General features: G+C 44.3%; 38 protein-coding genes and 2 pseudogenes. 21 read left to right on the top strand and 19 right to left on the bottom strand.

The window, feature by feature from the left end; all coding sequences use genetic code 11:
- Positions 1-420: 420 nt before the first annotated feature.
- The 4 genes and pseudogenes from BK820_RS12280 to BK820_RS12265 all read left to right on the top strand — a co-directional run bounded on the left by BK820_RS12280 (position 421) and on the right by BK820_RS12265 (position 4,789).
- Positions 421-1,773: pseudogene (locus BK820_RS12280) on the top strand (MFS transporter).
- Positions 1,774-2,126: 353 nt separating this feature from the next.
- A complete protein-coding gene (locus BK820_RS12275; protein ID WP_071321076.1) occupies positions 2,127-3,476 on the top strand; it encodes an aromatic acid/H+ symport family MFS transporter in 1,350 nt (449 codons plus the stop codon).
- 94 nt (positions 3,477-3,570) lie between these two features.
- Positions 3,571-4,404: a toll/interleukin-1 receptor domain-containing protein gene (locus BK820_RS12270; RefSeq protein WP_071321075.1), complete on the top strand. Its 834-nt coding sequence runs from the start codon at positions 3,571-3,573 to the stop codon at positions 4,402-4,404.
- Positions 4,405-4,459: 55 nt separating this feature from the next.
- Complete coding sequence (locus BK820_RS12265) at positions 4,460-4,789, top strand: ankyrin repeat domain-containing protein (protein ID WP_071321074.1); 330 nt, start codon at positions 4,460-4,462, stop codon at positions 4,787-4,789.
- Positions 4,790-4,849: 60 nt separating this feature from the next.
- Here BK820_RS12265 and BK820_RS12260 read toward each other — a convergent pair whose 3' ends face one another.
- Complete coding sequence (locus tag BK820_RS12260) at positions 4,850-5,410, bottom strand: type 1 glutamine amidotransferase domain-containing protein (protein WP_071321073.1); 561 nt, start codon at positions 5,408-5,410, stop codon at positions 4,850-4,852.
- A gap of 374 nt (positions 5,411-5,784) precedes the next feature.
- Positions 5,785-6,477 carry a TIGR04219 family outer membrane beta-barrel protein gene (locus BK820_RS12255; RefSeq protein WP_071321072.1) on the bottom strand — a complete coding sequence of 231 codons (693 nt, stop codon included), beginning with the start codon at positions 6,475-6,477 and terminating at the stop codon, positions 5,785-5,787.
- Between the two features lie 303 nt (positions 6,478-6,780).
- On the opposite strand from BK820_RS12255, the gene BK820_RS12250 reads away from it, so the two are divergent.
- The 4 genes from BK820_RS12250 to zupT all read left to right on the top strand — a co-directional run bounded on the left by BK820_RS12250 (position 6,781) and on the right by zupT (position 11,195).
- A complete protein-coding gene (locus tag BK820_RS12250; RefSeq protein WP_071321071.1) occupies positions 6,781-8,223 on the top strand; it encodes an aldehyde dehydrogenase family protein in 1,443 nt (480 codons plus the stop codon).
- Between the two features lie 476 nt (positions 8,224-8,699).
- A complete protein-coding gene (locus BK820_RS12245; RefSeq protein ID WP_004814063.1) occupies positions 8,700-10,175 on the top strand; it encodes a sodium-dependent transporter in 1,476 nt (491 codons plus the stop codon).
- Positions 10,176-10,185: 10 nt separating this feature from the next.
- Entirely contained in the window at positions 10,186-10,296 is a 111-nt protein-coding gene (locus tag BK820_RS15210; protein WP_004814066.1) for a methionine/alanine import family NSS transporter small subunit, read from the top strand.
- Positions 10,297-10,379: 83 nt separating this feature from the next.
- Positions 10,380-11,195, top strand: a complete 816-nt coding sequence (gene zupT / locus BK820_RS12240; protein WP_008306963.1) for a zinc transporter ZupT — start codon at positions 10,380-10,382, stop codon at positions 11,193-11,195.
- A 52-nt stretch (positions 11,196-11,247) separates the two neighbouring features.
- Here zupT and rsmB read toward each other — a convergent pair whose 3' ends face one another.
- A complete protein-coding gene (gene rsmB / locus BK820_RS12235; RefSeq protein WP_048882624.1) occupies positions 11,248-12,552 on the bottom strand; it encodes a 16S rRNA (cytosine(967)-C(5))-methyltransferase RsmB in 1,305 nt (434 codons plus the stop codon).
- Complete coding sequence (fmt, locus tag BK820_RS12230; RefSeq protein WP_071321070.1) at positions 12,549-13,511, bottom strand: methionyl-tRNA formyltransferase; 963 nt, start codon at positions 13,509-13,511, stop codon at positions 12,549-12,551. Before fmt ends, rsmB begins: the two co-directional genes overlap by 4 nt.
- Before the next feature lie 403 nt (positions 13,512-13,914).
- On the opposite strand from fmt, the gene ilvD (BK820_RS12225) reads away from it, so the two are divergent.
- The 6 genes from ilvD (BK820_RS12225) to BK820_RS12200 all read left to right on the top strand — a co-directional run bounded on the left by ilvD (BK820_RS12225) (position 13,915) and on the right by BK820_RS12200 (position 20,965).
- The gene (gene ilvD, locus BK820_RS12225; RefSeq protein ID WP_081409066.1) at positions 13,915-15,744 is read left to right on the top strand and encodes a dihydroxy-acid dehydratase; all 1,830 of its coding nucleotides are present in this window, start codon (positions 13,915-13,917) and stop codon (positions 15,742-15,744) included.
- A gap of 198 nt (positions 15,745-15,942) precedes the next feature.
- Positions 15,943-16,146: a hypothetical protein gene (locus BK820_RS12220; protein WP_071321068.1), complete on the top strand. Its 204-nt coding sequence runs from the start codon at positions 15,943-15,945 to the stop codon at positions 16,144-16,146.
- A gap of 492 nt (positions 16,147-16,638) precedes the next feature.
- Positions 16,639-18,324, top strand: coding sequence for a dihydroxy-acid dehydratase (gene ilvD / locus BK820_RS12215; protein ID WP_071321067.1), 1,686 nt, complete (start codon positions 16,639-16,641; stop codon positions 18,322-18,324).
- Positions 18,325-18,479: 155 nt separating this feature from the next.
- Complete coding sequence (locus tag BK820_RS12210; protein WP_071321066.1) at positions 18,480-19,802, top strand: hypothetical protein; 1,323 nt, start codon at positions 18,480-18,482, stop codon at positions 19,800-19,802.
- Positions 19,783-20,070 carry a chorismate mutase gene (locus tag BK820_RS12205; protein ID WP_004814081.1) on the top strand — a complete coding sequence of 96 codons (288 nt, stop codon included), beginning with the start codon at positions 19,783-19,785 and terminating at the stop codon, positions 20,068-20,070. The genes BK820_RS12210 and BK820_RS12205 overlap by 20 nt, the downstream gene beginning before the upstream one ends.
- A gap of 157 nt (positions 20,071-20,227) precedes the next feature.
- Positions 20,228-20,965 carry a sulfite exporter TauE/SafE family protein gene (locus tag BK820_RS12200; protein WP_071321065.1) on the top strand — a complete coding sequence of 246 codons (738 nt, stop codon included), beginning with the start codon at positions 20,228-20,230 and terminating at the stop codon, positions 20,963-20,965.
- Here BK820_RS12200 and BK820_RS12195 read toward each other — a convergent pair.
- From BK820_RS12195 to BK820_RS12180, 4 genes are all read right to left on the bottom strand, one after another.
- Complete coding sequence (locus BK820_RS12195; protein WP_071321064.1) at positions 20,962-21,867, bottom strand: LysR family transcriptional regulator; 906 nt, start codon at positions 21,865-21,867, stop codon at positions 20,962-20,964. The genes BK820_RS12200 and BK820_RS12195 overlap by 4 nt on opposite strands.
- Before the next feature lie 100 nt (positions 21,868-21,967).
- Positions 21,968-23,263 carry a solute carrier family 23 protein gene (locus BK820_RS12190; protein WP_071321063.1) on the bottom strand — a complete coding sequence of 432 codons (1,296 nt, stop codon included), beginning with the start codon at positions 23,261-23,263 and terminating at the stop codon, positions 21,968-21,970.
- A gap of 298 nt (positions 23,264-23,561) precedes the next feature.
- Positions 23,562-26,246 (bottom strand): phosphoenolpyruvate carboxylase, encoded by a 2,685-nt coding sequence (gene ppc / locus BK820_RS12185; RefSeq protein WP_071321062.1) that lies wholly within the window; start codon positions 26,244-26,246, stop codon positions 23,562-23,564.
- Positions 26,247-26,391: 145 nt separating this feature from the next.
- Positions 26,392-27,012 (bottom strand): TetR/AcrR family transcriptional regulator, encoded by a 621-nt coding sequence (locus tag BK820_RS12180; protein ID WP_071321077.1) that lies wholly within the window; start codon positions 27,010-27,012, stop codon positions 26,392-26,394.
- Between the two features lie 148 nt (positions 27,013-27,160).
- Between BK820_RS12180 and BK820_RS12175 the strand changes: the two genes are divergently transcribed.
- The 7 genes from BK820_RS12175 (at position 27,161) to BK820_RS12145 (ending at position 35,744) form a co-directional block, all read left to right on the top strand.
- Positions 27,161-28,264 (top strand): efflux RND transporter periplasmic adaptor subunit, encoded by a 1,104-nt coding sequence (locus tag BK820_RS12175; protein ID WP_071321061.1) that lies wholly within the window; start codon positions 27,161-27,163, stop codon positions 28,262-28,264.
- A 2-nt stretch (positions 28,265-28,266) separates the two neighbouring features.
- Positions 28,267-31,404, top strand: a complete 3,138-nt coding sequence (locus BK820_RS12170; RefSeq protein ID WP_071321060.1) for an efflux RND transporter permease subunit — start codon at positions 28,267-28,269, stop codon at positions 31,402-31,404.
- A gap of 132 nt (positions 31,405-31,536) precedes the next feature.
- A complete protein-coding gene (locus tag BK820_RS12165) occupies positions 31,537-31,914 on the top strand; it encodes a hypothetical protein (RefSeq protein ID WP_071321059.1) in 378 nt (125 codons plus the stop codon).
- Between the two features lie 105 nt (positions 31,915-32,019).
- Positions 32,020-33,132, top strand: coding sequence for a molecular chaperone DnaJ (gene dnaJ, locus BK820_RS12160; protein WP_004895889.1), 1,113 nt, complete (start codon positions 32,020-32,022; stop codon positions 33,130-33,132).
- Positions 33,133-33,429: 297 nt separating this feature from the next.
- Positions 33,430-33,903 (top strand): Dps family protein, encoded by a 474-nt coding sequence (locus tag BK820_RS12155; protein ID WP_004814100.1) that lies wholly within the window; start codon positions 33,430-33,432, stop codon positions 33,901-33,903.
- A gap of 312 nt (positions 33,904-34,215) precedes the next feature.
- A complete protein-coding gene (gene dapB, locus BK820_RS12150; RefSeq protein ID WP_004814102.1) occupies positions 34,216-35,037 on the top strand; it encodes a 4-hydroxy-tetrahydrodipicolinate reductase in 822 nt (273 codons plus the stop codon).
- Positions 35,038-35,099: 62 nt separating this feature from the next.
- A complete protein-coding gene (locus BK820_RS12145; protein ID WP_071321058.1) occupies positions 35,100-35,744 on the top strand; it encodes an SRPBCC family protein in 645 nt (214 codons plus the stop codon).
- A gap of 343 nt (positions 35,745-36,087) precedes the next feature.
- Here BK820_RS12145 and ahr read toward each other — a convergent pair whose 3' ends face one another.
- The 11 genes and pseudogenes from ahr to BK820_RS12090 all read right to left on the bottom strand — a co-directional run bounded on the left by ahr (position 36,088) and on the right by BK820_RS12090 (position 44,363).
- Positions 36,088-37,110 (bottom strand): NADPH-dependent aldehyde reductase Ahr, encoded by a 1,023-nt coding sequence (ahr, locus tag BK820_RS12140; protein WP_071321057.1) that lies wholly within the window; start codon positions 37,108-37,110, stop codon positions 36,088-36,090.
- A gap of 4 nt (positions 37,111-37,114) precedes the next feature.
- Positions 37,115-37,696, bottom strand: a complete 582-nt coding sequence (locus tag BK820_RS12135) for a DNA-3-methyladenine glycosylase I (RefSeq protein WP_071321056.1) — start codon at positions 37,694-37,696, stop codon at positions 37,115-37,117.
- A 16-nt stretch (positions 37,697-37,712) separates the two neighbouring features.
- A complete protein-coding gene (locus tag BK820_RS12130; protein ID WP_071321055.1) occupies positions 37,713-37,958 on the bottom strand; it encodes a hypothetical protein in 246 nt (81 codons plus the stop codon).
- 15 nt (positions 37,959-37,973) lie between these two features.
- Positions 37,974-38,477 (bottom strand): M23 family metallopeptidase, encoded by a 504-nt coding sequence (locus tag BK820_RS12125; RefSeq protein ID WP_410469160.1) that lies wholly within the window; start codon positions 38,475-38,477, stop codon positions 37,974-37,976.
- A gap of 109 nt (positions 38,478-38,586) precedes the next feature.
- The gene (gene mutY / locus BK820_RS12120) at positions 38,587-39,615 is read right to left on the bottom strand and encodes an A/G-specific adenine glycosylase (RefSeq protein ID WP_071321053.1); all 1,029 of its coding nucleotides are present in this window, start codon (positions 39,613-39,615) and stop codon (positions 38,587-38,589) included.
- 158 nt (positions 39,616-39,773) lie between these two features.
- Positions 39,774-40,142: pseudogene (locus BK820_RS12115) on the bottom strand (HIT family protein); the annotation flags it as partial.
- 71 nt (positions 40,143-40,213) lie between these two features.
- Positions 40,214-40,948 (bottom strand): dienelactone hydrolase family protein, encoded by a 735-nt coding sequence (locus BK820_RS12110; protein ID WP_071321052.1) that lies wholly within the window; start codon positions 40,946-40,948, stop codon positions 40,214-40,216.
- Between the two features lie 140 nt (positions 40,949-41,088).
- Complete coding sequence (gene bamJ, locus BK820_RS12105; RefSeq protein WP_071321051.1) at positions 41,089-41,778, bottom strand: BamJ family beta-barrel-assembly machinery protein; 690 nt, start codon at positions 41,776-41,778, stop codon at positions 41,089-41,091.
- Positions 41,779-41,827: 49 nt separating this feature from the next.
- Complete coding sequence (gene bamJ, locus BK820_RS12100; protein ID WP_071321050.1) at positions 41,828-42,532, bottom strand: BamJ family beta-barrel-assembly machinery protein; 705 nt, start codon at positions 42,530-42,532, stop codon at positions 41,828-41,830.
- Between the two features lie 170 nt (positions 42,533-42,702).
- Positions 42,703-42,972: a tyrosine-protein kinase family protein gene (locus tag BK820_RS12095; protein ID WP_071321049.1), complete on the bottom strand. Its 270-nt coding sequence runs from the start codon at positions 42,970-42,972 to the stop codon at positions 42,703-42,705.
- A gap of 23 nt (positions 42,973-42,995) precedes the next feature.
- A complete protein-coding gene (locus BK820_RS12090; RefSeq protein WP_071321048.1) occupies positions 42,996-44,363 on the bottom strand; it encodes a GNVR domain-containing protein in 1,368 nt (455 codons plus the stop codon).
- Positions 44,364-44,587: the final 224 nt, after the last annotated feature.

Here is a 44,587-nt window from a genome sequence, read left to right as displayed (position 1 = left end):
GCAGGGGGTGTTTTTTTATGCTTGAAATTTAGTCCCAAGCTTGCAAATATTAATTTTTATATAAAGCTACAGCAGAAAATCTGCAGGGCAGGCGTATACTGGAACAGGTTTCTGGAGCGGATATGTCTCCAAACTTGTCTTCCAGCCATATTGAATATGGGTCGTCTGCCTTCTAAAAATTGAATATTCATGTAATTTTTTTCCTACTCTGCTATTAAATTAATTAAAAACTGGACCACAAGGTCTAACTTTCTATGCCATTTTGCGACCTTTGTATAGTATTTGAGCAAAGCTCGGCGTGCTCAACTAGGGCTGTTGCGAAAGCATGGCGGGATAAATCAATAAAAATAAGATTAAAGAGTTAAATGTCATGTGTCGCGGTTTAAAAAAATGAAATTGAAAACTCACAGGAGGTGAGATGTGACAATGAATACAGTCAATGTGAATGAAGTCATTGATAAGGCCAAATTTACTCCATTTCACTTTAATGTCGTGTTCTGGTGTTTGCTGATTATTTTATTTGATGGTTATGACCTGGCAATAATGGCGTGGCTTTACTGCTCTTAATGCAGCAGTGGTCTTTAAGTGCAGTACAGGCGGGTATGCTGGCGATTACAGCACTTGCAGGCATGATGTTTGGCGCGATGATGTTTGGTACGCTGGCAGACAAGATTGGCCGTAAGAAAGTCATCATGATCTGTGTGGTGCTGTTTAGCGGTTTTACCTTTGCAGGTGGCTTTGCGTCTAACCCGACAGAATTCGGTATTTTACGTTTCCTTGCTGGTTTAGGCATTGGCGGTGTAATGCCGAACCTGGTGGCTTTAACTTTTGAATATGCCACGCTTACGTGCAACTTTGGTCACTACCATGTTCAGTGGTTATGCGGTGGGTGGTGTAATGGCTGCTTTATTAGGTGTATGGTTTACTCCTAATTTTGGTTGGCAAATCATGTTCTTTATCGCAGGTGTGCCTTTACTGTTATTGCCTCTAATCTGGAAATTCCTGCCAGAATCTCTGACATTCTTGGTGAAAGCGCAGAAGCATGATAATGCTCGTCAAATGATGCAGCGTTTAGATGATCAGCTCAGTTTAAATGACCAGACTCAATTGGCTTTAAGCGAGATTAAAATTGCTGAACCTGCTTTTGTGAGCAGCCTGTTTAAGCAGGGGAGTACCGCAAGCACACTGTTATTCTGGTTAGCCTTCTTTATGTGTTTACTGACACTGTATGCCTTAGGCAGCTGGTTACCGAAACTGATGATGGCAGCAGGCTATTCGTTAGGTAACAGTTTAATGTTCCTGCTGGCAATGAATATTGGTGCAGTCATTGGTACCGTAGGCGGCGGTATCCTAGCAGACAAATTCCACTTAAAACCTGTGATTATCACTCTATGTTTGTCAGGTGCAGTGGCATTATCGCTACTAGGCTTTAAATCTCCTCAACCTGTGATTTACTTCCTGGTTGCCGTGGCAGGTGCTTCAGCGATTGGTGGTCAGATTCTGCTTTATAGCTATGTGGCGCAATACTATCCATTAACTGTTCGTTCAACCGGTATTGGTTGGGCTTCAGCGGTAGGGCGTAGTGGGGCAATTGTCGGTCCAATCCTGATCGGGATGCTGCTGGGTATGGAATTACCACATCAGCTGAACTTCATGGCTGTTGGCCTACCAGTGGTGATTGTAGCCATTGCCGTATCACTGATTGTGCGTAAAGACCGCGTTGTAAATGCAGATCCAATGGCAGAGCCGAAGCTTAAAACTGTCAAGGCTTAATGACCCACTGGTTCTTATATTCATTTTTAATCTTTAAAAACGTTGAAACCCCTTCAAATAAGGGGTTTCAACGTTTAAATTCATAATTTTTAATAGAAATCAAAATATATTTCTTGCTTAGAAAAATTACTAAAAGACCCACTTAAAAATATATTTTAAATATATAAAACAAGCATTTAAATATTAATAACAACGTGAATAATCACATAAATGTATATCTCTAAAGCTTTAATTTACCTTAACTATGGTCTTATTGTAACGCGAAATCCACTTCAGTATATTCGCTCGAACTGACTGTTTTGTCGTAATAGTCAGCATGATTTATGGACAAGTACTCATGGGAGATGAGAACGATGACAACGGAAAAAATAGATGTTAATTCTGTAGTCGATAATGCGAAATTTACGCCTTTTCACTTCAATGTAGTTGCTTGGTGTTTACTCATTATCTTATTTGATGGCTACGATTTAGCAATTAATGGTGTGACGCTGCCACTCTTAATGCAAGATTGGGGCTTAAGCGCAGTACAAGCAGGTATGCTGGCCAGTACAGCACTTGCAGGCATGATGTTTGGTGCCATGATTTTTGGTTCGCTGGCAGACAAGATTGGCCGTAAAAAAGTTATCATGATCTGTATCGTGCTGTTTAGTGGTTTAACTTTCGCGGGCGGCTTTGCATCTAACCCGACTGAGTTTGGTATTTTACGTTTCCTTGCTGGTTTAGGCATTGGTGGTGTAATGCCAAACCTGGTAGCACTGACTTCTGAATATGCACCACAAAAGATGCGTAGTACCTTAGTAACCACAATGTTCAGTGGCTATGCCGTAGGTGGTGTCATGGCTGCTTTACTTGGCTCATGGTTTACTCCAGATTTTGGCTGGCAGATCATGTTCTTTATCGCAGGAATTCCACTGTTTTTATTACCTGTGATCTGGAAATTCTTACCTGAATCTATCTCATTTATGGTGAAACAAAATCGCCAAGCGGAAGCACGAGAGATTGTGCGTCGTATGGCACCAGATTTAAAAGTAACTGAAAATACAGTATTCACTTTACCTCAGGAAAACGTACCTGAAGCTGCGAACGTGGTTAGCCTGTTCCGCCGCGGTCGTGCAGTCAATACATTATTGTTCTGGGTGGCATTCTTCACTTGCTTGCTGACGATGTATGCACTTAGCAGCTGGTTGCCAAAACTAATGATGGCTGCGGGCTACTCAATGGACAACAGTCTAATGTTCATGATGGTCATGAACGTGGGTGCAGTCGTTGGTATTGTCGGCGGTGGTATTCTGGCTGACCGTTTCCACCTGAAACCAGTACTGATGTTCCTAGGTATTATGGGTGCGATTGTGATGAGCTCAATGGGCTTTGCATCTAACCAGTTCTTACTTTATATCTTGGTGTTCCTGGCTGGTGCAGCATCAATCGGTTCACAAATGTTGCTATACAGCTATGTAGCGCAGTATTACCCACTGGCAGTACGTTCTACAGGTATTGGCTGGTCTTCTGCGATTGGTCGTATGGGTGCGATCGTCGGCCCAATCCTGATTGGTGGCTTACTAGGTATGAACCTGCCTGCACACTTCAACTTTATGGCAGTAGGTTTACCGGTACTGATTACAGCAATTGCGGTTGCATTGATCATGCATGACAATGAGTCGGAAAAGATTGGTTCAGCAGATACTGTTCCTGCAAAAGCTTAAAAACCAAGTTTGAAATAAGAAGCCTCCGAAAGGGGGCTTTTTTATGTAATATGTTAAGGAATAACATACTAACTATTATGCTTTAAAGATACAGATGACTAAACAATTAGAAAAAATTGGAAAATTAATCGAGAAGGGTAACAATGTTCTAAAAACAAGTAAGCCTAATCCTCCGAATGTTATTGCACCCATCATGTGTGATTCACAACTATTTACAACTTGGCGCACCCAGACTTTAAATTTTCTAGAAAATTACTACACTATTTCTAGTGCATATTATTCAGAGTTTTTAAAAGTATCTAAACCCTATGTTACACATATAAAATTGGGGTTAGGTGTGTTAAATGCTATTAAAGAAGAATTGGATGAAAATTTAGATGAGAATATTGAAGAAAAGAATGAAAAAGCACTCTTAACAGTAGAATATAACTCTAGAATACTTAATAAGATTTTTATTAGTCATGCAACAAAAGATAAATTAATTGTTGAAGAACTGATAGAAATTCTAGAATCAATGGGAATAGATTCTACACAAATTTTTTGTTCATCTTTTGAAGGATATGGTATTCCGCTAGGAGCAAATTTCTTAGATCAGATCAAACAAGAATTATCTTCAGATGTTTTAGTTTTATTTGTTTTAACTGAAAATTTTTATGACAGTAAAATCTGCTTATGTGAAATGGGAGCAGCATGGGCTTTATCAAAACAACATATTCCAATAGTTGTTCCACCTTTAAGTTATCAAGATATCCAAGGTGTTATTCCATTAACTCAAGGATTAATGATCAATGATGCTTCTAAATTGAATAGTTTTAAAGAAAGATTAGAAACGCTCTTTGAATTAAAAAATCCATTAAGTATTGCTACATGGGAACGAAAAAGAGATAGATTCATACGAGATGTTAATACACATTTAAGTGGTATATAGCTTATATTTTGAGATTATAAAAAATTTTCAGATTTAAAATTTAGGTGAAACTCTTATGCAATTTAATTCTATCTCCCCAATCCCTGAAGATGATGAAGAACTGCATCTTCCTGAGCTGGTGTACTGGGCATCCCTAGGTGATGTTGAACAGGTTGAGCAGGGCTTACAAGAAGGTCTAAACGTTAACTCCGCCGATGAAGAAGGCTATAGCGCATTACAAGCTGCTGCTGAAAATGATCATCTTGAAGTGGTGAAGTTACTGGTGAGTAAAGGCGCAGATGTCGATCATCGCAGTACTTACACTGCTTTAGAACTGGCTGAAATGGCAGGCAATAAAGATGTCGTGGAATATTTAAAAAGCCTGAAAGGCAGCATTCCTAAATAAGAAAGAATAAAAAAAAGAAACCCCACAAGCTGGGGGTTTCTTTTTGAGAACGGTTTAGGATTACGCAATAATATCCATATCCGCTTCGAGTTCTTCCACAATTGCAGTATTAAAAGCCGGTAAATCATCCGGATTACGTGAAGTAATCAGCACCCAGCCATTGGTATTGCAACGGTGTACTTCTTCATCGACCCATTTTGCACCGGCATTCTCTAGATCCAGCTTGATACTCTTATAAGAAGTCAGGTTTTTATCTTTGACGCGACCCGCATCAATCAGTGCCCATGGACCATGACAGATTGCCGCAATCGGTTTCTGGTTATCGGCAAAGTACTGGATGATGCGTTGAGCATCTTCATTGATACGTAATTTATCCGCATTCACTGTTCCGCCAGGAATCACCAGCAGATCATAATCTTCTACACTGACTTCATGCATGGTTGTATCAGGTGTGTATTGTGCACTTGGCTTGCTGTCAGCTTCCATGGTGTGGACATCTTCATTTTTTTCTGCAGCATGAATTACCACAAAACCATGTGACTGCAAGAAATCCAGGGGCTGGACTAATTCATCGTGTTCAATGCCTTCGTTCGAGGTGATAATCAGAACTTTCTTGACCATGATTGTAAATCTCAATATCTGCAGGGGTCTTTAGCTTAGCAATAAGGCATTTTTAGAAATGTTGCTTTTTTAGCCGAGGACTGTAAGCATTTATAGAAGAAAGGCCTGATAGAACAACAGAGAAAAACAATAGATGGAAAAAAGCCCCGATATCCTATCTGGGCTTTTCCGTATTTCGTGATTTAGGTATAACTCCTGTCGTACCTCACGTCCTGGTGCATCTGCTTATTTTTGTTTTTATGTTTCGGAGCATCCTGCTCTCTATGAATTTAAGATACTGCAGCTTAATGCAGCTTGAAAGACGCAGATAACAGCTTATGTTGTACGCCTGGGCTTACAGGATCTAAGTAGTACTCTGTAAGTCATTCTTTTCATTAAAAGTGCATGTCCAGACCGATATAAGGACCTTTAAATTCCAGCTGAAGATCTGGCACATTATTTTGCTCGGCATCAATTTTCATCATGCGATAACCCAGTTTGGCACCGAGGTCTACAGCCAGATTATCAATAAAGTCGTACTGAAGTTCAGCTTGTACATCGGTCTTTTTGCTATCGCTGCCATGGCTGTAAACAGCTTCAGCTTTGGCGCTCATACCGGTGAATGGCAGTTTAACTCCTGCTGTTGCGTAGAGCAGAGGACTGTATTCATCTAGATCGTACTGGGTTAGAGCACCGGCATTCAGGTTTTTCACCGTACCATCCAGATTGCTTAAGCCGATACCGACATCCGCATGCACAACTGTATCCAGCAGTTCGTAATACAGAATATAGTCAATATTGTTCAGCTCGATATCTGAAGCATTAAGTACAGTGCTTTGCTCGCTGTTGCTGTCGAGATTTACATATTTGATTTTTGCATTTGGCAACAACGGTACCGGATGTTCCAAAGCTACAGACAGCTGTGCCGTACCTTGACGGTCCAGATCATGTTTACTGGCATTGTCAGACTGGCTATATCCGTCAAAATTCCAGTAGCTGGCATCTGCTTTCAGACCAATGATATCGGCATGGCTGACGCTAGTCAGCGCCAGTCCGCATAATAAGGTATTAATGATTCTTGCGTGCATAGGTTGAATTTCCTTGTGCTTGACTCAAATTGAGCAGTTTTATGACCTAAATCCATATTTTTAGTATTTCTGGCTAGCTGCATCATATAGGTAATTTTCAAAATGTATATGGCAGCAAGTAGGGGAACCATCCAGCCAGATTAAGCTTAATTGTTCAGTTTTATTTTGCTAGATCTGGAACAATTACAGAGCAGGTTTTTCAGCCATCTCAACTAAGGTCTACATTTTAAAAACGCATGTCACTGGATCTTGAGCATATAATCAAATATATCGAAATATTGCGTGACTCTGAAAGGACATGACATGACTAAACCCCGAGCAGTAATCGACTATCCGCTTTATGTTGCAGGTAAGGCAGTGGAAACCTCAGAGTGGCTGGAGGTTCAGGATAAATATACGCATAAGGTTTGCGCACGTGTGTCACTGGCAGATGCCAAAATTCTGGAAAAAGCCATTAAAGCAGCAGTCAAAGCCGAAGCGGAAATGGCGGCTCTGGAGCCTTATCAAAAACAGAAAATCCTGTTGCACTGTGTGAAGCGCTTTAATGAAATTCGTGGTCAGTTGACCGAGATTCTGATTGCTGAGGGGGGTAAGCCACGTAAAGCTGCAGCAGCTGAAGTGGAACGTCTGATCAATACTTTCCAGATTGCTGCTGATGCCGTGACTCAGGTTGATTCAGGCCGTATGATGCCATTGGCAGTTACAGCAGCTGCATCGGGCTATCAGGGTTTTGTGAAACAGGTTCCGATTGGTGCTGTCTCCCTGATCAGTCCTTTTAATTTTCCACTGAATCTGACCGCTCACAAGATTGCGCCTGCAATTGCAGCGGGCTGTCCCTTTGTCTTAAAACCTGCCAGCCTCACACCGGTGTCAGCTTTAAAGATTGCTGAGATTCTGGCAGAGACTGATTTACCACCAAATGCGTTCTCGATACTGCCCTGTCCACGTGAACTGGCGGATGTACTGGTGACAGATGACCGTTTCAAAATGCTCAGCTTTACCGGTTCTGATGTGGTCGGTTGGGATATGAAAGCGCGGGCAGGGCGCAAGAAAGTCACGCTGGAACTGGGTGGTAATGCCGCGGTAATAATCGAGCCTGATACTGAAATCACGGATAGCTTTATTGATCGCCTGATCGGTGGTGCTTTTGGTCATGCCGGACAGGTCTGCATTAGCGTGCAGCGTATTTTGGTGCATCAAGATATCTACGCTGAGGTGAAGAAAAAACTGGTAACCAAACTGAAAAAGCTCAAAGCAGCGGATCCTGATTTGGACACCACCCTGGTCGGTCCAATGATCAAGGAAGCTGAAGCCCAGCGTTTGAAAAAATGGCTGGATAAAGCCGTGAAGAAAGGCGCTAAAGTGCTCAGTGGCGGCAAGCTGGATGGCGTGATGTTTGAGCCAACCTTACTGGAAGATGTCGATCATGGGCTAGAAGTGTATAAAGATGAAGTGTTTGGTCCAATGGCAATCTTGGAAAAATACAGCGATTTTGAGGCCGGAATTGAATGCATCAACAGCAGTCGTTTTGGTTTGCAGGCGGGTGTTTATACCCAGAACCTGAACAAGATGCTGTATGCCTGGAACCAGTTGCATGTCGGTGGCGTGATCATCAACGACATTCCATCCTTCCGTGTTGATAATATGCCGTATGGCGGTGTAAAGGATTCGGGATTAGGGCGTGAAGGCATCCAGTCTGCAATTCGCGACATGCAGGAAGAACGAATACTGGTAATTAAAGCCTGAATAATGATTTAAATTTTAAGTGTTCAGATCATGCGCACATTTGCTCATGATCTGAGTTTGTAAAGTTCAGCTATTCAATAAGAAGAGAACAGGAATAATTTTTATAACTCATCAAGATATACTTAAAAAACAATATATTCCTAAAAGTTAATTTACTTATAACTTAATAAATCAAGCTAAGCCTGGAGAAATATTGAACGGTTGAACAAGATATATTATAAAAAATTAATATTAGGAGCAGAATTTACACAAATCATACTTAAAACTCAGTATTGTTAAATCCATATACACGGACAGTGTGGGCAAGATGCTTTATCCAGGATTTGACATGCTAGACCGTTGGCTGATTTAGAAGCTGAAGCTCACAAGGCAAAGCTCCAATTGAAGCACCCAGAATTATTTTTATTGGTACTTTTTTTGCTCGCGCGATAACCACAATAAGCAGCATCTAAAGAGACCTAAGGTTTAGGTGTTCTATGACAGATACTCGAGAGAATTGGTCGGCACGATCAGGATTTATTATTGCAGCGATTGGCTCTGCAGTAGGGTTAGGGAATATTTGGCGCTTTCCATACGTTGCCTATGAAAATGGCGGAGGTGCATTCCTGATTCCTTATCTGATTGCGATTTTCGCAGCAGGTTTGCCATTATTGTTTTTAGATTATGCAGTTGGACATAAGTTCCGCAAAGCACCACCGATGGCCTATAAAAAACTCATGAATGCAGAATCTCTGGGTTGGTGGCAGGTGATGGTGACCCTGATCATCGGGATTTATTATGCCAGCGTATTGTCCTGGGCTGGCAGTTATATGTTCTATTCCTTCGGACAACAGTGGGGAACCGATACTCAAGGTTTTTTCTTCAATACCTATCTGCAAAATGGTGAAGGCCTGACCTTCGGTTTTGTTCCGGTACTGTTTTTTGGTCTGGTAGTCGTTTGGGCAGCGGTGATGCTGATCCTTTACGGTGGAGTACGCCGTGGGGTAGAACTGGCGAATAAAATCTTTATGCCATTGCTGGTGATTTTATTCACGATCCTGGTGATCCAGGCGGTACGTTTACCTGGTGCAGTTGATGGCTTAAATGCCTTCTTTACTCCGAACTGGGAAGCCATGACCAATTATAAAGTCTGGCTGGCAGCTTTTGGTCACATCTTCTTCTCACTTTCCGTGGGTTTCGGGATTATGTTGACCTATGCATCTTACTTGAAACGTAAAACCAACCTGACCGGTTCAGGTATCGTAGTGGCATTGGCGAACTCGTCTTTTGAAATTCTGGCAGGTATTGGTGTCTTTGCAGCACTTGGTTTCATGGCATTCAGCTCAGGTGCAAAGGTTGAAGATGTAGTATCTGGTGGTATCGGTCTGGCCTTTATTGCCTTCCCGAAAATCATTTCCAGTTTAGGTGCAGGCGGTGACCTGTTCGGCTTCCTATTCTTTGCGTCATTAACAGTGGCGGGTATTACCTCCATGGTCAGTATCCTGCAGGTGCCAATTGCGGCATTCCAGGACAAGCTGGGCTGGTCAAAGAACAAGTCCGTGACGATTATTGCCGGTGGTTCAGCAGTGGTATCGACTTTGATCTTCTCGACCCATAGTGCCATTACATTTGTCGACATTATTGACTACTTTGCCAATAACATCGGTATTGTCGGTGGTGGCCTGTTATCGATTATTTTATTGTCCTGGTTCCGCCGTCCATTGATGAAACAGCTGGAAATGCATGTCAATGAATTTGCCAGTGTGAAACTTGGTGCCAGCTGGAAGTTCATGCTGACAGTGATCACGCCTTTGTCATTATTGCTGGCATTGGGTTTAACCCTGAAATCAATCATGGCAGAAGGCTATGGTGGTTATCCCGCAAGTACGCTATGGACGATTGGTGGGGGCACCCTTGCATTCTTTATTTTGGGCGCTATTCTGCTCAGTCTAGTTAAAGACCGTCATAGTTAGGAGAACCAATATGAATACATCTGCATTGATCATGATGATTTTCTCCATCGTTTTATTATGGGGTGGTCTGGTACTGTCTGTGATTCATCTGGCAAAAAATCCGGAAGAACCAGAAGACTAATAATCTTCACATAAACTGATTGTTGCTGTAAATGAAAGTCATTATCATCTTTGCTGATAATGACTTTTTTTAATGGCTGATTTATGGGTATTGCTTCCGTTACTGATGCACAAGTCTATACAGCCTTTGCCGTAACTCTATTTGCCGGCTTGGCCACCGTGGTGGGTGGAGGACTAGTATTATTTTTAAAAAAGCCCAACCTGCGTGTCATGTCCTTCGGTCTGGCCTTTGCTGCTGGAGCGATGATTTATGTGTCTCTTACTGAGATTCTGACTAAATCCATTGATTCTTTTAGCGTGGCGTATGGCGCGAAAATGGGGTATGCCTGGGGAACCTTGACCTTATTACTGGGTGCAGTCTTAGTGCTGTTACTGGATCATTTGGTCCCCAATCCGCATGAAACCCTGGAAAAAAATAATACCCAGGACCTAGGACAGGAACAGTTGCTGCGTACCGGCTTGCTCACGTTATTTGCCATTACTGCACATAATTTGCCGGAAGGCATGGCGACCTTTTTTGCAACGCTGGAAAGCCCGATGCTGGGTGCGCCGTTAGCGGTAGCGATTGCGATTCACAATATCCCGGAAGGTGTAGCGATTGCTTTACCGGTATATATGGCGACACATCGACAATCCTATGCATTGCTCGCCAGTTTGGTTTCTGGTCTGGCGGAACCTTTGGGAGCCGCATTGGGCTACTTCATTCTGGCACCGTATCTGAATACCACCATCTATGGCATCATTTTCGGTCTGATCGGTGGCGTGATGGTCTATCTGGCACTGGATGAAATGTTGCCAACCGCCAAGCGTTATTCCAAAGGTCACGAAACGGTTTATGGCCTGATTAGTGGGATGGCGGCGCTTGCCAGCAGTCTGGTGATTTTCAAATTTCTCCAATAAATCCAAAATAAAAAAAAGGCAGCCGAAGCTGCCTTTTTCTTCAAACAACTATTTAAGCTGTTTTTTCGATTCGGCAATAGAAAAAACCATCGCCTTGACCCGCTTTCGGTAACAGCTGACGACCATGAATCTGCTCAATACCCCAATTCGCTTCGATTTTGATTTCTTTGGCATCCGCATGGGTAGTAAAGAACTCAACCATCTGCTGTTCATTTTCTGCTTTTAGAATTGAACAGGTGATATAAAGCAAAGTACCGCCAACTTTCAGCTGCTGCCACATATTTTCCAGAATCTGTTTTTGCAGTTCCACCGTCTGGGCGATATCAGTGGATTGACGCAGTAAGCGAATATCTGGATGACGACGCATCACACCAATCGCTGAGCAGGGTGCATCCAGTACGATACAGTCCGGCTGCTCAGCCGCCTGCCAGCTGATCGCATCAGCAGTAACGATTTCTACATGCTCACCTTCAAGTAGTAGACGTTCCAGGTTTTCCTGGACGCGCAGCAGACGTTTGGCATCCTGATCCAGTGCAATCAGCTTTTTAGGACTGTATTTTTCCAGGATATGTGCGGTCTTGCCACCCGGTGCTGCGCAGGCATCGACGATATATTTATTATTCAGGTTGGGCAGTAAAGTGGCGCAGAGCTGGGCATGCTCATCCTGTACCGAGAAACCACCGACATCGAAGCCGGGCAGGTGCGGTACATGGACACTTTCATCCAGCACGATACCCACTTCAGAAATACTGCAGGCATGCGCAGCAATATCATGCTCTTCCAGAATTTCTAAATACTCATCACGGCTCACTTGACGTTCATTGACGCGTAAGGTCAGAGGAGCCACCTGTTTCAGTTCAGTGCTAAGTTCCAGCAGCTGTTCAGGCCAGTCTTTCTTTAAGCGTTTATATAACCAGCTTGGCAAACCATGCGCCTGTTTTAATGCTGCCTGGAATTCAGGTGTTTCACGTGAAACACGACGCAGGATGGCATTCACTACACCACTTAAAGCCTGATAGCCGAGCTGTTTAACCGCCGTTACGGTCTCGGAAATTGCGGCATGCGGCGCAATCCGGGTTTCCAGCAACTGATATAGACCGACATAAAGGCAGGTTTCGACCGTATCATTGTTAATTGGTTTCACCAAGAGTGGCAGGGTCACGCTTTTCAACGCATACCACTGACGCAGTGTCCCAAGAACCAGTTCATGGAACAGGGCACGGTCACGCTCTGCCACTTTGCCTAGATGTTGTGGCAAAACACTGGCAAGTGATTGCCCTTGCTGTACCGCGAGCAGGGTGCGAATCACCTGGGCACGTAAGTTCAGGTGCGATGTGCCGGCTTCGTAATGACTCATGCCAGTATTTGTCCTACATGTAATTTTTGGGTTTGATTGATTTGAACCGGATTCAGCGCTTTACCGCCCGGCCACTGCAGTGAGGTCAGGCAAATAGCTTTTTGATCACCACAAGCCACATGTACGCCATGTTTATCTAGCGCGAGGATAGTTCCAGGGGCCTTGCCTTCCGCATTTTCATGAGATAACAAAGAACCCCAAACACGCAGATTATTTGTTTCATCAATAGGTGTAAAAGCTACTGGCCATGGATTAAATGCACGGATATTGCGGTCAATCGTGACCGCATCCTGAGTCCAATCAATTTTAGCTTCTGCCTTGGACAATTTATGTGCATAAACCGTAAGCGCTTCATCCTGCACTTCGCGGTGATCAAGATAGTGCTGTAGAGATTCTTCTGATTCCAGCACTTTGACTGTTGCTTCAGCACCTTGCTGAGCCAGCTTGTCATGCAAAGAAGCAGAGGTGTCTTGTGGCTCAATCGGGCAGATGGTTTTATACATCATGTCGCCAGTATCCAGACCAGCCGCCATTTTCATAATGGTCACACCAGTCTCGGCATCACCCGTTGCGATGGCACGCTGGATCGGTGCGGCACCACGCCAGCGCGGCAGTAATGAACCGTGAATATTCAGACAGCCATATTTCGGTGTATCTAAAACCACTTGCGGCAGGATCAGACCATAAGCTGCCACTACCATGACATCCGCATTTAAGGCTTTTAACTCAGCTTGAGCTGCCAGACCTTCGTCTGTTGAAGATTTAAAGTGTAGCGGTTGATAGACCGGAACATTGTGTTCCAGTGCCAGCTGTTTAACCGCAGATGCAGTGAGTTTTTGGCCGCGACCCGCTTTACGGTCCGGCTGGGTATACACCGCCACAATCTCATGGTCGGTTTTTAGCAGCGCAGCCAATGCAGTGGCTGCAAATTCTGGTGTGCCTGCAAAAATGATTTTCACGGATGAAATTCCAAATAAACTTAAAGGCATTATAAGGCATAAGGCAATTCGCAGCCTAATTCAGCAAAAGCTTAAAGCTCAGCACCACCCATTACCGTGATAAATCACTCAAATTTCATATAAAAAAAACTCATGCAAATTGTAAAAAATATTCATGAAAGTTTTGTATTTAATCCGGAACGATAGCGGTATAGTAGTTTTTAATAAAAGATTTTAATCGTGTACGTACTGAAACTGCTCTGAGCATATCCCATCCTGTCACATCGATAAGTGCCTGATCCGCCGTGTAACTTGGTGTATGATATGTTCAATTTTCGACTGATTTCATACTCTCGATCAGACAGATTTCGCCAGAGTGAATGAACTCATTCATCTCAAGCACAACCTTTGTTGGAATAACACAATGCCTGACTATCGTTCAAAAACATCGACACACGGAAGAAACATGGCGGGTGCGCGTGGCTTATGGCGCGCCACTGGTATGAAGGATGAAGACTTCGGCAAGCCAATTATTGCAGTGGTCAACTCATTTACCCAGTTCGTTCCGGGCCACGTACATCTTAAAGACCTCGGTCAATTGGTGGCGCGTCAGATTGAACAAGCAGGCGGCGTAGCAAAAGAATTTAACACCATTGCTGTGGATGATGGTATCGCAATGGGTCACGATGGCATGTTGTATTCACTGCCTTCACGTGACCTAATCGCGGACTCGGTTGAGTATATGGTGAATGCACACTGTGCTGACGCGATGGTCTGTATCTCGAACTGTGACAAAATCACACCGGGGATGCTGATGGCGGCAATGCGCCTGAACATTCCAGTCGTATTCGTGTCAGGCGGTCCAATGGAAGCCGGTAAAGTGAAAATCCGTGGTAATGAACACGCGATTGACCTTGTTGATGCCATGGTGGTTGCAGCAGATGATAGCTTCACTGATGAAGAAGTTGCAGCATATGAACGTTCTGCATGTCCAACTTGTGGTTCATGTTCTGGTATGTTCACAGCGAACTCAATGAACTGCTTAACTGAAGCATTGGGTCTGTCTTTACCAGGTAATGGTTCAACACTTGCTACACATGCAAACCGTAAAAAGTTATTTGAAAAAGCAGGTCAACTCATCGTAGAGATCACCAAACGTCACTACGAGCAAAATGATTACAGCTTGCTGCCACGCAATATCGCAACCAAAGCATCGTATGAAAATGCTATGACTTTAGATATCGCGATGGGCGGTTCAACTAACACTGTACTTCACTTATTGGCAGCTGCTCATGAAGCTGGTGTTGATTTCACCATGAATGACATTGACCGTCTGTCTCGTAAAGTGCCAGTCCTGTGTAAAGTTGCACCTGCAAAGCAGGACGTGCATATGGAAGACGTACACCGCGCTGGTGGCATCATGTCGATCTTGGGTGAACTGGATCGCGCAGGCTTGTTGGATACCTCTGTACCCACCGTCCATGAAGCAACTTTAAAAGATGCCTTGGATAAATGGGACATTATCCGTACTGAAGATGAAGAGGTGTATAACTTCTTTAAATCAGCACCGGGCGGTGTACCAACACAAACCGCATTCTCACAAGATCGCTACTACTCACGTTTAGATGGTGACCGTGAAAATGGTGTGATCCGCAATGCTGAACATGCCTTCTCTAAAGACGGTGGTCTGGCAGTACTTTATGGCAACATCGCACTAGATGGCTGTATTGTAAAAACGGCTGGTGTAGATGAGTCGATCTTGAAGTTCAACGGTACAGCACGTGTATTTGAAAGCCAGGATTCAGCAGTTGAAGCGATCTTGGGCGGTAAAATCACGGCAGGCGATGTGGTTGTAATTCGTTACGAAGGCCCACGTGGTGGTCCAGGTATGCAAGAAATGTTGTATCCAACCAGCTACCTGAAATCGAAAGGTTTAGGGAAAGACTGTGCACTTGTAACAGATGGTCGTTTCTCGGGTGGTTCATCAGGTCTTTCAATTGGTCACGTGTCACCAGAAGCTGCGGAAGGTGGTGCGATTGGTCTGGTTGAAGATGGTGACCGTATCGAAATCGATATTCCGAATCGTACGATTCATTTGGCTGTTGAGGACGCTGTAATGGCAGAACGTCGTGCAGCGCAAGAAGCCAAAGGTTGGAAGCCTGCGGAAGAGCGTCCACGCAAGATTTCTAAAGCCTTGAAAGCCTATGCAATGCACACCACGAGTGCTGCGAAAGGTGCAGTACGTGACATCTAAGCTGTAAACTTTTATAGCACAAAAAAGCACTCCAGATGGAGTGCTTTTTTTATTTCTTAGATATTTAAGGCTGGGTAAATCACGTGAACTTTCATAAAAGCAATCATGGCAGTACTTTAGATATTTAAAACCAATAAAGGCTTAATAAAAGTAGGTGTATAGTAAAAATACAGTATCAATGCAAAAGTGATTACACGCATGTCAATGAAATTTATTAGCCGCTTTGTCGTAATTTTAGTGCTCATTATGATTTTAGCCGCACTTAGTATTCAATTTTTCTTTGATCCACATTACACCGTCGTATTTTGGATTTTAGCTGTTCCTGTGATTTTGGGGGCTCCGATTCTTGGATCTGTGGTCTTGGCATCCAATGAAGAACTTGATCTTCATCAGTTGAATTAAGTACACATATATTAATAATACGCCAGGCAGTGATTTGAATGACTATGTAGATGAATCTATCTCAGTTTTTCAATATTTAAATCATCGTCCAAGAAAAAGGCTCGGCTTTAAAAATCCGAGTCGGGTCGTATGGCAACCCCCTGATATTGCACTGCAAATGCTAGTCTGATTGTTTGATAATTCTCTGCCTCAAATCACTTTTAGGGTTTTAATAATTTTTGCATAGGCAGACTTTTATTTTTGATAGAGCCAAAGTAAAAAATACTTTTATTGCACTGACTCTATTGCCTGAACAAGTTTAAAGCATTGCTTTAAGATGAGTGCAAAGCAGCGACATTGATATCGCTCTTACTCATGCGTCTATAGCAAGAGAAAAACAGACTTAGGTAATACACAGAGTCTTACTTTTATGTCGACACGGCTTTCTATACAATCGGATAAAACCTAGACAGCTTTCAGGCTTCACAAGAATTACATCCAGGACAAAACAAGATGAGTAAAGACAATATCCGCGAGCATTCAGCCCCCGTTTATGAAGGCATCGAAAATGCCCCGGCCCGATCCATGATGCGTGCCACGGGTTTTCAGGATGAAGACTTTACTCGTCCTTTTATAGGCATTGCTTCGACCTGGGCCAATGTCACGCCTTGCAATATGCATATTGATGGCTTGGCACGTACAGTCGAGCAGGGTGTGAGTGCTGCGGGAGGTAAGGGCATTATCTTCAATACCATTACCATTTCCGACGGGATTTCTAATGGTACTGAAGGTATGAAATACTCCTTGCTATCCCGTGAAATCATTGCGGATTCGATTGAAGCAGTGGTCGGCTGTCAGGCCTATGATGGCGTAATTGCCATTGGCGGCTGTGATAAAAATATGCCGGGCTGCATCATGGGATTGGCACGTCTAAACCGTCCAGGTCTGTTTATTTATGGCGGTACCATCAAACCGGGCGAAGGTCATACCGACATGATTTCCGTATTTGAAGCAGTCGGACAGCATGCCAAAGGTGAAATCAATGCGATTCAGGTCAAGCATATTGAAGAAGTGGCTTTGCCGGGTCCAGGTTCTTGTGGCGGGATGTATACCGCGAATTCCATGGCTTCTGCGATTGAAGCACTTGGTATGAGCCTGCCGGGTTCTTCTGCACAGGAAGCCGTCTCTGAAGACAAGCAGATCGACTGTGCCCGTGCTGGTGAAGCCGTGATGAATCTGTTACGTCTGGATATCAAGCCACGTGACATCATGACCAAAGCTGCTTTTGAAAATTCAATTAAAGTGCTGATTGCTTTAGGTGGTTCGACCAATGGTGTACTCCATCTGCTGGCCATGGCACATACCGCAGGTGTAGAGCTCAGTCTGGATGACTTTGTCCGGATTGGTAAAGACATTCCTGTAGTCGCTGATGTACGTCCATCGGGTAAATATCTGATGTCGGAACTGATTGCTATAGGTGGAATCCAGCCACTGATGAAGCGCATGCTGGATGCCGGTATGCTGGATGGTTCGTGCCTGACTGTGACTGGTAAAACTCTGGCAGAAAACCTGGCGAATGTAAAAGATTATCCTGAAGGTCAGCAGATTATCCTGCCATTTGACCAGCCGGTGAAAAAAGATTCACATCTGATCATTATGAAAGGTAACCTTTCACCAAAAGGTGCCGTGGCCAAAATTACCGGTAAGGAAGGTCTTTACTTCAAAGGACCAGCGCGGGTCTTTGAGGGTGAACAGGGCGCCATGCGCGGGATTCTGGATGGTGAAGTTCAGCCGGGTGAAGTGGTGGTGATTCGCGGTGTTGGTCCTAAAGGTGGACCAGGCATGCCAGAAATGCTGAAACCGACCTCAGCGATTATTGGTAAAGGCTTAGGGGATTCCGTAGCACTGATTACCGATGGCCGATTCTCCGGTGGTAGTCATGGGTTTGTGATTGGTCATGTCACCCCAGAAGCCTATGAAGGTGGACCGATCGGTCTGGTACAAAATGGCGATGAGATTTCGATCAATGCCGAAACCCGTGAAATGACCTGGCATGTCTCGGATGAGGAAATCGCTGCACGTCAGGCCGCCTGGATTAAACCAAAACCGAATTACACGCATGGAGCATTAGCCAAGTTTGCCAAACTGACCTCTGGTGCAGAAACCGGGGCAGTGACTGACCTAAATCTCGAGATCTAAACGCTCTGTAAACATTGATCATTTTGTCCTGAATTGATATAAGTTTTTTCACATACAGCAGATCCAGGTGATCTGCTATTCTGGTGAAAAAGATAGTATCCTGTAGCAGTTAGACGCTGTCATCTGCTGCGTTGTTCTCTACTGAGGCTGATCTCATGTCCCTGTTACGCCGTTGGTTCGATCCAATCCGATCGAGTTGGTTTTATCAAAAGCCAACCCGCCAGGCGGTGCTATCTGCTGAAGATGGCCTAACGATTTATCTGCGGCTGGATGATGTGTATAGCTATCTGGCAGTACAGCTGTTACCACAACTAGAAGAGATCCTGAGTCCGGAATTAAAACCGTTGAAGGTGGTAATTTCGAGTCAACGTGGCGAAATACCGAATCAGATGTCTTTTGAAGAATGGCAAAATTACTGTATTAATGATGCCAAAATTCTCTCCAGACAGCATCGTTTCAGCTTTCATGAAACGCCTGAATTACCTACTGCAGAAGCCTTAAAACAGGCCGAAACCATTCTGCGCCGAACACCATTGCGTGGCCAGGATTTTCTTTATCTGCTGGAAGATATCTTTCATATGCTCTGGCAAAAGCAGTATGGCAAACTGCGTACCTTGCATAGCATGGCCAGTCGCCATCATCAGCCACAGGATTTTTCTGAACGGGTCTTTGACACAACCCCGGTTTTGGCCAGCTATTTTGATTTTGGTGGCCGTCAGTATCATGCCGTAGATGATCTGCTGCGTTTAACCCGCCGTCTGAAACAGCAAAAATTACTGACGGGTAATCCAATCTTCCTGATCAATCATATTGAATGGCGTGAGCACCTGATCAGTGATGCTGAAGAACTGAATGAAATTCAGGGCTTAGATCCGGAACTGGATCTGTATATTGCCCTGGAAGATCCAATTTCCTGGCTGTTGCTGGCCTATATTAAGGAAGAACTGGCTGATTTTTATAATATCCATCTGAATGTCTATCCGCTGTCTTATCGTGGCCGTGATGGCTTTGACTGGGGACTGGCAACGCGCCTGTCAAAACGGACTGAAGTCGAATTTACCCCATTTTGCCGACCGACGGTACAAAGCATTTTGCCGATGGCACAGCTGTATTACAGCTGCCCGGAAGAAGGGCGGGTGGATGCGATGTACCGGATTTTGCAGGCGGTTTGGACGCGTGGACGTGACTTGAGTTATACCCCACATTTCAATGCCTTACAGCAGGAACTGGGAATTGAGCAACTGACCGAAGAAGATATTCAGGCCAAGCTTAAAGACAATGATATGCTCTGTGAAATGAAGTCTCAGCCCAACTTGCCGGTGCTGGAACTTCGGATTGATAATCAAAGTTTTGTATTTAATAGCTTATATCGTGTCTGGATGATTGAAAGTATTTTCAGTAATGTGTTAGAAGAAAAATATAAGAGTGATAATCAAACTGAAAGTGAACTGAATAAACATGAACAAAGTAAAAGCTGAATCATTACAACATGCACGTGAGCAGATTGACGCGATTGATACAGCTTTGGTTGAGCTGATTGCTGCGCGCCAGTTTTATGTAGACCAAACCACCCGTTTCAAGAAAACTGAAACTGACCTGCAATCTCCGGAACGGATGGAGCAGGTTGTTGAAAATGTCAAAGCCCAAGCTCAAAAGCAGGGCATTGACCCAGTGTTTATCGAGCACCTGTATCGGGAAATGTTCCAGCATTTTATTCAGCGCGAACTGAAAGAATTTCGTCCTTAAGCGCCCTTTATTTAAAATCTGTGCTGGTCAATCTGATGCTTTCCAGCAAAGTACATCTTGAGCCTCAAGATTTGCTTGAGGCTGTATCCTTAAAACCCTGATTTTTCTTTGGCAGTCATTTTTATAGCATGGTCCTAAATAAATTTGGGATCATCAGATGATTGCTTTCGTTATTGCCATTTTTACCTTGGCAGGTCTGATTAAAGGTACGATTGGTTTAGGTTTACCCGCGGTTTCTATGGGTTTACTGACTATTTTCATGAGTCCCTTTCAAGCGGCAACTTTACTGATCATTCCCTCCATGCTGACTAATTTCTGGCAACTCTTTGCTGAAGGTCATGTGTTACAGCTGATACGCCGTTTTTGGCTGCTGTTGTTAGGCATTATCGTCGGTTCAGTGTGGAGTGTTTTCCCGACCTTGGGACATTCTGAATTTCACAGCGAAGCTCTGTTGGGCGGGATGTTGGCCTTATACGGGCTGTATGGCTTGTTTGCGAAAAAGATGCCGGATTTAAGCCGGCATGAGAGCTGGCTGTCTCCAATTATGGGTTATCTCGGTGGTGCTTTAACCGTTGCCACAGGGGTCGTGGTGATTCCGGTCGTCCCTTATCTACAGACTTTACATTTAAAACGTGATGATCTGGTACAGGCTTTAGGCTTAGCCTTTACCACCTCGACGTTGTGTCTGGCGATTTTCCTGCATCAAAATCCTGTGGAAGACATTCCGATCGATTATGCCATGTCGGCAATTGCTTTAGTTCCTGCGCTCATCGGCATGTGGTTGGGTAAGAAAATTCGCTATCGCATTCCTGAGCAGAAATTCCGTACTGTATTTTTTATCGGTCTGATTGCTCTGGGCAGTTATATGATACTGCACCAGTTCGGCTGGATTTAATCCAAGACTTTCTGAATCTCGGCAGAAAGTAAAAACTGACTAAAATGTTGATAGGCAGCACTCAGTTCATCAAAATTTTTCGCAGCTAATAGTAACTTGCGGTTGGCCCAATCTCCAGTCAACTGGATTTGCTTAAATGCATAGAGCTTGGCCAAACGTTGCGCAGCACGTTGCGGCATGATGGCAATGCCAACACCATTCGCAACCACCTGAGCAATAGCAGAAAAATTCGGCAATCTTAAGCGGTATTGGATTTCGCAGTGGAGTAATCTGGCCTGGGTTTCAATAGACTGTTGTAAGGAGTGATATTGCATTAAACCCACAAAGGGATAATTCAGACAGTCCCCTAATTTTAATGCTTTGCCGGTACTTAGATCATGCTGTTCCGGACAGATTAGCACCAAAGGATCATCTGAAAATTCCAGGGTTTGCAACTGTGGAGTAGCAAAGAAGCTGGAAATTAAACCGAGTTTGGCAGTGCCATTGGTCAATGCTGCAATGATGTCATTGCTCTCTGCTTCTTTTAGATCAATCTGGATATTGGGGTTATTGACCAGATACTTGGGTAGCAACAGGGGAAGATATTCACTTTGTGCTGATGAATTACACCACAAGCTGATATTAGAATGCTGTCCTTCACTAAAAACTGCCATAGCTTGTGACAGCTGTTGTCCCTGTTGCAGGATGGCTTGAGCATGTTCAGCGAAGACCTGTCCGGCAAAAGTGAGTTTTACTCCGCTAGAATGACGGATGAACAGGTTGACCTGATAGTGCTGTTCCAGTTTTTTAATCCTTTCACTGGCAGCTTGCAAGGAAATTGACGAGTATTCGGCACCCCTGGTCAGGCTGCCAGTTTCAACAATATTTAAAAACAGCTGTAAATCAAATAAATCCAGACGCATCTACAGGATGCTCATTGCAAAGAATCCACCTATCTTAAACAATTCTTCTCACATAAAAAAAGCAGCCTTGGCAGCTGCTATTAAATTAATTACTTGGAATCTATTTTTTATCGACCAGGCTGAAGAACCAGTTCAGGAATAAGGCTGCAAATGTTGCAGTACCAATTCCACCCAGGTTGAAATCACCAAAGGTCAGGGCAAAGTCACCCGTACCTAAAATAATGGTCACAGCCGCAACCATCAGATTTTTGTTTTGTGAGAAGTCGACTTTATTTTCAATCCAGATTTTTGCACCGGCAATGGTGATCAAACCAAAGACTACAATCGAAGCACCAGTCAGAATCGCAGTTGGAATGGTATGAATGATTGCACCAAACTTCGGTGATAAACCCAGGAACACAGCAAACACACCGGCTACGGCAAAGATAATGGTGGAGTAGACACGGGTCACAGCCATCACACCGATGTTTTCACCATACGTGGTCATCCCCGGAGCACCGACACCACCAGCCAAGGTAGTCGCAACACCATCTGCAACAAAGGCTTTACCGATATGCGGATCCAGGTTTTCTCCAGTCATTGCGCCGACTGCTTTAATATGCCCGAGGTTTTCAGCGACCAGAATCAAGGCAATCGGTGCAATAATCAGCATGGCATTCAACTCAAAAGTCGGCGCATGGAAGGTCGGTAAACCAAACCAGGCAGCCTGCTGAATTGGCAGGAAATTGATTGCAGTGCCATAACCCATGACATTGCTAAGTACGAAATAGATCAGATACGCTAACAATAGACCGACTAATAATAATAGACGTTGCAGTAAGCCACGAGTGAATACGGCAATTGAACCCATACACAATACTGTGACCAAAGACATCCACATATTAAAAGTATTGCCCATCACGCTTTTTACAGTCACAGGAGCCAGGTTCAAGCCAATAATCATGACCACCGCACCAGTGACGACTGGTGGCATCAGTTTTTCAATCCAGCGGGTCCCTGTTGCCATGACCAGAAAACCCATCAAGGCATAGAAGATACCACAGGCAATAATCCCGCCTGCTGCAACGCCAATATTCGGATTGAGGCCAGCACCACCGGCATAACCGGTTGCCGCAATCACCACACCAATGAAGGCAAAGCTTGAACCTAAATAACTTGGAACTCGACCACCTGTCATTATAAAGAACAGAATGGTACAGATCCCTGACATTAAGATTGCCAGGTTTGGATCAAAGCCCATTAAAAACGGTGCCAGTACAGTGGCACCAAACATTGCAAAAGCGTGTTGTACACCCAGAATTACAGTTTGTGCGGGTGGTAAATACTCTGCGGTACCTACTGGTCGTGCATCGATACTGCCCTCATAAGGGCGCCATTTGGGAAACCAACTGGACATAAAATGAGCACTCAAAAGATAAATTGAGCACATCATACTCTTGTTCTTTCGAAGATTTAATTACCAAAACAAAATTTTTGTTCAAATTAATTCTATGACTTTATTTGAGATTTTACCGTGTGGTAAAAGTAAAGTGGTTTAAAAATAAAGTGAAATCAGTAGATTAATTCATCAGCTACTTCTTGGGATGATCTATAAATAAATCTAATGTGATATATAAAAGAAAGCTTTTTTGACTATTGACTGTTCAATAAAAAAGCACATCATGGAGATGTGCTTCTTCATGATTAAAAATTACTTAGCCCGTATTACGTAAACCAGCGGCAATTCCGGCAATACTTACCATTAAGGCATGATCTACCGGGGTGTGTTCAGCATTTTGCTCTGCCAGATACAGACGACGGCGTTTCATCAGTTCGGCCTGTAACAAGTGCAGCGGCAGTAAATAGGGCTTACGCACACGCATTGATTGATCCAGCACATCGTTACTGGTCAGCAGTTTTGATTCACCTTTTAAGGTCAGCAGCGTTTGTACCGCATCTTTCAGACGTTGACGCAGTTCCTCACCCAATACTTTCAGGTCGGGATCATGAGTCAAGTGTGACTCATAATACAATGCCACATCACCATCTGCTTTGGACAGGACCATTTCCAGCATATCAATCAGGGTCTGGAAATATGGCCACTGCGCTAGCATTTCATCGAGTGTGGCACGTTGACCCTGATCCAGTACCTCATTTAATGCAGCACCCGTACCGAGCCAGGCAGGTAGCATCAAACGGATCTGGGTCCAGGCAAAGACCCATGGAATTGCACGTAAAGATTCAATCCCGCCACTTACTTTACGTTTCGCTGGACGTGAACCTAAGGGCAGCATTTGCAGTTCCAGCTCAGGGGTGACGGTACGCAGGTATTTTACAAAGTGGGGATTTTCACGGACTGTCTGGCGATAGACCTGTACCGATAAATCAGTCATCTGATGCATCAGGTCACGCCATTCTGTTTTCGGCACAGGGGGCGGCAATAGCGTTGCTTCCAGTGTTGCCGCGGTATAGATCTCCAGGTTTTGTAGCGCGATGCCTTCCAGACCGAACTTGAAGCGGATCATCTCACCCTGTTCAGTGACACGAATCGCACCTGAGATCGAGCCGGGTGGTTGTGAGAACAGGGCCTGTTGTGTTGGAGCACCCCCTCGGCTGATTGAACCGCCACGGCCGTGGAACAGCGTCAGCTGGATACCATGCTGTTTTGCAACAGCCGTTAGTTCCTCTTGGGCACGGTATTGCGCCCAGTTGGCAGACATAAAACCGGCATCCTTGGCTGAATCTGAATAGCCAATCATGACTTCATGCTTGCCCTGAATATGCTGTTTATACCAGTGCATATTGAACAGGGTCGACATGGTGCTGGCTGCGCCGTCGAGATCTTTCAAAGTTTCAAAGAGAGGCACTACACGTAAAGCCTGTTTGATACCTGCTTCTTTTTGCAGCAATAAAACCGCCAGTACATCACTTGGATATTCCGCCATCGAAATGATATAGGCACCGAGTGATTCACTTGGCTGTTCTGCCAGCGTACGCATGGTCGCAAAGACTTCCTGCACATCCGGATGCTCAATCAGGCTGCCTGCCGGTTCATTGAGGTATTTGGGTAATAACGGACGCTTGCTTTGCAGTTCCTGTAATAAGAAATTTTGACGTGCCTGTTCAGTCCAGGTTTCAAAATTACCTAAGCCAAGATACTCCGTAATCGCAGAGATCGCTTGACGGTGACGGCCAGATTCCTGACGGATATCCAGTTTCAGCAATTCAATGCCGAAACTGTTCACACGGTAAATAAAGTCCAGCAGTTTGCCATTGGCAATTTCCGGCAGATTGCACGCTAGCAGCGAGCGATAGCACACCAATAAAGGCTGTAATAACTCATCTTTGGTTTTAATTACCTGGCTGTCATCGGCATCATTGCCATGCAGTTTTTCTGCTAGCCAGTGCCGCGTTGCTTTCAGGCGTTCACGGGTGTCACGGAGATATTCACGATAAGGTTCCGGATGTGAGCTGCCCAGCGCCTGTTGCAGTTCTTCACTGCATTGCTGGATCGACAGTTCCCAGCGCAGATCTTCAATATCACGTAAATACAGATCAGCAGCTTTCCAGCGTGACAGCCACAGTACTTCCTGAGTAATGTGATGAGTTACATTCGGGTTACCGTCACGGTCACCCCCCATCCAGGAGGCAAAACGTACTGGCGCAACACTGAGCGGTAATGACTGACCGCACTGTTCCTGTACCATGCCATCCAGTTCACGGATGAATTTTGGTACTGCATTCCATAAGGTCTGTTCAATGGTAGTAAAGCCCCATTTGGCTTCATCGACTGGTGTCGGACGATGCTGACGGATTTCATCAGTCTGCCAGGCAGACGTGATTAGCTGTTTCAGTTCGGCCAAAACGGCTTGGCGTTCACGCGGGGTAAGTTTCTGCTGGTCGCATTTGGACAGACAGTCATTGATACCATCATATTTTTGAATCAGGGTACGGCGGCTGACTTCAGTCGGATGCGCAGTCAGTACCAGTTCAATTTTCAGTTCACAGATCTGCTGATATAGGCTTTCAGCGGAAATTTCCTGCTGTTTAAATTTTTCAAATAGGGGAACCAGGGGATTTGGCGATTCGGCAGTTTCATCAAATTCGCTTTGACGGCGACGACGGACCACGTGATATTGCTCGGCAATATTGGCAAAGTTCAGGAAGTGGGTAAAGGCGCGGGTAAGCGGAAGAATTTCATCATCTTCCAGACTGAGAAATAGCTGTTCGAGTTGTTTTTCTGCTTCTAGCTGGCCGTCACGAGCACCTTTGGAAAGCGCCCGAATCTGTTCTACCTGATTAAACAAATCCTGCCCCGCATGTAGCTTTAAGGTTTCACCGAGCAGATTGCCCAGTAAACGTACGTCTTCGCGTAGTGGTGCATCAATTTGTTGAGCCATTTTTATATTCCCTCTGTTGCATTTCCTAACTATACCGCGCCTGGAAAGCATTCCAAGCCCGTTACAGACAAAAGTCGGACACGACCTGTCTATAAAATAGCAAGGTAAATGCCAATTTGTATGAATCTAATTACAAATTGGCAGCTTAGGCGGTATAGCGCAATAAGAAAATATGAATAGCGTCCTGAATAATTATTTGCTGTTGTTTTAGGGCAGGTACGGGAACAACACCCAGCAGAACTTTCTGATGCCGGTTACCAAATAGCAGTGAGAGCATCAGTTCAGTTTGACGCAATGGATCATCTTGCTGAATAAAATGATAGCTCTGGGCCAGATGAAAGAACTCTTGCCAGAGCTGGCTCAATCGCAGATGTGAGGCATTAAAAAATTGTTGGGTTAAAGGGCTTTGCTCAGAAGCCAGTTCCATCAGCAGTAAATCCAGTTTAATCGCTTCCGGCAGATTGACCATATTCATCGACAATATACAGGCCTCATGCAACGCATCACGAAAATTGCTCTCGGCATGCAGCAGTGTCGTTGGACTGGCTGGAATCAGATGCTCACAGGTATCTTCAATCGCGCAGGTAAACAGTGTGGCTTTGTCCTGAAAATGGTTATATACCGTCAGCTTGGTCACGCCCGCAGCCTGCGCAATCTGGTTCATGCTGGAACCATGATAGCCATGCTGCAAAAACAGGTGTTTGGCCGCATCCAGAATCCGCCGGCGCTTTTCGAGATCTTTAGGACGTCCTACGGGAATTTGCACATTTTTTTCCAAAAAAATAAAAATGGTCATTGTTTTATGGGGGTAATTCTAATTAGTGTACCGCATGGTATATTAATTAAAAAATAACCAGTTCACTATAGCGCAGTCTATCGACCAGAAAAATCATTATTTGATAAGAGCAGACAACATGAGCACGATTCAGTACGTCCTGACCGGCATGATTATAGCTTGCAGTGTGACCTTAGGGGGATGCAGCAAAAACAATGCGACAACAGAACAGGAAGTTCCCTTTGTCATGGTGACTCAGCCGAATACCTCCTATTTAGAACAGAAAAGCTATGCCGGGGATGTACAGGCACGTCAGCAAACGCCACTGGCGTTCCGGGTCGCTGGTCAGATCACCCAGCGTTATGTCGATGTCGGGGATCAGGTTCGGGTAGGGCAAGTACTGGCAAGCTTAGATATTAAAGATGCAGAACTGCAGTTAAACGCAGCACGTGCCCAACTGGAAAGTGCCCAGTCTGCAGCCAAAATTGCGGAAGATGAACTGAACCGTTTTAAACAGTTACTGCCGGCCAATGCGGTCAGCCGCTCGCAATATGATGCAGTCGAGAATCAATATAAGGCCGCTCTATCTAATCTGAAGCAGGCCCAGTCCAATTATGATGTCAGCCGTAACCAGACGGGTTATAACCGCTTAATTGCCAATAAAAATGGCGTGATTACTGCACGTCATATTGAAGTCGGTCAGGTCGTGGCAGCAGGGCAGGCAGCCTTTGAAATTGCGCTCTCCGGAGATCGTGAAGTGGTGATTGGGGTACCGGAACAGGCGGTGAGCGAAATTAAAGTGGGTCAGCCCGCTTGGGTTACCCTTTGGTCGAAAAAAGATGAAAAATTCGGTGCTTATGTGCGTGAGATTTCTCCGGCTGCAGATCAGTCCCGGACTTTTACGGTTCGGGTAGCATTACGTGAAGGCCAGAAGTCAATTCAGCTCGGACAAAGTGCCCGTGTATTCTTTATCAAAACTCAGGACAATGCTCTGAGCGTACCCTTATCCAGTGTCTCTGCGACGGATGGTCAGGCCTATGTGATGGTCGTTAAGCCGGACGCTACCGTGCGTAAGATCCCGGTACAAATTGGTGCTTATGGCCGTGATTCTGTGCCTGTGCTGAGTGGCCTCAAAGCAGATGATTATGTAGTGATTGGAGGCATTCACCTGCTCCGGGATCAGCAAAAGATCCGTCCGATTGACCGTCAGAACCGTAGTGTAACTATACGGGCTGGAGGTTAAACATGAATTTTAACCTTTCCGAATGGGCCCTGAAAAATAAGGGTCTGGTGCTGTATTTCATGATTCTGCTCGGTCTGGTCGGCATCATGTCCTATTCCAAACTGTCACAGAGTGAAGATCCGCCTTTTACCTTTAAGGTGATGGTGGTACAGACCTACTGGCCGGGGGCCAGTGCACAGGAAGTTTCCTTGCAGGTCACGGACCGGATTGAAAAGGAACTGATGACCACGGGACAATATGACCGCATCATGGCTTATTCCCGTCCAGGTGAATCGCTGGTGACCTTTGTGGCCAAGGATTCGCTGCGCTCCAAAGAAGTTCCTGATGTCTGGTATAACGTCCGTAAGAAAATTAATGATATCCGGCATGAACTGCCACAAGGCGTGCAAGGTCCGTTCTTTAACGATGAATTCGGCGATACTTTCGGCAATATCTATGTGCTGAAAGGCAAAGATTTCGACTATGCCACACTAAAAGAATATGCCGACCGTCTGCAACTACAATTGCAGCGTGTCAAAGATGTTGCCAAAGTTGAGCTGATTGGCCTGCAAGATCAGAAAATCTGGATTGAGATTTCTAATACCAAAGCTGCACAGCTGGGGATTCCAGTCACTGCCATTCAGCAATCGCTACAACAGCAAAATGCCATGAGCAATGCCGGTTTCTTTGAAACCGACACAGACCGGATTCAGGTTCGTGTCAGCGGTGCATTGCAGACTGTAGAAGAGCTACAGCAGATGCCACTGTATGTGAATGGTAAAACCATCCAGCTCGGCGATGTCGCAGAGGTCTATCGCGGCTTTACCGATCCCGCCCAGCCACGTATGCGTTTTATGGGGGAAAACGGCATTGGTATTGCGGTATCGATGCGTAAGGGTGGGGACATCATTGCCTTGGGTAAACATCTGGAACAGGAATTTGCCCGTCTGCAGAAATCCCTGCCTCTGGGGATGGATCTGCAAAAAGTATCGGATCAGCCGGTGGCGGTAAAGCGCAGTATCAACGAGTTTATGAAGGTGCTGGCGGAAGCGGTGATTATCGTGCTTCTGGTCAGCTTCTTCTCCCTCGGTTTCCGTCCGGGTCTGGTGGTGGCTTTTTCGATTCCTTTGGTACTGGCGATGACCTTTGCCGGGATGCAGCTATTTGATGTCGGTCTGCACAAGATTTCACTAGGTGCACTGATTCTGGCACTTGGCCTGCTGGTTGATGATGCCATTATTGCCATTGAGATGATGGCGATCAAAATGGAACAGGGCTATAGCCGGCTGGAAGCTGCCGGGCATGCTTGGCGTACCACGGCATTTCCGATGTTGACCGGAACCCTGATTACGGCAGCTGGCTTCCTGCCAATTGCGACTGCTGCATCCAGTACCGGGGAATATACCCGTTCCATCTTTCAGGTGGTGACCGTTGCCTTGCTGGTGTCTTGGATCGCTGCGGTGCTGTTTGTCCCTTATCTGGGTGACAAACTCCTGCCGGATTTTAATAAAGATCTTATCCAGAAAGTCCCCTTGTATCAGCGTCTCTGGGCACGTCTGCGCAAGCAGCCTGAACCAGAACCGATTGTGCATCATGCGGGGGAGCATCATGATCCTTATCAAACCCGGTTCTATCAGGGTTTTAGACGTTGGGTAAATACCTGTGTCACTTATCGCAAGACCGTGATTGCGTTGACTGTAGGAATTTTTGCGCTGTCGATCATCATGTTTAAATTCGTACCGCAACAGTTCTTTCCACCCTCGAATCGAGCGGAGATCCTGGTTGATCTGAAACTGGAAGAGGGGGCTTCACTGAAAGCCACCGAAGCTGCCGTGAAAAAAGTTGAAGATTTCCTGTCTAAACAAGAGGGCATTGATAATTATGTGGTGTATGTCGGCACCGGCTCACCACGTTTTTACTTACCACTCGATCAGCAATTGCCTCAAACCAGCTTTGCCCAGTTTGTGGTATTGGCCTCTTCCCTAGAAGATCGCAATGAAATCCGTGAATCTTTAAGCAAGCAGATTCGTCTACTGTTACCTGAAGTACGTACTCGTGTATCCTTGCTGGAAAATGGTCCACCAGTCGGCTATCCACTTCAATTCCGGGTGTCGGGTGAAGACTTGGCACTGGTACGCAGCTGGGCACAAAAAGTCGCTGCCAAGGTAGCCGAAAACCAGAACACCACCAATGTGCATCTGGACTGGGGCGAGCCAAGTAAAGTGATCAAATTAGACATTGATCAGGACCGTGCCCGTCAGATGGGTGTGAGTAGTAGTGATCTGGCCAATTTTCTGAACAGCTCCATTGCAGGCGCGGGACTGGATCAGTTCCGGGAAAAACGTGAGCTGATTGAAATCCGTCTGCGTGGTGAGCAGGCTGAACGTGTCGATGTGGCATCTTTAAGCAGTCTGGCGGTACCCACTGCACGTGGTAACTTTGTGCCCTTGGCGCAGATTGCCAATATTGAATACAGCTTTGAAGAAGGACTAATCTGGCATCGTAACCGTTTGCCGACAATTACCGTACGTGCGGATATCCGTAGCAATTTACAACCAGCCACCGTGGTCAATCAGCTTGCTCCTGTCTTGGAGAGCATTAAAGCTCAATTACCAAGTGGCTACTTGATTGAGGTAGGTGGAACCGTAGAGGAATCAGCACGTGGTCAGACATCTGTGAATGCCGGTATGCCATTGTTCCTGGCAGTGGTTCTGACCCTGCTGATGATCCAGCTGAGAAGTATGTCACGGACCTTTATTGTGTTCCTGACCGCACCACTGGGCATCATTGGCGTGGTACTCTTTCTGTTATTGTTTAATAAACCGTTTGGTTTCGTCGCCATGCTGGGTACGATTGCACTCTCAGGCATGATCATGCGTAATTCCCTGATTCTGATTGATCAGATTGAACAGGATATTCAGGCAGGGGAATCACAGTGGGATGCCATCATCAATGCCACGGTACGCCGTTGCCGTCCAATTGTATTGACTGCCCTGGCTGCTGTACTGGCCATGATTCCACTTTCACGTAGCATTTTCTTCGGTCCAATGGCGGTTGCTATCATGGGCGGACTGATTGTGGCGACACTGTTAACCCTGTTTTTCCTGCCGGCCTTGTATGCGCAATGGTTTAAGGTAAAGAAAACTTCGCAATCGGTCTAAAACTGTCTTAAAATCAGGTGCGAAATATTAAATTTTTTAATATAGTAGTGCCTGATAATTTTACAATTTTAAAAAATGCGAAGTTGCCGTTTTTCCCGTGTTGCAGAAACGGACAACGAGGTTGAAAGAGACATGAATCAAAAAAGTTTAACTCAAATGCGGCGCTCTGTAGCCATTGCATATGTGTTCATGTTTTTAGCCTCTTTTACCGTGATTTTTGGAATTTTTTCTTATTGGTTAGCACGCAAAGTCGCTCAGGTCGACTATGCAGAAGTCTGGCTACAGGCACAAGCGCTGTGGATCATGCGTAATGTGGTGATCTATACCATGCTGGCTTTTTTTGCAGCCCTCTGGTTTATTCCACTCTTTTTCCATGCCTGGGACAGCATGTTATGGGTGAAAGCCTGCACGGTCGCTGGCGTCGTATTCAGCTTTATTGCGTTTATTTTCATGATTAATGCCTGGTTCAAGGGCGTGTCCAAATTCTATCAAAGTAAAGCTGTTTTCTAAGCTTTCGATTTTTTTTCATATTCCCCCTTGTAAAAACTGGTTTGACCCCCAATTTCAGACCACAGTTAAGTATTAAATAAAATTCCGTGAGGAGCATCGCCAGACATGGCTAAACGTGATTATTATGAGGTTTTGGGTGTTGCTAAAACCGCTAGTGATGATGAGATTAAAAAAGCCTACCGTAAGTTGGCGATGAAATATCATCCAGACCGCAACCCTGACAATCCAGAAGCTGAAGAAAAGTTTAAGGAAGCTTCAGAAGCTTATGAAGTACTGTCTGACAGCGAAAAGCGCAGCATGTACGATCGCATGGGCCATCAGGCCTTTGAAGGTGGTATGGGCGGCGGTGGCGGCTTCGGCGGTGGTTTTAGCGCAGAAGATATTTTCAGCCAGTTCGGTGACATCTTTGGTGGGGCATTTGGTGGTGGTCGTCAGCAACAACGTGCGCGCCGTGGTTCTGACTTACGTTATGTCATGGAACTGAGCCTGGAAGAAGCAGTCAAAGGCGTCAAGAAAACTATTACTTTCACTGCACCTGCACCATGTGATGCCTGTGATGGTAAAGGTTCCAAAAATCCGAATGATGTGGAAACTTGTCCGACCTGTCATGGTGCAGGCCAGGTACGTATGCAGCAGGGCTTCTTCTCTGTACAGCAAACCTGTAGCACCTGTCGTGGTCAAGGCAAGATCATCAAGAATCCATGTAATAAATGTCATGGTTCGGGCGTATCTGATCGTCAGCAAACCCTGGAAGTTACCATTCCAGCCGGTGTGGACAATGGTGACCGCGTACGTTTAACCGGTAAGGGTGAAGCGATCCGTGATGGTCAATCAGGTGATTTATACGTAGAAGTGGTGGTGCGTGAGCACGAGATCTTCCAGCGTGATGGTGCTGACCTGTATATGGATGTGCCTGTTTCAATTGCTGATGCTGCATTGGGTAAAGAGATTGAAATCCCAACCCTGGATGGCCGTGTCAGCCTGAAAATCCCGGAAGGTACGCAAACCGGTAAATTATTCCGTTTACGTGGTAAGGGTGTAAAACCTGTTCGTACCAGCATGACTGGTGACCTGTTATGCCGGATTGTGGTTGAAACACCAGTAAACCTGACTGCACGTCAGCGTGAATTGCTGAAAGAGCTGCAAGCATCAATGGATGGGGAAGGTAGCCAATCTTCACCGAAGAAAAAATCATTCTTCGATCGTCTGTTTGACTAATTGAATGAAAATAAAAAAGGACGCTCAGGCGTCCTTTTTTTAGATCTCAGCTTTACAGTTCACCGATTTTTAAAGAGAAAAAATTGGTATCTTCCTCAGATTTCTATATAAGTTTACTGCTTAGTAAAGCTCCTGTCATACCTTACATTCCTGTAGCTTAAACTTATTCTGTTATTTCAACAAAGCTAACATAAATGATACTGATCTCATCTTTTGCAATTTGTTGAAGTAGCTAAACTGATTATAAGAATAAAGAAGTTGATCACGCATATTTTTTTAAAATTTAAGGTAACCGAGATGATAAAAGTAAATATTGGTATTTCAGCCGAAGACAGAGCGGAAATTGTAGAAGGTCTATCCAGACTACTTGCCGATAGCTACACCTTATATTTAATGACCCATAACTTTCATTGGAATGTCACCGGCCCGCAATTTAATACTTTACATAACATGTTCATGCAGCAATATACTGAACAGTGGAATGCCTTGGACATCATTGCAGAACGGATCCGTTCTTTGGGCTTTCCGACGCCAGGAACCTATCAGCAGTTTGCAAAGCTGACTTCTATTGAGGAAATTGAAGGTGTTCCTAAAGCGGAAGAAATGATTCGCTTACTGGTCAATGCCCATGAGACGGTTGCCCGTACCGCAAGAAGTATGTTTGACATTGTAGATAAGGCAAATGACCAGCCAACTGCAGATATCCTGACTCAACGTCTGAATGTACACGAGAAAACAGCCTGGATGTTAAGAAGTCTGTTAGAAGAGTAAATCTTTCAGACATTCATAGCTGAATTTTTAGTTTTCTATTTCCAAAGTATTGCTTTAATACAACTGGCCCATAGCGATGATATGGGCTTTTTATATGTTTAATCCTGAGCTCATAATGTATACAGGAAAAACAGCTTGCCCAATATTCTATAGAAAGCCGACTCTTTAGAATTTAATTAAACATTTCTGCATATCAAAAACGCTCATGATCTTCTTTGATTCTTTTCATTGATTTTTATGCGATCAATCTTAGTGTTAGGAGCGAGTTTTGCTATAGTAAGAACAATTTCGAATCAATATCAGGACTATGTTATGTCAGCGACACCACGCATTGGAATTTTAGGTGCAGGCGGCCGTATGGGACGCATCCTTATTCAGGCAGTGAAAGAAGCCGGCTATCAATTGGGCGCAGCAGTTGAACGCCCAGAAAGTACCTTAATTGGTACAGATGCAGGTGAAATGGCAGGTATTGGTGCAGTTGGCGTAAAAGTTGTGGGTAGCCTTGAAGAAGTGGTAAAAGACTGTGATGTGGTCATTGACTTCACTGCACCTGCAGCCACTGTACATCACCTTAAAGTGTGCCGTGAAAATGGCGTGGCCATCGTGATTGGTACCACGGGTCTCAACGACGAACAAAAAGCTTACCTCGATGAGTCTGCAACTGAAACCCCTGTGGTTTATGCTGCCAACTATTCAGTGGGTGTAAACGTGTCAATTAAACTACTAGAGCTCGCATCTAAAGTGTTTGGTGATACTGTTGATATTGAAGTGATTGAAGCGCACCATCGTCATAAAGTGGATGCACCATCAGGTACAGCACTGATGTGGGGTGAAGCAATTGCAGGTGCACTCGGCCGTGATCTGAAAAAAGATGCAGTCTATCACCGTGAAGGCCATACAGGTCCACGTGAGCGCCAAAGTATTGGCTTCCAAACGATTCGTGGTGGTGATATTGTGGGTGAACATACAGCGATGTTTATTGCCGATGGCGAACGCGTTGAAATTACCCATAAAGCCACTAACCGCATGAACTTCGCTTCAGGTGCAGTACGTGCCGCAGCTTGGGTAGTTGGTCGCGAAGCGCGCAAATATGACATGAAAGATGTACTTGGTTTTAACGATATTCAAGTTTAAATTTTCGTCAAAATCATTTATAAGTATAAGAATAACTAAAACTAAAATAAGACGACAATGGAATGAAAAAAGTCATACTCATGTTCTGTGCTGTGGCATTTGCCGCCGCAGCACAGCCTAAATCTGTACCGAATGCCAAACTCAGTATTAATAAAAATAATATCAAGGTCTGGACCTATCAAGACAAGAATAATCCGGTTTTTCTGTATAAAGCTGAAACGACCTATGATGTACCGATCGAACAGGCAGTGCATCTGATTATTGATGTCGACAATGCAGTAAAATGGGTACCTTATATGGGCAATGTGAAGGTACTCACCCGGGATGACAAAAAAGGCGATTTCACCTTATATATGGTACTGGATTTTCCATTTCCGCTGAAAGACCGGGACTTAGTGGTACAAGGGAAAATGATCCGTGAAGCCAATGGCCAGATCACGATTAAGAACAAAGCCATTCAAAAGGGCTATCCACTGAATCCGGATTATGTACGCTTGACCCATTATGAAGGTGATTGGACTTTTAACCGTTTAGGCGAGAAAAAGGTCAAGGTCTCTACTTATGGTTATGCCAATCCTGAAGGCTCTATCCCGCTGACTTTTGTAAATATGTTTGTACAGCAGCAGCCTTATCAGATGTTGCAAAAAATGAAGCTGGAACTGAATAAATCCTCGACAGTTCCGGTATTGCCAGAAGCATTGCGTTAGTTAAATGGCGAATCTTTAATCGTGTGGAGCACAAGATTAAAGCTCTTAATGGAGAGACCATCCGTCAACTGGCTTTATATAGGATCGGCATACCTGTCTATCAAGTTTTCTGGTTGAAGACGATTGTACAGCCAGGTGGTTTATAGGTTCTGTTTGAAGACCAGATTGAGCTGCATTATCAAAAAATTGTGCGATCTATTACCGACAGGAACATTTGCCTAAACGCATACATCTGTTTATTGAATTTCTGTTCGAGAAACTGGCCAAATATTTATAAATATAGCTATAAAAAATCTACCCTATTCCTAGGAGAGGGTAGATTTATATTGAATCAGGAATAAAATTAAAAATCTGCTTTCAGTACAATCCGGTAGCGGGCCTTGCCAGAATGCAGGCGTTCAATTGCTGTATTGATTTCTGACATTGGAAATAATTCGATTTGGGGTGCAATATTTTTACGCGCAGCAAATTTCAGTAACTGACGTAAAGCTACTGGAGAACCTGTCGGTGAACCAGTCACGGATTTGGCTCCGCCAATTAATGAGCCAGCCGAAATCTGCATCGGCTCTAAAGGTAAGCCCAGCATATGCACGGTACCATTCGGTGCCAGTGTCGCCAGATAAGCCTGCCAGTCCAACGTAACATTCACGGTACTGAGCAGCAGATCGAATTTACCACGCAATTTTTTAATTGCTGCCGGATCACGGCTGTTCACCACATGATCCGCGCCCATCGCTTTCAGCTCATCGGTTTTATCCAGGTTGGAGGTAAAAGCAGTAATCTCACAGCCCCAAGCTTTGAGCAATTTAATGGCGATATGCCCTAAACCACCAATGCCAATAACCCCGACATGATGAATGGCCTGAATTTGATGTTTCAGAATCGGATCAAATACGGTAATACCACCACAGAGCAGAGGACCGGCACTGGTCGGATCCAGATCTTCCGGTAGAGGAATTGCCCATTGCCAGCCAGCACGGACTTTATCGGCGAAACCACCGGCATGACCAACAATTGTGGCCACCTGACCCCCAGTACACATGACCTGTTGACCTGAAATACATGGATCACAATGCTGGCAACTTTCTGCTGTCCAGCCAATGCCGACGCGCTGACCAACCTTTAAACCTTTGGCTTCCGAACCCAGTTGTGTGATTATGCCAATAATTTCATGGCCGGCTACAACAGGATAGACTGAAGATCCCCAGTCATTATTGAGCACTGAAATATCGGAATGGCATAGGCCACAATATTCAACTTTGACTTCGACCTGATGTGGCTGAAGTTCACCTGCATCAAATTGATAAGGCTCTAGTGCTGCACCTGCAGACATTGCGGCATAGGCTTGAATGGTATTATTAGACATGGACTCAGCTCTTATTTGAATGAGAGGATCTTGTTTTAAAGTGACAGTGATTTTCATGGTCATCGACCATGCCCACTGCCTGCATAAAGGCATAACAAATCGTTGGACCAACAAATCTGAAACCGGCTTTTTTCAAGGCTTTGGACATGTGCTGACTTTCAGTGGTTTGCGCCGGAGCCTGCCGATAATTTGCCACAGCATTATTTAAACGCGGCTGCCGGGCAAAAGACCACAACCATTCGACTACATCATGATCTTGAGATTTCAGCTGTTGCCAGGCTCGGGCATTATCCCGAATGGCTGTCAGTTTACCGATATGCCGGATCAGACTAGCATCTTGCAGTTTTGCTGTGAGTTGCTCATCTGTAAAAGCAGCAATGGTTGCAATAGAATATTGAAAGAAATGTTCACGGTATGCTTCACGCTTTTTTAGAACTGTGATCCAGGCCAATCCTGCTTGCTGTCCTTCCAGACACAGCATTTCAAATAAACGCGGTTCATCCAGAACAACCTGACCCCATTCCTGGTCGTGATATTGAATATAAAGAGAATTATCGGAGCACCAGCCACAGCGTTGAATGGTCATGTGATGCTCCTTATTTTTAGAGTTTGAACGTGGTCCATTGATCTTGCTGGTTATCCCAGTAAGACAACTCTGCCTGCTCCAGATCACTGAACGGGATCCAGGCATCTTTGCCGCTCTTATCGGCATAACCGGTACTGATCAGAAGTGCATCTTCGGTGATTTCCATAACCCAGCCCTGATAAGTCTGGTCATTGAGCACGATTTTTTGTTGATTGCCTGACTCAGCAAATTCTACCAGACGGTTGATCAACGCTTCTGACATGTACATTTCCTAAAATTAACGTAGATATGGATAGGGATTTACTGCACCACGGCCTTTACCTTGTAGATAAAGCCCATAATGCAGGTGAGGCGCAGTATGTCGTGCATTACCGCTATTACCAACATAGCCAATCACCTGACCTTTTTTGACATAGTCCCCGACACTCAAGCCGCGCTTATGCCCGTCGAGATGCGCATAATAATGCCAGGTTCCACCCGGGCCGAGTATCCAGATCACTTTACCACCCAAATTGTTATTGCGTAAGTCTGCAATCAGGCCCTCCGTCGCACTCAGGACTTTGGTTCCACGTGGAGCCATAATGTCGGTACCTTCATGCAGGCGGCCACTGCTGCGGGAAGCTCCCCAGGTATCCTTGAGCTGGCGTGTCTTAATGTTATCTACCGGGATCGGCAGCCGGGAGGGCATTATTGTATTCCTCAGTTGCTGCACCAGAATCGGATTTAGTACTGCAGAACCCGGCTGTTTGGGAGTAGAGCTACACGCTGCCAATAGCAGCATCAAAACAGAAATAATGGCAAAACGAATATTGTGCTGCAAAGCATCCTTCCTTGTGCGCCTGTATCAAATTCAAAATTATTAAGTTAAAAATCTCGTATTTCTAAATATGTCACAGTTGAGTTGCAGAGATCAATTTTTTCATTGCTGTGGGGATGCCGGCCTGAACTGCCGCGGTTGGCTCCAGCCAGATGCCATTCAGTTCAATAGCTAAATGCTCTTGCAGATCAGCATCAATGACAAATACCAGACCTTCCAGTTGCCAGGTAAAATGGGTAAAACTATGCGAAATTTCGACTTTTTGTATGAACTGTTTTAAGCCTAGACTCTGTTTTAATATATCCAGTTCATGTACTTCTTCGATAATCGGCAAGCACCACAGACCACCCCAAAGTCCAGTATTAGGACGTTGCTGCCACAGCCATTGATCACCACATTGTAAGATCAGTACCTGGGCAGATTTTACCGGTACTGGTTTTTTAGCTTTTTTAAAAGGCAGCTCGTTTTCTAAGCCTTGCTGATGTGCCTGGCAATGCTGTTGCATCGGACAATACAGACACAGCGGTTTCTTGGGCGTACAAACTGTGGCTCCCAGATCCATAATTGCCTGGGTATAGTCATGATTACGTTCGTTAGGACATAGCTCTTCAGCCAGTTGCCACATGGCACGTTCATGAATGGGCTTAGAAAGATCATCTTCAATGGCAAAGAAACGCGATAACACCCGTTTGACATTACCATCCATAATTACGCCGTATTCACGTAAACCAAGTGACATTAGTGCACCGGCAGTCGAACGACCAATACCCGGCAATGTGATCCATTCTTCCAGAGTTTTTGGAAAATGACCTTGTGCAGTCACGATTCCAGCTGCTTTGTGCAGATTACGTGCCCGGGCATAATAGCCGAGTCCCGCCCAGTAAGGAGCAACCTCATCCCAAGTTGCCACTCCCAAGTCCTGAACTGTAGGAAATCGCGTAATAAAACGGTCAAAGTATTGTAATACTGTTTTGACTTGAGTCTGCTGCAGCATAATTTCAGAGACCCAGACTTTGTAAGGGTCATCTGCCACCTGCCACGGCAAGTCATGCCGGCCATGAACATCAAACCATTCTAAAAGCGCATCTGAAAATACAAACATGAATACTGGACAGGGCAGGAAAACAAGAAGGCATTATAGCGGATTCAGCTAAAGGAATCGGTGAAAAGTGTATCAAGGTAGACAGGCAGATCAGGCAATAAAAAAGTGAATGATCCGAAGTTCATTCACTCTGATAAAACTTGAGCTAAAAACTAAATTTAGTCTTCAATTCCCCAACGGGCATCCAGTTTCAGCACTTTGCCTTCATAACGTGGAATAAGGTGAATATGCAGGTGTTCAGACTTTGCCTTGAATACCTCACCATCATTAAAACCTACATGGAAGCCAGATGGCTGATAGCGTAAATTTAGTTCATTACGTGCCTGTTCAAGCAAAGACATCAGGCTTTTACGTTCTTTATCGGTAATTTCAAAAAAGGAAGCCACATGACGCAGTGGCACGATCACACTATGCCCTTGGGACAATGAATTCGGTTCAGGCAACACCACACCAAAGTCATTTTTGGCAATGACATCATATTCGTCATAGTTGCAGTATGGACAGTTGTTCTCAGCCATTTCATTCTCCTTATTTCTTCTTGAATAATCATTTTTGCACTAATCCGCTCCCCCTCAGAGTAGAGTAGCACAAATATTCTTTACGCCAGTCGACGTGCCAGCAGGGCATACATTGCCTCAAGGCTTTGTTTTTCTGCTTCAGCATTGTAACCAAGGTCTACACCATTGGCTTTGGCCCGTTCATCGGCAAGCGGGTTGCTAAAGCCATGTTTGGCATTTTTGAAGATGATCACGTCGTGTTTCACATTGGCGGCCTGCATTTCCTTACGGAAACTCTCAACATCATCCAGTGATACCATGCTGTCCTGTTCACCGTGCAGGACGAGAATCTCAGCCTGAACCTGACCTTTTTGAGCAGGTGCTTTGGGTGACAGATTGGCATGGAAGGTTGCCACTGCCTGTAATGGAGCATTAGAACGTGCCAGATCGAGTGCGACTTTACCGCCATAACAGAAACCGATTGCGGCCAGTTTATCTGCATCAACTTCATCTTGTGCAGCGAGGGTATTCAGGGCAGCCGTAGCACGATTCACAATCGTATCGGGATCTTCAAAAGTCTGCATCATCCATTCATAGGCTTGATTCGATGCCGTGGTGACTTTTTTATCGCCATACATATCAATCGCCAGGGCAGCATAGCCGTGTTCAGCCAGTTCACGGGCACGCTGTTCGGTATAGTCATTACGCCCCCACCATTCAGGTGCCACAATCACGCCTGGAACAGGCGTATCGGATTCGGGCGCTGCAAAATAACCAATTAGCTGGCTGCCATCCTGCGCCGTATATTGAATCTCACGTGTCTTTATTGCTGCCATGGAAGTTCCTCTATTGTTGTTCAGTATCTTGATGAAAACATAAACATAGCAAAAGCCAAACAGATGTCACAGGATTACAGCAGATTAATTTGTTCTTTTTAGTCAAAAAAAGGAGATATACCCGGATATCTCCTTTTTGATTATTTCATGACTTCAATCAGTTCAATATCGAAGATTAAGGTACTATTCGGTTCAATCACATCACCTGAACCAATTTGCCCATAAGCAAGTTCTGCAGGTATAAAGAAACGGTATTTGGCACCAGGTTTCATCAGTTGCAGACCTTCGGTCCAGCCCATAATCACCTGACTGGTCTTGAATACGACCGGCTGATTACGTGCAATTGAACTGTCAAACACAGTACCATCAATCAAACGACCTTCATAATGTACTTTGACATTGCTGTTCGCATTTGGCGATTTTCCTTTGCCATCTTGCAGGATCTGGTATTGAAGTCCTGATTTAGTCGTTTTAATCTCTGGTTTTTTGGCATTTTCAGCCAGGAATTCACGGCCAATTTTGGCATTTTCTTCAGCTGTTTTTTTGAGCTCAATTAACTCGCGAGCATCGGCCTGACGCTTGTATTGCATCAGTACCTTGGCCATATCTTCTTCAGTCAAGCTGGCTTTTTGCCCTGCTGCTGCGGCTTTCAGTCCAGCACTAAATGCATCCAGATTGATGCCTTTTAATGAATCGGCATTATTGCGACCCATAAGATAGCCAAAGCTGTAACCCACCTGTTCTGCTTCTGTACTTTTGGTGGTGATATCCTTGGCATATAAGCTACCGGAACATAATAGCAGGGCAGCAAGACTAATTTGTATTTTCATTCTAGTATCTCAAAAACAAGGGAGAGCATATTGCTCTCCCTAAACCGTATTATTTTACTTCGATGAGTTCAACATCAAAAATCAAGGTGCTGTTTGGCGGGATGGTACCTGGTACCCCTTGCTGACCATAACCGAGTTGAGACGGGATATATAAGGTTGCTTTGCCACCTTCTTTCATCAGCTGTAGACCTTCAGTCCAGCCTGGAATGACCTGATTCAGTGGGAATTCGATTGGTTCACCACGTTCTACTGAACTGTCAAATACCGTACCGTCAACCAGCTTGCCAGTATAGTGAACTTTAACCATAGAATCTGCAGCAGGTGGTTTTCCTGTACCTTCTTTGGTTACCAGGTATTGCAGGCCTGAAGCGGTGGTTTTGACGCCAGGTTTTTTCCCATTTTCAGTCAGGAAAGAATCACTTGAAGCTTGGGCCTTTTTAGCATCATCAAGCTGCTTTTGCTGCATATCCTTCTGGAACTGCTCATAAGCTGCCTGTAGTTCTTCTTCATTATAGGCTGCCTCATTACGGGCATGGCCATCACGAACACCGGTAATGAAGCTATTGATATCTAGCTCTGGTGGAGTTTGATGTGCGACTTCATAACCGAGAGCATAGCTGATCTTAGAAACTGCAGATGCATCTTTAGATGCCTTAGAAGTTTGATTTACCGGATGTTGAGTTGCATAGTAAACAGGAACGAGCGCAGCACCGCCTAGAAGAACAGCGACAGCAATCGGTAAGGCCTTACTCATGTATTATTCCAATATGATGTTATCGTTAATGTTCGTTCCATCTTAGCAGAAATTTTTAAGAAATCTTGAACCACCTGTGCAAATTTCAACGGGTTTTTGCTGTGGTTTGGTAGAGCCCAGAATTTAATAAAACTAATCATAAAAAAGCCGGCAATTACCGGCTTTGAATATTAGTCCTGATCTTTTCTAGCTTTATAAGCATAATTATAGTTATAACCATAGCTATTTTTAATATTGTTAAGCACAACGCCATTAATTTTAACATTTGCCTGATTAAAACGATTTAGAACTGAATATAATTCATCCATTTGTGTGTTGAGATGACGGGCAACCAATAAATTTGTCCCCGCATTCTGCGCAATGAGAATACCATCAGTGACTGCTAAACTAGGAGGGGTATCGATGACAATATAATCAAACTGTTTCGATAGTTCATTCAATAATATATCAAATTTCTCAGAGGCTAATAATTCAGCTGGATTTTCGGGATATTGACCGCAGGCGATAAACGCACACCTGACTCTAATCCAGTTTTGATTAGATGACTGAGATCAATTTTTCCAAGTAAAAACTCTGTTAAACCGTTTGTATTTTCCTGATTTAAATACTGATGTAAGTAGCCATTACGCATATCAGCATCAATCAATAGAACTTTTTTAGCAGTTTGTGCCAATAAAATAGCTAAATTAACTGCTAAAAATGTTTGTCCCACATGGGCAGTGGGGCCTAGAATCGTAATAATATTATTTTTGGACTCTGCTTTTTTCGCACGTAGGATTGTACGGACTCCCCGGATACTCTCAACTGCTAAATCCTGAGGTTTTTCAGAGGCAAGAATAGCAATTTTCTTGGTTAAAGGGGACTTATTCTTTTGATATGAAGAGTTTTGATGCGAAGAGTGAGGAACAGCTGCATAAACAGGTAACTTAATTTCATTTTCAATTTGCATAGTATTTTTAATTCCAGAACGTAATATTGTACGAACTAAAGCCAAAAGTACCCCGATGAAACCACCCACAAAAATAGATAAGATTAAAACAATTAATTTTTTAGGTTTAATAGGCTTGGAAGGTTCTGCAATAATATTGAGAGATTTAATCGTATTAACTGTGCTGCTCTTCAGGCCTGAAAGCTCATGATACAGTTGTTTCTTGATACTTAAATCTACATAAGCTGAGATATCAGGTGAAAGGGGGCTATATAGTTTTAGAAAATCATTCTCTAAATTTAGTATTTGTAAATTGATATCATCTAGCTCTAATGACTGTTGTTGCAAAGCATCGGATGTAGCTAAGCTATTTGAAGATAATGGATCAATCATTCGGTCTAAGGCTAATTGCAGTTCGAGGTCTATTTTTTTACTTTCTAGAGCTACTCTTTCAGTAATATAGGCCTCCTGTCCTACGAATTCTAAAGAGTTTGAATTTTTACGGAAGGGTTCAAAAGCTTTCTCAGCCATACTTGAGGCTTGTTGAAGCTCTATCAGTTTTTGATTTAAAAGGATTAAACCTTGAGAAGACTGATCTGAAACTGCGTTAAAACTTTGTATTTTGTAATTATTAATAAGAGAATTCAAAATATTTGTCGTATTTTTAGGTGTCTGGCTTTCATAAGTTATTTTTATCATCCCTATATTTTTGCCATTTTCTGACACATTCAAGTTCTCTAGAAATTGTCTTTGAGCAATAAATAAAGGCTGTTTAGTAATATACAGATCTGATTTAACAGAAGAGGGCTTTGCGAAAACAGCAATTTTCCAATCTTGGTTGTTGGACTGTAATTGATTCAACTTTCCAGAGTAGAGAATTTGCTCTGTTGTTAAATCTTTCAAAGTAAAATTCTGTTCTTGAATTTGAAGGTTTAGAGGAGTTTCCTGGAATTTTCTAGGAACTTCAAACTGTTTAATTTCTACAGATGTATGGCTATTTTCGAAGATTACAGAATTTTTCGTATATTGAATTTGAGATGAATGATAAAAGCGGTTCAGAACAGAGTTTGGCGACTCATGAATAACCAGGTCTAGGTGTAATTGATTAATAGATCTCTTTCATAAAT

This window comes from Acinetobacter sp. LCT-H3 (genome assembly GCF_001866125.1).
Taxonomy (GTDB): domain Bacteria; phylum Pseudomonadota; class Gammaproteobacteria; order Pseudomonadales; family Moraxellaceae; genus Acinetobacter; species Acinetobacter schindleri.
Note: the sequence above shows the minus strand (reverse complement) of the source record. Positions and strands in the feature narration are given on the sequence as shown.

Excerpts from the sequence above, each read along its gene's own strand:
- zupT (WP_008306963.1), top strand. The coding sequence starts at position 10,380 with ATGGGTATTGCTTCCGTTACTGATGCACAAGTCTATACAGCCTTTGCC.
- BK820_RS12175 (WP_071321061.1), top strand. The coding sequence starts at position 27,161 with ATGAGCACGATTCAGTACGTCCTGACCGGCATGATTATAGCTTGCAGT.
- rsmB (WP_048882624.1), bottom strand. The coding sequence starts at position 12,552 with ATGAGTCATTACGAAGCCGGCACATCGCACCTGAACTTACGTGCCCAG.
- BK820_RS12255 (WP_071321072.1), bottom strand. The coding sequence starts at position 6,477 with ATGCACGCAAGAATCATTAATACCTTATTATGCGGACTGGCGCTGACT.
- BK820_RS12205 (WP_004814081.1), top strand. The coding sequence starts at position 19,783 with ATGAACAAAGTAAAAGCTGAATCATTACAACATGCACGTGAGCAGATT.
- mutY (WP_071321053.1), bottom strand. The coding sequence starts at position 39,615 with ATGTTTGTATTTTCAGATGCGCTTTTAGAATGGTTTGATGTTCATGGC.
- BK820_RS12265 (WP_071321074.1), top strand. The coding sequence starts at position 4,460 with ATGCAATTTAATTCTATCTCCCCAATCCCTGAAGATGATGAAGAACTG.
- BK820_RS12130 (WP_071321055.1), bottom strand. The coding sequence starts at position 37,958 with ATGTCAGAAGCGTTGATCAACCGTCTGGTAGAATTTGCTGAGTCAGGC.
- ahr (WP_071321057.1), bottom strand. The coding sequence starts at position 37,110 with ATGTCTAATAATACCATTCAAGCCTATGCCGCAATGTCTGCAGGTGCA.
- BK820_RS12145 (WP_071321058.1), top strand. The coding sequence starts at position 35,100 with ATGAAAAAAGTCATACTCATGTTCTGTGCTGTGGCATTTGCCGCCGCA.
- BK820_RS12125 (WP_410469160.1), bottom strand. The coding sequence starts at position 38,477 with ATGCTGCTATTGGCAGCGTGTAGCTCTACTCCCAAACAGCCGGGTTCT.
- dnaJ (WP_004895889.1), top strand. The coding sequence starts at position 32,020 with ATGGCTAAACGTGATTATTATGAGGTTTTGGGTGTTGCTAAAACCGCT.
- BK820_RS12190 (WP_071321063.1), bottom strand. The coding sequence starts at position 23,263 with ATGTCCAGTTGGTTTCCCAAATGGCGCCCTTATGAGGGCAGTATCGAT.
- BK820_RS12195 (WP_071321064.1), bottom strand. The coding sequence starts at position 21,867 with ATGCGTCTGGATTTATTTGATTTACAGCTGTTTTTAAATATTGTTGAA.
- BK820_RS12245 (WP_004814063.1), top strand. The coding sequence starts at position 8,700 with ATGACAGATACTCGAGAGAATTGGTCGGCACGATCAGGATTTATTATT.
- BK820_RS12135 (WP_071321056.1), bottom strand. The coding sequence starts at position 37,696 with ATGACCATTCAACGCTGTGGCTGGTGCTCCGATAATTCTCTTTATATT.
- BK820_RS12260 (WP_071321073.1), bottom strand. The coding sequence starts at position 5,410 with ATGGTCAAGAAAGTTCTGATTATCACCTCGAACGAAGGCATTGAACAC.
- dapB (WP_004814102.1), top strand. The coding sequence starts at position 34,216 with ATGTCAGCGACACCACGCATTGGAATTTTAGGTGCAGGCGGCCGTATG.
- ilvD (WP_081409066.1), top strand. The coding sequence starts at position 13,915 with ATGCCTGACTATCGTTCAAAAACATCGACACACGGAAGAAACATGGCG.
- BK820_RS12220 (WP_071321068.1), top strand. The coding sequence starts at position 15,943 with ATGTCAATGAAATTTATTAGCCGCTTTGTCGTAATTTTAGTGCTCATT.
- BK820_RS15210 (WP_004814066.1), top strand. The coding sequence starts at position 10,186 with ATGAATACATCTGCATTGATCATGATGATTTTCTCCATCGTTTTATTA.
- bamJ (WP_071321050.1), bottom strand. The coding sequence starts at position 42,532 with ATGAGTAAGGCCTTACCGATTGCTGTCGCTGTTCTTCTAGGCGGTGCT.
- bamJ (WP_071321051.1), bottom strand. The coding sequence starts at position 41,778 with ATGAAAATACAAATTAGTCTTGCTGCCCTGCTATTATGTTCCGGTAGC.
- BK820_RS12110 (WP_071321052.1), bottom strand. The coding sequence starts at position 40,948 with ATGGCAGCAATAAAGACACGTGAGATTCAATATACGGCGCAGGATGGC.
- BK820_RS12200 (WP_071321065.1), top strand. The coding sequence starts at position 20,228 with ATGATTGCTTTCGTTATTGCCATTTTTACCTTGGCAGGTCTGATTAAA.
- ilvD (WP_071321067.1), top strand. The coding sequence starts at position 16,639 with ATGAGTAAAGACAATATCCGCGAGCATTCAGCCCCCGTTTATGAAGGC.
- BK820_RS12210 (WP_071321066.1), top strand. The coding sequence starts at position 18,480 with ATGTCCCTGTTACGCCGTTGGTTCGATCCAATCCGATCGAGTTGGTTT.
- BK820_RS12170 (WP_071321060.1), top strand. The coding sequence starts at position 28,267 with ATGAATTTTAACCTTTCCGAATGGGCCCTGAAAAATAAGGGTCTGGTG.
- BK820_RS12275 (WP_071321076.1), top strand. The coding sequence starts at position 2,127 with ATGACAACGGAAAAAATAGATGTTAATTCTGTAGTCGATAATGCGAAA.
- BK820_RS12250 (WP_071321071.1), top strand. The coding sequence starts at position 6,781 with ATGACTAAACCCCGAGCAGTAATCGACTATCCGCTTTATGTTGCAGGT.
- BK820_RS12270 (WP_071321075.1), top strand. The coding sequence starts at position 3,571 with ATGACTAAACAATTAGAAAAAATTGGAAAATTAATCGAGAAGGGTAAC.
- BK820_RS12165 (WP_071321059.1), top strand. The coding sequence starts at position 31,537 with ATGAATCAAAAAAGTTTAACTCAAATGCGGCGCTCTGTAGCCATTGCA.
- ppc (WP_071321062.1), bottom strand. The coding sequence starts at position 26,246 with ATGGCTCAACAAATTGATGCACCACTACGCGAAGACGTACGTTTACTG.
- BK820_RS12155 (WP_004814100.1), top strand. The coding sequence starts at position 33,430 with ATGATAAAAGTAAATATTGGTATTTCAGCCGAAGACAGAGCGGAAATT.